Source organism: Kitasatospora sp. NPDC023176 (assembly GCF_055560495.1).
Genome location: NZ_JBVHIP010000029.1, coordinates 57,672 through 115,342, shown reverse-complemented (window position 1 = coordinate 115,342; position 57,671 = coordinate 57,672). Strand labels below are relative to the sequence as shown.

Below are 57,671 nucleotides of genomic sequence, written 5' to 3'. Positions count from 1 at the left end.
GGGCGCAGCACCCGGCCGGCCATCGCGTAGCCGGCCGCGAAGGCGATCACGGCGAGGCAGACCAGGACGGTGAGCGACTTGCGCAGCAGGGCGTTGACGGCGATGTTCGACGCGGCCTCGTGCCGGCTGGCGAGCAGCGCGTTGAACTGGTCGCTGGTCATCTGGACGCCGTTGACGACGAAGGACGAGTACGGGATGCCGTTGCGGTCGACGACGGAGAAGTTGAGCTGCGGCGGCGCGACGGAGTTCAGGGCCTGCTGGACGAAGTAGTACATCACCAGCAGCAGGACGACGCCCGCCATCAGGAACATCCCGCCGTACAGCAGGGTGAGCCGCATCCGGATGGTGGGGCGGAACGGCAGCCAGGCGAGCATGCCGTCACCGGGGACGTAGGTCTCGTGCTGGTTCGGGTGGGGCGGGCGCGGCGGGTGCACGGGCCTGGGCGGTACGGCACGCGGGCCGCCGGCGGGCGCGCCGGAGGGCCCGCCGGCCGGGGGCGGCGGGGTGGTCATGATGGTCCTCTCGGGCGTCCGCCGGGGCGGGCGCTAAGTACGGCGGGGAATCCTCGGGGGCGGGTTCCGTGGAGGCGGACTCCGGGGTCAGATCCGGTAGCCGGAACCGGGCACGGTGACGATCACCGGCGGGTCGCCGAGCTTGCGGCGCAGCGTCATCACGGTGACCCGCACGACGTTGGTGAACGGGTCGGTGTGCTCGTCCCAGGCCTTCTCCAGGAGCTGCTCGGCGGAGACGACGGCGCCGCCGGCCCGCATCAGCACCTCCAGGACGGCGAACTCCTTGGGGGCGAGCTGGACGGTGCGCCCGTCGCGGATCACCTCGCGCCGACCGGGGTCGAGCGAGATGCCCGACCGCTCCAGCACCGGGGGCAGCGGGATGGTCGCACGGCGGCCCAGCGCCCTTACCCGGGCCACGAGTTCGCTGAAGGCGAACGGCTTCGGAAGGTAGTCGTCGGCGCCGATCTCCAGGCCCTCGACCCGGTCGCTGATGTCGCCGGAGGCGGTCAGCATGATCACCCGGGTCGCCAGGCCCTGCTCGACCACCTTGCGGCAGACGTCGTCGCCGTGGACCAGCGGAAGGTCACGGTCCAGGACCACGACGTCGTAGTCGTTGACCGCGATGCGCTGGAGCGCGGCCTCCCCGTCGTACACCACGTCGACAGCCATCGCCTCGCGGCGCAGGCCGGTCGCGACGGCCTCGGCAAGCAGCTGCTCGTCCTCGACGACGAGAACCCGCACGGTCGTTGTCCCTTCTCCAGGCCGGCCCCGGAAACGGACGCACGGCTCCGACGGTGCCTCCATCCTGCCTGGTCCTGCGGTAAAGCAGCGATAAGCTGCCCCACGGGCAGGAAGCCCGGACCCCGCGACGGTGACCGTTCGTGTCGGTATCGCTCCGCTTGGACTGTGACACGGGCAACTTTCTTCCGCCGGGAGGTTTCCCGGCCCCCCGGGCGGGGAGGACAGCTGCACACCCGCGATCTGGCTGTTGGCCGATCGCACCCACCCGCCGTGCGTTCATCCGCGCCGGCCCTGGGGCTGGGACGTCACCGGGAGCGGCCGCAGGCCGTCTCCGCGCCCGACCGGAGTTCTCACCTGTCGGCCAGGGCGCATTCACCGGCTGAACCTTCCTCAGGGCGGAGAGCGCACGACCGTGCACGTCCGACACAGTAAGGGGGCCCGTATGGACGCCTTCAAGGCCGGAATCCTGCAGCGCATAGCCAACGCCGAGCAGGACCTGCACCGCGCGATCGAGGCCGGGGACGAGTTCCTCGCCGAGGTGGAGCAGTCCGAGCTGGACGACCTGCGTCGTCTCGCCGCCGAGCACGGTGTGGACACCGTGCTGGAACGCCACCGCACCGCCGCCTGACCCGACGCCGGTACTCCGGCACCAGCGGCCCTGCGGGGGCCGTGCGAAACCCCAAGCCCTGGCATCCCCCGTATGCCAGGGCTCTTCGCTGTCCCGAAGGGTTCCGCGCGGGGTTCGCCGTCCCGAGGAACCGTCGCGGGGCTTCGCCTTCCCGAAGGTTCCGCGCCGGGGGCTTCGCCTTCCCGAAGCGTTCTCAGTCCGCCCAGGCGCGCAGCGCGGCCAGCCGCTCCTGCAGCGGCTGGTACACGCCCGGGGCGGCGGCCACGGTCAGCTCGCCGTCCGGGCCGTGCCCGGGGCGGCCGCCGACCAGGGCGCCGGCCTCGGTGGCGATCAGGCAGCCGGCCGCGCGGTCCCAGGGGGCGAGGCCGCGCTCGTAGTAGCCGTCCAGCCGCCCGGCGGCCACGTCGCACAGGTCCACCGCGGCCGCCCCGGCCCGGCGGACGTCCCGCACCTCGGGCATCAGCGCCAGCAGCACCTCGGCCTGGCGCACCCGCACCGGCTGGACGTAGTTGAAGCCGGTGGCGATCAGCGCCTGGCCCCAGGGCGGGGCCGGGCGGGCGGAGAGCGGCCGGCCGTCGAGGCGGGCGCCGCGGCCCAGCACGGCGTGGAACAGCTCCCCGCGCGCCGGGACGTAGACCACCCCGACGACGGCCCGGCCGTCCACCTCGGCGGCCACGCTGACCGCCCAGGAGGGCAGCCCGTACAGGTAGTTGACCGTGCCGTCGAGCGGGTCGACGACCCAGCGCACCCCGCTGGTGCCGGGGCGCTCGGCGCCCTCCTCGCCGAGGTAGCCGTCCTGGGGGCGGCGGTCGGCGATCAGCTCCACGATGAGCTTCTCGGAGGCGAGGTCCATCTCGGTGACCACGTCGACCGGGCTGCTCTTGGTGCCGGCCACGCCGAGGTCGGCGGGGCGGCTGTCGCGCAGCAGGACGCCGGCCTGCCGGGCCGCGTCCAGGGCGACGTCCAGCAGGTCGTCGAGGAGCCGGTCGTCGGGCAGGGCGGGGGTGGGCACGGGAATCTCCTCCGGAAGGGGTCGGTGCTCGGCGGGGGTCAGCGCTCGGCGGCGGCCGGGCGGGGGGTGCGCGGGTTGGGGCAGCAGGCCACCGCGCACACGTCGTGGCTGGGACCCAGGGCGCCGAGGGCGCAGCGGGTCACGGCCTCGCCGCGCTCGGTGGCGGCCCGTTCCAGGACGAGCTCGCGCACCGCGGCGGTGAACCGCGGGTCGGCGCCGACGGTGGCCGCGCGGGAGACCGGCAGGCCCAGGTCGGCGGCCTTGGCGACGGCCTCGGTGTCGAGGTCGTACTTGACCTCCATGTGGTCGGAGACGAAGCCGATCGGGACCATCACCACGGCCGGCGCGCCGTCGGCGTGCTGGACCTCCAGGTGGTCGCAGATGTCCGGCTCCAGCCAGGGGGTGTGCGGAGCGCCGCTGCGGCTCTGGAAGACCAGCCGCCACGGCCGGTCGGCGACGCCGGTGCGCTCGGCGACGGCCGCGGCGATCAGCCGGGCCACCTCCAGGTGCTGGGCGACGTACGCGCCGCCGGGCGTGCCGCGGGCCGGGTCGTCCGGGGCGCCGGAGGTCTCGGCCATCGCGTCCGGGATGGAGTGGGTGGTGAAGGCCAGCCGGGCGCCGTCCCGTACGTCGGAGGGCAGGTCGGCCAGGGCGGCCAGGGTGGCGTCGATCATCGGCTCGACGAAGCCGGGGTGGTTGTAGAAGTGCCGCAGCTTGTCGACGGTCAGCGCCGGGACGCCCTCCTCGGCGAGGGTGGCCAGCGCGTCGGCCAGGTTCTCCCGGTACTGGCGGCAGCCCGAGTAGCCGGCGTAGGCGCTGGTGGCGAGCACGGCGATCCGGCGGTGGCCGTCCGCGGCCAGCTCCCGCAGGGTGTCCACCAGGTACGGGGCCCAGTTCCGGTTGCCCCAGTAGACCGGGAGGTCCAGCCCGTGCTCGGCGAAGTCCTTGCGCAGGGCGGCGAGCAGCTCCCGGTTCTGTTCGTTGATCGGACTGACGCCGCCGAACATGAAGTAGTGCTTGCCCACCTCCTTCAGCCGTTCCCTGGGGATGCCGCGGCCCCGGGTGACGTTCTCCAGGAACGGGACGACGTCCTCGGGGGCCTCGGGCCCGCCGAAGGACAGCAGCAGCAGGGCGTCGTACGGGGCGGCGCCGGAAGGGGAGGGTTTGCGCGCGTCGGACATGGCACCGATCCTGCCACTGAGGGGCCGGGCGTCGGCGCCGGGGCCGCGCGGGCATCCGGAAAATCCCGTTTGCCAACGTACGTAAGCTGTCCAGACCAGCCTTGTTCCTTACCCCCCTGCTCGGAGCGCCCGTGCTGTCCAGCTACCGCCGAATATTCGCCGCGCCCGGCACCGTGGCCTTCTCCTCCACCGGTTTCGTCTCCCGACTGCCGATCTCCATGACCGGCATCGGCATCGTGACCATGCTGTCCCAACTGCGGGGCTCGTACGGCGTGGCCGGTTTGGTCTCGGCGACCCTCGCGGTCTCCGCCGCCATCCTGGGCCCCCAGGTCTCCCGGCTGGTGGACCGGCACGGCCAGGCCAGGATCATCGTCCCAGCCATGGCCCTCACCATCGGCGCCGTCGTCGGCCTGCTGCTCTGCGCCCGGCTGGAGGCCCCGGACTGGACGCTGTTCGTCTTCGCCGCCGGCATGGGCGTGATGCCGAGCACCGGCGCGATGGTCCGCGCCCGCTGGGCGCACCTCTACCGCGAGGACGCCGACCGGCTGCACACCGCCTACTCCTTCGAGGCCGTGGTCGACGAGGTCTGCTTCATCGTCGGCCCGATCCTCTCCATCGGCCTGGCCACCTCCGTCTTCCCGGAGGCCGGCGTGCTGCTCGCCGGGATCTTCCTCACCGTCGGCGTGCTGCTGTTCGCCGGCCAGCGCTCCACCGAGCCCCCGGTCCACGAGGCCGCCAGACAGCAGGGCCGCTCGGTCATCCGCAACCGCGGCCTGCAAGTGCTGATCCTCACCTTCGTCGCCACCGGTGCGATCTTCGGCTCGGTCGAGGTGGTCACCGTCGCCTTCTCCGAGACCCAGGGGCACAAGTCGATCTCCAGCGTGATCCTCGCCCTGTGGGCGCTCGGCTCCTGCCTGGCCGGAGTCGTGTTCGGCGCCGTCAAGCCCGCCGGCTCGATGGCCAGGCGGTTCTTCCTCGGCGTGCTGTTCATGGCGCTCAGCATGGTGCCGCTGCTGCTGGTCGCCCACGCGGTGCACGGCATCGGCGGCCTGGTCGCGGTCGGCGCCGCGCTGCTGGTCGCCGGCGTCGCCATCTCCCCCACCCTGATCACCGCGATGGCCCTGGTCGAACGGCTCGTCCCGGCCGCCCAGCTCACCGAGGGCATGACCTGGACCACCACCGGACTCGCCCTCGGCGTCGCGACCGGCTCCTCGGCCGGCGGCTGGGTCGTCGACGCCTCCGGCGCCGCCGCGGGCTACTGGGTGCCACTGGCCGCCGGCGCGCTCGGGGTGCTCGCCGCCCTGGCCGGACTCGGACGACTGCGCGCCGGACTCGGCGCCGAGTCGCCCGCCGGGGCGGGCGACGGAACGGTCGGACGACCCGTAGACGCCGAACGGTGAACTGACTAATCTCGCCCTACCCGCGGCCCTACCCGCAGGTAGGGCCCGCCTCCCGCACAGCGCGGACGGGCCCTGGGGCGGCAGCGCCGCCGCAGACCGCGCCGACCCCGTTCGGCCCCGGAGCAGGAGGCAGCGCAGATGCCCCAGGCCAGCACGGCGACCCGCACCCGGTGGACCAACTGGGCCGGCAACCAGAGCGCCCACCCGGCCCGGAGCGCGACCCCCGGCACCGCCGAGGAACTGGCCAGGGAGATCCGGCGCGCCGCCGAACAGGGCCGCAGCGTCAAGGCCGTCGGCTCCGGCCACTCCTTCACCGCGGTCGCCTCGCCCGGCGACGGCCTGCTGGTCCGGCCCCACGCGCTCACCGCCGTCCGCGAGATCGACCGCGAGGCCGGCACCATCACCGTCGAGTCCGGCCTCCCGCTCAGCCGCCTCAACCGGATCCTCGCCGCCGAGGGCCTCTCCCTCACCAACATGGGCGACATCGAGGTCCAGACCGTCGCCGGCGCCACCAGCACCGGCACCCACGGCACCGGCCGCGACTCCGGCTCGCTCGCCGCGCAGATCCGCGCCCTGGAGATCGTGCTCGCCGACGGCACCGTCCGGCGCTGCTCCCCCACCGAGGACCCCCGGCTCTTCCAGGGCGCCCGGCTCGGCCTCGGCGCCCTCGGCGTGATCACCGCCCTCACCTTCGGCGTCGAACCGGCCTTCCTGCTCACCGCCCACGAGCAGCCGATGGGCTTCGACGAGGTGCTGGAACGCCTCGACGACCTCACCGCCGTCAACGAGCACTTCGAGTTCTACTGGTTCCCGCACACCGACCGCTGCTCCACCAAGCGCAACAACCGCAGCCAGGGGCCGGCCGCCCCGCTGCCCCGGTTCAAGGAGTGGCTGGAGGACGACTTCCTCTCCAACACCGTCTGGGAGGGCGCCTGCCGGGTCGGCCGCCGCTTCCCCGGCTCCATCCCCTCGATCGCCTCGCTCGCCAGCCGCGCCTGGTCCGACCGCAGCTACACCGACACCGCGTACAAGGTGTTCACCAGCCCGCGCAAGGTCCGCTTCGTGGAGATGGAGTACGCCGTGCCGCGCGCGGCCGCCGCCGAGGTGCTACGCGAGCTGAAGGCCCTGATCGAACGCTCCGACTGGAAGGTCGGCTTCCCGGTCGAGGTCCGCTTCGCCCCCGCCGACGACCTCTGGCTCTCCACCGCCTCCGGCCGGGACAGCGCCTACATCGCCGTCCACCTCTACCGGGGCACCCGCGAACAGGGCTACTTCACCGGCGTGGAACAGCTGATGACCGCCCATCAGGGCCGCCCGCACTGGGGCAAGCTGCACACCCGCGACGCCGAGTACCTGGCCGGCGTCTACCCCCGCTTCGCCGACTTCGCGGCGCTGCGGGACGAGGTCGACCCCCAGCGCCTGTTCGGCAACGACTACCTGCGGCGGGTGCTGGGGGCCTAGGGCGTGTCTGACAATTCGCGTCGGATCAGCGCGCGGCGTTGGGGTGTGTGCATCGCAAGGCGGAGGTGGGGGCACCTCCCGGCCGGAGGCTGGGGGCGGAGTCCATGCGGTGGGGGCACCTCCCGGCCGCCAGGCTGGGGGCCATCGGCGACCGACGACAACGCGGCGAGGTGCGCTTGTGCCCTGGGGGTACCTCCCAGCCGAAGGCTGGGGGAGCGTCGCGCGCCCGGCGGGAATTGTCAGACACGCCCTAGCTCCCGCTCAGGGTGCCGAGGTCCCGGCCGGCGGGGCCACCGTCGCGTTCGCCGGAGCGTCGGTCGGCACCGGCGGCTGGGGCGTGACCGCCCCGCCGGTGGGCTTCCCGCCGCTCGCGGACGGGGAGGCCCCGGCCGACGGGCTCGCGCTCGGACCCGCCGAGGGCGAGGCGTCGCCGCCGTGCCCGCCGGTGCCGGCGCTCGGGGTCGGGCTCGGCTCCCGGGTGGGCCGGGTGGTCGCCGGAGCCGAGGCACCGCCGGACGGCGTGGACTCCGGGCCGCGCCCGCCGCCGGTGGACGGCCGGTCCGCCGGGGCGTCCTTCGGTGCCTGGCCTCCGGGCGCCACCGTGCCGCCGAAGGACGTCCCGTTGCCGGACTCGCCCTTCACCGTCGCCGACACCGGCTGCCCGGTGGCCAGCTCGAACGCCACGATCGGCGTCATCGCCAGCACGAACACCAGCCCGGACGCCGCCGCGTAGCCCTTCCACCCCAACCGCCGGCGCGCCCGCACCACCTGCGGCTCGTTCCACTCCGAAGTGATCACCGGGGGCGGGCCGGCGGGCAGCTCCGCCGGCCGCTCGGGCCGCTCCGGGCCGACCGGCGCCTGGCGCAGGGTGTTCACGGCCTGGTTCGGCCCGCGGTCCACCGCGTCGCGCAGCTGCTCGCCGGTCCGCCGGAACACGTGCTGGAACACCGCGCCACCGGTGGTCGCCCCGATGCTGACCACGGCCGCGCCCATGATCGTGCCGTACACGCCGAGTTCGGAGGCGAGCAGCGCGCCCACCACCGCGGCCAACGCGCTCGCCACGACCTGAGCCACACTCAGATCGATCCGCTTGCGCTCCTCCTTGCCGCCCTCCTCGGCGGGGCTCAGCTCCGGCATCAACATCCCTCGGTCCGTACGACTACTACTCGAACAAGCCTCTCCATCTTGCCCAAAGAAGGACACAAGGGACGAAAATGCGGTTCTCCTCGCCCGGATTGTGTGAAGATGATCACCGTTCATCCGGCAGTGGTCCGCCATTGGGGGCGCGCGCTCTTGAGATTCCCGTGAATCGCGGGAGACTTGAGCGGCGAGCCGCCCCTTCGGATGCCACGAATGGAGTACTGTTCGTAAAGCCCGAGCCCTGGGTCGACATGTCGACTGTGCCTACACCGGCAGCTTGACGAAGAGCCACGGAACGGGCACGCACGGCGACGCCGGTCCCGGATCGTCGCGAACACTCCGCGTGCAAGAACGGCCGGGACACCCAGGCGCGACGTCGACGGATGACGTGGCAAAAAGGCAACCGTGCCACAGCGGTGTGGCCGGGCGTAAGCCCGACACGCCGGGGAACTCAGCAAGGTTGTGGCCAGTCGCGAGTGGGCAGGCCACACTCAGTACGGGAGCAGCGACGCAGGTGACGTCGGCAGGCACCACCCGGGAGGTAACCGTGCCCGAACTGCGGGTTGTGGCCGTCAGCAACGACGGCACACGGCTGGTGCTCAAGGCTGCCGACAGCACGGAGTACACCCTCCCCATCGACGAGCGGCTGCGCGCCGCCATCCGCGGCGACCGGCCGCGCCTCGGCCAGATCGAGATCGAGGTCGAGAGCCACCTCCGCCCCCGGGACATCCAGGCCCGGATACGAGCCGGTGCCTCCGCCGAGGAGGTCGCCCAGGCCGCCGGCATCTCCGTCGACCGCGTCCGCCGCTTCGAGGGACCGGTCCTCGCCGAGCGCGCCTTCATGGCCGAGCGCGCCCGTAAGACCGCCATCCGCCGCAATGGCGAGTCCCCCGGGCCGCAGCTCGGCGAGGCCGTCGCCGAACGGCTCGCCCTGCGCGGCGCCGAGAAGGAGACCGAGCGCTGGGACTCCTGGCGGCGCGACGACGGCACCTGGGAGGTCATCCTCTCCTACCGTGCCGACGGCGAGGGCCGCAGCGCGTCCTGGACGTACGACCCGCCCCGGCGCCTGGTCCAGCCCAACGACGACGAGGCCCGCGCGCTGATCGGCGAGAGCGTCGAGCGCGAGGAGGACTCGGTCTTCCCGTTCATCCCGCGGATCGCCCGGCTCCCCCAGGACCGGCCGCCCCGCCCGATGATCGACCGGCCCTCCGCCGACCGCATCATGTCGGCCCGCGAGGTCCGCGAGTCGCGCGAGGCCACCGCCGAGTCCCGGGACTCGCTGACCAGCCTGCTCGACGTCGTCCCCGCGTTCCGCGGCGACCTCGCCGTCGGCGGCCCCGCCCCGATCGAACCGGTGCCCGCCGAGGTCGCCGAGGAGAGTGAGGAGCCGGCCGCGGCCGCCGCCCCGGCGGTCGGCGCGGGCTCGGCCTACGCCGACATCCTGATGCCGCGCGCCGTCGCCCCGCACCGCGAGCGCCTGGTCGGCACCACCGACCGGCAGGCCGAGGCGGACGGCGTCCGGCCCGGGCGCCGGGCCACCGTGCCCAGCTGGGACGAGATCGTCTTCGGCAGCCGGCGCAAGAAGCAGGAGTAGTCCCCGGAGGTATGACGGAGGGGCGGGAGGCCTGGCCTCCCGCCCCTCCGTCATACCTCCGGGGACTCGGCCGGACTCAGCCCGGCTCAGCCCGGCTGGTCGGTCACCGCCACCGGGCGGCTCCCGTCGCTCGACCACTCGCTCCACGAGCCCGGGTACAGCGTGGCGTCCAGGCCCGCCGCCTCCATCGCCAGGATCTGGTGCGCCGCCGTCACGCCCGAGCCGCAGTACACCGCGACCCGGCGCTCCCCCGCGCCGAACGCCCGGAACCGGGCCAGCAGTTCGGCGACCGGTCGGAACCTCCCGTCCGGGCCCACGTTCTCGGACGTCGGCGCCGACACCGCGCCCGGAACGTGCCCGGCCCGCGGGTCCACCGGCTCGCTCTCGCCCCGGTAGCGCTCCCCCGACCGGGCGTCCAGCAGCAGACCGTCACGCGCCCAGGCCGCGGCGCCGTCCGCGTCCACCGTCGGCAACTGGCCCGGGACGGGCTTGAAGTCACCCTCCGCCGGCTCCGGCAGTTCGGCCGTCACCGGCAGCCCGGCCGACCGCCAGGCCGCGAATCCGCCGTCCAGCACCCGGACGTCCCGGTGCCCGGCCCAGCGCAGCAGCCACCAGGCCCGGGCCGCCGCCATCGACGCCGCGCCGTCGTACACCACGACCGGGCGCCCCGAACTCACCCCGAAGCCGCGCATCGCCGCACCGAACTCCTCCGGATCCGGCAGCGGGTGGCGCCCGCCGCGGCCGGGGGCGCCGGGCGGGGCGGCGAGGTCCCGGTCCAGCTCGACGAAGTGGGCGCCGGGCAGGTGCCCGGCCCGGTACTCCTCGGCCGCGGTCGGGCCGCCCGGCGCGGCGCCGACCAACTGGTAGCGCACGTCCAGCAGCACCGGCGGGTGCGCGGAGGCGAGCGCCTCCCGCAGCTCGGCCGCGGAGATCAGCGGGGAACCGTCGTTGAAGGTGGTCATGCCCGACATTGTCGCGCAGCGCGCCCTCGGCCACGGCTCTTTATGCGCTCTTTGCCGGACTTTCCGCGCGGGTCGAGGGTTGGGCTTCGCGCCAGGGTGGAAGCATCACCCTCGCGCGCGAGGATTCCCGCGCGCCAACCACCCGTGAGGAGGCCCGCATTGCCCGCGGTGGAACTCCGACTGGCCCAGGGCACGCCCTGCTGGGTCAGCCTGCTGACCGACGACCTGCCCGGCGCCCGCGCCTTCTACGGCGAACTGCTCGGCTGGACGTACTCCCCCGGGCCCGGCCAACTCGGCGCCTACGTCCGGGCCGAGCTCGACGGCACCCCCGTCGCCGGCCTCGGCGTCTCCACCACCACCGGCTTCCCGGTGCAGTGGACCACCTACTTCGCCGTGGACGACGCCGACCGCACCAGCCAACTCGTGCGCGAGTGCGGCGGCACCGTCGCGGTCGGGCCGGTACAGGCCGAACGCGCGGGGCGGATGGCCATCGCCGCCGACGTCTCCGGCGCCGTCTTCGGCCTCTGGCAGGCCGAGGAGCACCTCGGTCGGGAGGCCGGGGAGGACCCGGGCGGCCCCGCCTGGGCCGAACTGCTCACCCCCGACGCCGACGGCGCCGCCGCCTTCTACGGCACCGTGCTCGACCGGCCGGTCCGGTCCGCCGCCGACGAGACCGCGCTGCTGGTGCACGGGCGCCCGGTCGCGGGCATCCGCCACCACGCCGACCTGCGCGGCCACCCGCCGCGCTGGCGCACCCACTTCGCCGTCCGGGACAGCGCACTGACCGCCCGTCACACCGTCGAACTCGGCGGCCGCGTCCTGGTGGAGCCGCACGACACCGCCCGCGGCCGCGCCGCCCGGCTGGCCGACCCGCAGGGCGGGCACTTCTCGGTACTGGAGGCCACGGGCCGGGAGCAGCCTTAGCGGCCTGTCTGACGATTCCCGCCGGGCGCGCGAATTGTCAGAACACGCCCCTAAGCCTGCTGCTCCTCGAACGGCAGCACGTCCGGGGAGAGCACCGAGGCACGCGCGGTCGCGGCGGTCAGCCGGCGGCGGTGGTGGCGGCGGCACAGCACCTCGTAGCCGATCTCGTCGTCGCTCACCGAGATGTCCCCGATCACCACCTGGGCGCCCTCGACCACCATCACCCCGCCGACCGTACGGGCGTTGTGGGTCGCCCGCGCGCCGCACCAGCACAGCGCCTCGACCTGCAGCACCTCCACCCGGTCGGCCAGCTCGATCAGCCGCTGCGAGCCCGGGAACAGCCGGGTGCGGAAGTCCGTGGTGATACCGAAGGTGTAGACGTCGATGTCCAGTTCGTCCACCACCCGGGCCAGCTGGTCGACCTGCTCGGCGGCGAAGAACTGCGCCTCGTCGCAGATCAGGTAGTCCACCCGGCCGCCCGCCGAGAGCCGGTGCACCACATGGGCGTGGAAGTCGAAGTCGTCCGTCACCTCGACGGCGTCCGCGCGCAGGCCCAGCCGGCTGGAGATGGTGGCGGCGCCGGCCCGGTCGTTGCGGGTCAGGATGACGCCCTGCCGACCGCGCGCGGTGTGGTTGTGGTCCATCTGCAGCGCCAGCGTCGACTTGCCGCAGTCCATCGTGCCCGAGAAGAACACCAGTTCAGCCATGGGTGGAGCAAAGGCCTTTCACATCAAGGGGGTTCGGGCACAGAGAAGTCAAGGGACGGGCTCAGCCGCGGACTTCGAGCAGCGGGACGAACTGCTCGACCGGGGTCATCGAGCCGTGCAGGCCGATCATCGCGGACTCGCCGGGCTCGTTGCGGGAGGCGATGATCGCGATGTCGTCGCGCGCCGCGGCGACCACGTCGCCGATCCGGCGGTACACCCGCTCGTCGACGGTCGGGCCGAACCAGCCGGCCGCGATCGCCTCGTCCCGGGTGGCCACCCACATCCGGTCGCCCAGCACCTCGCTCCAGACCGTGTGCACATCGGCCGCGGCGCCCGGCACCGCGTACACGTGCCGGGCCCGGCCCTCGCCGCCGAGCAGGGCGACGCCGGCGCCGAGCTCCCAGTCCTCGTCGAAGTCGATCCGGTCCTCGGGCGCGATGTCGATCATGCCGTGGTCCGCGGTCACGTACATCACCGAGCGCGGCGGCAGCTGCTCGGCCAGCCGGCGGGCCAGCCGGTCCACCGCGTCCAGCGTCATCCGCCACTCGTCGGAGTCCACCCCGAAGCGGTGGCCCGCGCCGTCCAGCTCGCTGACGTAGGTGTACACCAGCGCCCGGTCGTGCTCGGCCAGCCAGGAGGCGGCCAGGTCCATCCGCTCCTCGCCGGTGGTACGGCCCAGGAAGGTGCCACCGGACAGCGCCACCCTGGTCAACGGGGTCTGGGCGAACAGCGGGGAGGACACCTGGGCGGTCGCCACCCCGGCCCGGTGGGTCTGCTCGAACACCGTCGGGTACGGCTGCCAGGCCTTCGGGTCGGTGGGCGGCTGCCAGCGCAGCTGGTTCATCAGGTAGTCGGCGCCCGGCACCGCCACCGTGTACCCGGCCAGACCGTGCAGGCCCGGCGGCGTCCCGGTGCCGACCGAGGCCAGCGAGGTCGCCGTGGTCGACGGGAAGCCCGCGGTCAGCGGACGGCCGGTGCCGCCCAGCGAGCTCGCGGCCAGCGAGGACAGGAACGGCGCGTACTCGGGGTGGCGCAGCAGCAGCTCCCAGCCGAGGCCGTCCACCAGGAACACCACCGCCCGGTCGGCCGGGGCGATCGGCAGGGTCGCGGTGAACCCCGGGACGCCCAGGCCCGCCGCCACCGAGGGCAGCAGGTCGCAGAGCGAGCCGCTGCCGTACGGGGGCGCGGGAGCGGCGGCCGGGTCGAGGATCTCGAAGGCGTCGTAGCCGTCGGAGGGTGCGAAGGACATGGAACCGGATTCGTAGCGGTCGGGAACGCGGTCGGAATCGCGAACGGGGGCGCGAACAGGAACGGGGGCGCGAACGGGAACGGCGGGGCTCGGCCGGGGGATCAGACCCGCGGGCTGTTGTCGATCGTCGCGTCGGACAGTGCCCGGGCGAACAGCAGCGCCTGGGCCACCGTCTCCGGGCCGTCCCCGGCCTCGCTCACCCGCAGCGAGAGGTCGTCGGCCGTCGCCGAGCCGGTGTAGCCGTGGTCGGCCTCACAGTTCGGGTCCGAGCAGCCGGCCGGCTCCAGGTCCAGACGCTGCACCGCACCCCAGCCGATCGTCAGCACCACCTCGCGCGGCAGCGTTCCCGGCGTGTACGTCTCCGGGTTGGCCACCATCCGGCTCAGCACGACCGAGCCGATCCGGTCCAGCCGGACGCTCTCCGTCGAGGTCGTCGCGAACGGCACGGCGGGGCTGCCCGCGTCGCCCGACTGCTCGTCGGTGTGACTCACCACGAACCGGGTCGGGGTCAGCACCAGCACCGTCACGTGCCGACGCACCTCGTTGGAGTCGAACGTCGTCTCCTGGTGCACCAGGTAGGAGCTGATCGGCTCCGGGCCCACCGCGGACTCCACCGCCTCCGACACCAGGGCCGGGTAGTAGCCACTGCGCTCGATCGCCGAGCGCAGGTCCTGAGTGGTGGTGGTACCGGTCTTCGCCATAGCTCCATCCTGGCATGGTCCGCCGACGAAGCGGGCGGCGCGGCGCCGAGCTTCGGACATCAGCGCCAACGGGCAGGCGCAACCAAGGAAGGTTACAGCGTGCTCATCGCGCGCGGGCCCAGATCGCTGCGGACCGGCAGCGGTGCGACCCGCACCCGCGCCCCCAGGATCGCCAGCCCGTGCGGGGCGACGACCACCGGTTCGAGGTCCACCGAGGCGACCTCCGGAACGTCGTCCACCAACTGCGACACCCGCAGCAGCAGCTCCTCCAGCGCGTCGGTGTCCACCGCCTCGGCGCCGCGCCAGCCGAACAGCAGCGGCGCCGCCCGGACCTCCCGGATCAGCCCGGCGACGTCCTGGTCGGTGGCCGGGACGAGGCGGTGCGCCACGTCACCCAGCAGATCGGCGGGGGCACCGGCCAGGCCGAAGGACAGGATCGCGCCGACGGCCGGGTCGACGGTGGCGCCGATCACGGTGTCCACGCCGCGCGGGGCCATCCGCTGCACCACCAGCTGGGCCCCGGCGGCGCCGCCGAACAGGGCGTCCAGCTCGCGGTAAGCGCGGCGCAGGCCCGGCTCCCCGGTCAGGTCCAGCCGGACGCTGCCCAGGTCGGGGCGGTGGCGCAGGTGCGGGGCGGTCGCCTTCAGGGCCGCCGGGTAGCCGAGCTGCTCGGCGGCCCGGACGGCGGCCTCCTCGTCCGGAGCGGGCAGCGTCGGCGAGACGTCGATGCCGTAGCGGGCCAGCAGCAGCCGGGACTCGGCGTCGGACAGGGTGATCCGGGCGCCGCCGGGCTGGGTGCGCGCGGCGACCGCGGCGCGGGTGCTGAGCGCCGCCGCCACCAGGGTGCGGGCGCCGGGCTCGTCGATCCGGTCCAGGTCGGGGACGCGCGCCGTCTCCTCCGCCGCGGCGGTACGGCGGCGCCACTGGGCGTAGTGCACGGCGTGCGCGAGGGCGCGTACGGCGCGCTCGGGCGCCGGGTAGGCCGGGATGCCGCCGGGGCGCAGCCGGGTCGGCAGGTCGGTCAGGGCCAGGTGGGCCAGCACCAGGGGCTTGCCCAACTCCCGTGCGCGCTCACCCGCTTCGAGCAGGGCGGTGGCGATCTCCGGATCGTCCGAGCCCATCTCGGGGTCGTCCGGGCCGGTCAGCCGGCCGCCCATGAAGGCGTGCGCGGAGGTGCCGATCGGCGGGATGGCGACGGCGATCACCGCGTCCACGGCGGGATCGCTGAGCGCGACGTCCAGGGCGATCCGGAAGTTCTCGCCGGTCGCGGCGGTGGTGAGGTCGACGGGCGTGCGCGGACGCAGCCCCGCGCTCAGGCAGGCGTCGTAGGTGAGCAGGCCGAGGGAGTCGGAGTTGCCGACCACCGCGACCCGGTCGCCGGGCGGCAGCGGCTGCTGGCCGAGCAGCTCACCGGTGTCGAACAGTTCGGTGATGGTCGCCACCCTGGTCACCCCGGCCTGCTCGAACAGCGCGTCCACGGTGGCGTCGCGCAGGCCGGTGGCGGTGGCCGGGACGGCGTGGCCGGGCGGCAGGCTGCCGGTGTGACGGGCGCCCTTGACCACCACCACCGGCTTGGCGGTGGCCAGTCGGCGCGCGATCCGGGTGAACTTGCGGGGGTTGCCGAAGGACTCCAGGTAGAGCAGCACCACCTCGGTGTCCTCGTCCTCGGCCCAGTACTGGAGGAAGTCGTTGCCGGAGACGTCCGCGCGGTTGCCGACCGAGGCGAAGGAGGAGATGCCCAGACCGCGGCGGTGGGCGGACTCCAGCAGGGCCACGCCGACCGCACCGGACTGGCAGAAGATCCCGTAGCCGCCGCGGTCGGGCAGGTGCGGGGCGAGGGAGGCGTTCAGCGGGTGGTCGGGGTCGGTGTTGATCAGGCCGAAGGCGTTCGGGCCGATCACCCGCATGCCCGCCGCGCGGGCCTGGCGGACCAGGGCGCGCTGGCGGTCGCGGCCCTCCGGGCCGGTCTCCGCGTAGCCGGCGGTGACCACCACCAGGCCCTGCACGCCGTGCGCGCCGCACTCGGCGACGGCCGCCGGGACGGCGCTCTCGGGGACGGCGATCACCGCGAGGTCGACCGGCCCGGGAATGTCCAGAATCGAACGGTGCACCGGGACGCCGTCCAGCTCGGTGCCGGGCGGGGCGCTGCGGTTCACCGCGTACACGGTGTGCGGGGCGCCCTTGGGCTGGTACCGGCTCTCGAACTCGGTGTCGAAGCTGCCGAGCAGGTCACGCAGGAGGGCCCGGCCGACGGTCTGCGGGTTGCGGGAGACCCCGAGCACGGCCACCGAGCGCGGGGTCAGCAGCCGCTGCACCGAACGGGCCTCGGCGCGGTGCTCGCGGGCGCGCATCACGGCGAGCGAGCGGTCGGTCTGTTCGAGGTCGAACTCCAGGTGCACCACGCCGTCGGCGAAGCTGCGGCGCTGGGTGTAGCCGGCGTCGGTGAAGACCTTCACCATCTTGCGGTTCTCCGGCAGCACCTCGGCCTGGAAGCGGCGGATGCCCCGCTCCTGGGCCACCGCCGCGATGTGCTCCAGCAGGGCGGAGGCCACGCCGCGGCCCTGGTGGGCGTCCTGGACCAGGAAGGCGACCTCGGCGTCCGTGCCGTGGTCGGAGGGGCGGCCCTCGGCGTCGATCCGGTCGTAGCGGACGGTGGCGATGAAGTGGTCCCGGACCACCACGGCGAGGCCGACCCGGTTCACGAAGTCGTGATGGGTGAAGCGGCGGACGTCCTTGTCGGAGAGCCGCGGGTACGGGGCGAAGAAGCGGAAGTACTTGGACTGGTCCGAGACCTGCTCGTAGAACTCCACCAGCCGCCCGGCGTCGCCCGGGGTGATCGGCCGGATCCGGGCCGTACCGCCGTCGCGCAGCAGGACGTCGGCTTCCCAGTGCTGCGGATAGTCGGGTTGCGCGGGATTCGCCACCGCCGGGTCTTCCACAATCGTCAGGTTATCCGGCGGCGAGCCGGATGGCGCCGGGCGCGTGCCCACGGCAGGGTGGGCACGGCCACTGGCCGGGCCTTATGCCCCGAAAAGAAACAATCACAAGTCCCGAACGCGGCATCTCGCAGGGGTTGTCTGCGTGCAACACTGGTCTAGACAACACGGTCGTTTCCCCCGCTCCCCGAGCACGGCCGTGACCAGCTTCACCGGAAAGGCACGTCTCATGGCTGAGCGCCGCGTCACCATCGGTTGGGCCGAGGGCCTGCACGCCCGTCCCGCCTCCGTCTTCGTCCGGGCCGTCACGGCCACCGGCGTGCCGATCACCATCGCCAAGCCGGGCGGCAACCCCGTCAACGCCGCCTCCATGCTCGGCCTCCTCGCCCTGGGCGCCCAGGGCGGCGACGAGGTCATCCTGGCCTCCGACGCCCCCGACGCCGACGAGGCCCTCGACCGCCTCGCCAAGCTCGTCCAGGAAGGCCTCGACGAGCTCCCGGCCGCAGCCTGAGCCTCGCAGCCGCCCGATCGGGGTGTCGCCACATCGTGGCGGCACCCCGATCGGCTTGTCAGCCGGCGCCGTGGTTCGCTCAGCCCTTCACGCAGATCACCTGCTTGAGGTGCGCGACCACCTCGACCAGGTCCTTCTGCTGCTCGATGACCTTCTCGATGTTCTTGTAGGCGCCTGGGATCTCGTCCACCACACCGCTGTCCTTGCGGCACTCCACGCCCGAGGTCTGCTCGGCCAGGTCGCGCGTGGTGAACCGCTTCTTCGCGGCGGTGCGGCTCATCTTGCGGCCGGCGCCGTGGGAGGCGGAGTTGAACGCGGCCTCGTTGCCCAGGCCACGGACGATGTAGGAACCCGTTCCCATCGAACCCGGGATGATCCCCAGGTCGCCGGAGCCGGCCCGGATCGCACCCTTGCGGGTCACCAGCAGGTCGACGCCGTCGTACCGCTCCTCCGCCACGTAGTTGTGGTGGCAGCTGATGACCTCGTCGAAGGTGACCTTCGCCTTGGCGAACTCCCGCCGCACGACGTCCTGGAAGAGCGCCATCATGACCGCACGGTTGCGCTTCGCGTACTCCTGCGCCCAGAAGAGGTCCTGCCGGTAGTCGGCCATCTCCGGGGTCTTCGCCAGGAAGACCGCCAGATCCCGGTCGACCAGGCCCTGGTTGTGTGCCAGCGAGCGGGCGACGCCCATGTGGTGCTCCGCCAGCTCCTTGCCGATGTTGCGGGAGCCGGAGTGCAGCATCAACCAGACATTTCCTTCTGTATCGATGCAGAGCTCGCAAAAGTGGTTGCCCGCCCCGAGCGTTCCCATCTGCTGCATCGCCCGCTCACGGCGCCACTTGACCTCCTCCGCCACCCCGTCGAAGCGCTGCCAGAAGTCGTCCCACCCCTCCGCCCGGAAGCCGTGCAGCTTCGTCGGGTCGACCGGGTCGGTGTGCAGGCCGCGGCCGACCGGGATGGCCTGCTCGATCTTGGAGCGCAGGCCGGAGAGGTCGTCCGGGAGGTCCTCGGCGGTGAGGGAGGTCTTCACCGCGCTCATGCCGCAGCCGATGTCGACGCCGACCGCGGCCGGGCAGACCGCGCCCTTCATGGCGATGACGGAGCCGACCGTCGCACCCTTGCCCAGGTGGACGTCGGGCATCACGGCGAGGCCGTGCAGCCAGGGCAGGGAGCTGATGTTGCGCAGCTGCTGCAGGGCCTGGCCTTCGACCGTCGCCGGATCGGTCCACATCCGGATCGGTACCTGGATACCGGGCACTTCGGTGTACGTCATGGTGAACGACCTCCAGCGGTCGGGGAGTTCAGGAAGGAGAAGTGCCGCGCGAAAGAGAATCCCGGTGCGGCTCGGGGAAGTTCGGAAGCGGATGCGCTCAGGCAGCCGGAGCGGAACTGGGGAGATACGGCCTTGGGGAGCGTCGTCGTATGGTTCGCTCGACCCGCATGGTGACCGCCTCCCTTCGTTCTTCGCAGTTCGCACGTGTTGTGCGTCGGGGAACATCTATCCACGGAACGCCTCGGGCCCGCAATGGATTTAAAAACGCGTCCGGCCCGGCGGAGCGGGCGCTCCACCGGGCCGGACGGGAATCCGACGGGCGGATCAGCTGACGACGGAGACCTCGCCGATGCCGAGCGCCCGCACGTCCGCCTCGATCGCGGCGGCGTCGCCGACCAGCACGGTGACCAGGCGGTCCGGCGGGAAGGCCGCGACCACGGCCTCGGTGGCCGCGGCGGTGGGCAGTTCGGTCAGCTGCCGGTAGACCTCGGCCTGGTAGTCGTCGGCGAGGTGCTGCTCGACCTGGTCGGCCAGGGTGCCGGCGACCGAGCCCGCGGTCTCGTACTTCAGCGGCGCGACGCCGACCAGGAACTGCACGGCCTCGTCGCGCTCGGCGTCGGTGAGGCCCTCCGCGGCGAGGGTGCGCAGGATGGTCCAGGTGTCGGCGAGCGCGGGGGCCGTGGAGGCGGTGTCCACCGAGCCGCTGATGGCGAGCAGCGAGCGCCCGCTGCCGTCGGCGGCGGAGCGCAGCGGCTGGGCGAAGGCGCGGACGCCGTAGGTGTAGCCCTTCTCCTCGCGCAGGACGCGGTCGAGGCGGGAGGTGAGGGTGCCGCCGAGGCAGTAGGTGCCGAGGATCTGGGCGGCCCAGACCGGGTCGTGGCGGTCGGGGCCGATCCGGCCGATCAGCAGCTGGGTCTGGACGGAGCCGGGACGGTCGACGATGAGGACGCGGCCGTGGTCGTCGCCGGTGACGGGGGCGTGGGCGGAGGGCTCGGCGGCGGTGCCGGTCCAGGTGCCGAGGGTGCTCTCCAGCAGGGCGGGCAGGTCGACGCCGGTGAGGTCGCCGACCACCACCACGGTGGTGGTGGCGGGGCGCACATGGGCGTCGTAGAAGGCCTTGACGGCGGCGCGGTCGATCGACTTGACGGTGTCGGCGGTGCCGCTGCGGGGCCGGGAGAGACGGTCCGCCGCGTCGAAGAGCTCGGCGTAGAGGGCCTTGGCGGCGCGCCGGGCGGGGTTGGCCTGCTCGTGGACGATCTCGTCGAGCCGGTTGGCGACGAGGCGCTCGATCTCATCGGCGGGCAGGGCGGGGGCGCGCAGGGCGTCGGCGAGCAGGGTGAGGCCGCGCTGCAGCCGGGAGGCGGGGACCTCCAGGGCGACCCGGATGCACGGGTGGTCGGCGTGGGCGTCGAGGGTGGCCCCGGCGCGCTCGAGCTCGCCGGCGAACTCCTCGGCGGTGAGGGTGTCGGTGCCCTCGTTGAGGGCGCGGGCGAGGATGGCGGCGATGCCGTCGAGGCCCTCGGGCTCGGCGGCGAGCGGGACGTCGAGGAGGACCTCGACCGCGACCAGCTGCTGGCCCGGCCGGTGGCAGTGCAGCACCGTGATGCCGTTGCCGAGGGCGGCCCGCTCGGGGGCGGGGAAGGCCCAGGGGCTGGGGGTGCCGGGCTGGGGCTGGGGGTGGAAGGTCATCGCGGGGACGTAGTCGGTGCTCATACGGCGGCACCCTCCTCTTCGGAAGCGGCGTCGGAAGCGGCAGCGGTCGGCTCGTAGACGAGGACGGCCCGGTTGTCGGGGTGGAGCCGGGCCTTGGCGACGGCCTGGACCTCTTCGGCGGTGACGTCGAGGACCTTGGGGAGGGCGTCGTTCAGCAGCTTGGGGTCGCCGAACAGGACGGCGTAGCGGCAGAGTTCGTCGGCGCGGCCGGCGACGGTGGTGAGCCGGTCGAGCCACTCGCGCTCGATCTGGGCCTGGGCGCGCTCGAGTTCCTCGGGGGTGGGGCCTTCGGCGGCGAAGCGGGCGAGCTCCTCGTCGACGGCGGCGTCGATCTGGGCGATGGTGGCGTCGCCGGAGGTCTTGACGTCGAGCCAGCCGAGGCTGGGGGCGCCGGCCAGGCGCAGCAGGCCGAAGCCGGCGGCGACGGCGGTGCGGTCGCGGCGGACGAGCCGGTTGTAGAGGCGGCTGGACTCGCCGCTGCCGAGGATGGTGAGCGCGAGGTCGGCGGCGTCGGCCTCCCGGGTGCCGTCGTGCGGCAGGCGGTAGGCGGCCATCAGGGCGCGGGAGGGGACGTCCTCGGTGAGGTTCTGGCGCAGCTCGCGGCCGATGGTGTCGGGGAGTTCGCCGGAGCGCGGCGGCTGCTTGCCGTCGTGGGCGGGGATGGAGCCGAAGTACTTCTCGACCCAGGCGATGGTCTGCTCGGGGTCGATGTCGCCGACGACGGACAGCACCGCGTTGTTGGGCGCGTAGTAGGTGCGGAAGAACGCGCGGGCGTCCTCGAGGGTCGCGGCGTCGAGGTCGGCCATGGAGCCGATCGGGGTGTGGTGGTACGGGTGGCCGTCGGGGTACGAGAGCGCGGTGAGCTTCTCGAAGGCGGTGCCGTACGGGACGTTGTCGTAGCGCTGGCGGCGTTCGTTCTTGACGACGGCGCGCTGGTTCTCCATGGACGTCTCGTCGAGGGCGGCGAGCAGGGAGCCCATCCGGTCGGCCTCCAGCCAGAGGGCGAGCTCCAGCTGGTGGGCGGGCATGGTCTCGTAGTAGTTGGTGCGTTCGAAGCTGGTGGTGCCGTTGAGCGAGCCGCCGGCGCCCTGGACCAGCTCGAAGTGGCCGTTGTTGGAGACGTTGGCGGAGCCCTGGAACATCAGGTGCTCGAAGAGGTGGGCCAGACCGGTGCGGCCCTTGACCTCGTGGCGGGAGCCCACGTCGTACCAGAGGCAGACTGCGGCGACCGGGGTGAGGTGGTCCTCGGAGAGGACGACGCGCAGGCCGTTGGCCAGGCGGTGCTCGGTGATGGCGATGCCTCGGCTGGAGGCGGGGGCCGGGTTGGCCATGCGCTCGGGTCCTTCCCGTCGTCGATGTCGGGGTTCGTGTGGCGTCCCCCATTGTGGTGCAACGCGTGGGGGACGTGTTTGTGTCCGCGCGGAAGCGGCGTTCGCCAGGGGCGGAAGAGGGCCGCTGACCGGGAGTGTCGGCGGGAGGGTCCACAATGGGGGCGCCGTGCCCTGTCGGTCGCGCCCGGTTGACGGGTCGCGGCGGCAGGACGGTGCATCAGGACGGCACCGCCCGTCCGACGACCGGCGGCCGGCCGACAACCGGCCGCCGCCACAGCCAGCGACACGTAAGGGAGCCCCGCCGCGATGGCCCGCCGCAGTTCGCAGACCCCGCCGCCCGGAGACTTCGAGGAGCGGATCCTCGACGTCGACGTCGTGGACGAGATGCAGGGCTCCTTCCTGGAGTACGCCTACTCGGTGATCTACTCGCGTGCGCTGCCCGACGCGCGGGACGGTCTGAAGCCGGTGCACCGCCGGATCCTGTACCAGGCCAACGAGATGGGCCTGCGTCCGGACCGGGCGCACGTGAAGTGCGCGCGCGTGGTGGGCGAGGTGATGGGCCGGCTGCACCCGCACGGTGACGCGTCGATCTACGACTCCGTGGTGCGCATGGCGCAGCCGTTCTCGATGCGGCTGCCGCTGATCGACGGGCACGGCAACTTCGGTTCGCTCGGCAACGACGACCCGCCGGCCGCGATGCGCTACACCGAGTCGCGGCTGACGGCGGCCTCGATGGCGATGGTGGAGTCGATCCACGAGGACACCGTCGACTTCGGGCCGAACTACGACGGCAGCGAGCAGGAGCCGCTGGCACTGCCGGCCGCGTTCCCGAACCTGCTGGTGAACGGCGCGACGGGCATCGCGGTCGGCATGGCGACGAACATGCCGCCGCACAACCTGTCCGAGGTGGTGGCCGCGGCCCGGCACCTGATCAAGCACCCGAGCGCGGACCTGGACACGCTGATGCGGTTCGTGCCCGGTCCGGACCTGCCGACGGGCGGGCGGATCGTGGGCCTGTCGGGGATCCGGGACGCGTACGAGTCGGGCCGCGGCACGTTCAAGATCCGGGCGACGACGACGATCGAGTCGGTGACGGCGCGCCGCAAGGGCATCGTGGTGACCGAGCTGCCGTACAACGTCGGCCCCGAGAAGGTCATCTCGAAGATCAAGGACCTGGTCAACGCGAAGAAGCTGCAGGGCATCGCGGACGTCAAGGACCTGACCGACCGCGAGCACGGGCTGCGGCTGGTGATCGAGGTGAAGAACGGCTTCGTGCCGGAGGCGCTGCTGGAGCAGCTCTACAAGCTGACGCCGATGGAGGAGACCTTCGGCATCAACAACGTGGCGCTGGTCGACGGGCAGCCGCTGACGCTGGGGCTGAAGGAGCTGCTGGAGGTCTACGTCGACCACCGGTTCACCGTGGTGCGCCGGCGCAGCGACTTCCGCCGCCGCAAGCGCGAGGAGCGGCTGCACCTGGTCGAGGGTCTGCTGGTGGCCCTGATCGACATCGACGAGGTCATCGCGATCATCCGGTCGAGTGACAACGCCCAGCAGGCGAAGGAGCGCCTGATGGAGCGCTTCTCGCTGTCGGAGACGCAGACCGGCTACATCCTGGACACCCCGCTGCGCCGGCTGACCAGGTTCGACCGGGTGGAGCTGGAGCAGGAGAAGGCGAAGCTGCTCGCGGAGATCGCGGAGCTGACCGAGATCCTGGACTCGGACACCCGGCTGCGCAGCGTGGTGTCGTCCGAACTGGGCGCGGTGTCCAAGCAGTTCGGGACGGAGCGGCGCACGGTGCTGCTGGAGGCCGGGTCGGCCCCGTCGGCGGCGCTGTCGGTGCCGCTGGAGGTGGCGGACGACCCGTGCCGGGTGCTGCTGTCCTCGACGGGGCTGCTGGCGCGGACGGCGGACGGCGAGCCGTTCGAGCTGTCGGAGAAGCGGGCGAAGCACGACGTGATCGTGTCGGCGGTGCCGGCGACGGCGCGGGCGGACGTGGGCGTGGTGACGTCGGCGGGCCGGGTGCTGCGACTGCCGGTGATCGACCTGCCGGCGCTGCCGCCGATGCCGTCGCCGACGCTGGCGGGCGGCGCCGCGGTGGAGGAGTTCCTGCGGCTGGAGGCCGGGGAGCGGGTGCTGGCGCTGACCACGCTGGACGAGTCCTCGCCGGGGCTGGCGCTGGGCACGGTGCAGGGCGTGGTCAAGCGGGTGGTGCCGGAGTGGCCGGCGAACAAGGACGAGTTCGAGGTGATCGCCCTCAAGGACGGCGACGAGCTGGTGGGCGCGGTCGAACTGCGCACCGGCGAGGAGGACTTGGTCTTCATCACCTCGGACGCCCAGCTGCTGCGCTACCCGGCGGGGCAGGTCCGTCCGCAGGGCCGCCCGGCGGGTGGCATGGCGGGCATCAAGCTGGCGGACGGCGCGCGGGTGCTGTCCTTCACGGCGGTGGACCCGGCCGGGGACGCGGTGGTGGTCTCGGTGGCGGGCACCTCGGGCACGCTGTCCGGTGACGAGCAGACGTCCTGGAAGGTCACCCCGTTCGAGCAGTACCCGCGCAAGGGCCGGGCGACCGGCGGCGTCCGCTGCCAGCGCTTCCTGCGCGGTGAGGACGCGCTGGCGTTCGCCTGGGCGGGCGCCGCTCCGGCCCTCGCCGCCGGTGCCAAGGGCGCGCCGGTCGACCTCCCGGAGCGGGACCCGCGCCGGGACGGCTCGGGGACCCCGGTGACGGCGCCGATCGCGGTGGTGGCCGGCCCGGCGTGATGACCGGTCCGGGGGCGGGGTGTCTGCGGGCGCCCCGCCCCCCGACGTGTCCGGGGCCTCTCCCTCCGGCGCGTCCGGAGCCCCGCCCTCCGACGCGTCCGGGACCTCTCCCCGCGGCTCCGCCCGGGCCCCTTTCCTGCTCCGGGCCGGGCCGAACCGCTGAGGGTAGCCTTGCCCTGGTGAGCACCTGTGCGACCGTGTCGCGTGAACTTTCGGAGCCGCTGACCGCGACGGCGGCGGTCGCGACCACCTGGCTGCTGCTGGAGCAGAACGGCCCGTGGGGTGCGAAGGCGCTGGGCGAGAGCCACCTCGACGTGGCGATCGGGCGCGCCCTGGAGGCGGCCGCGGCGGGCACCGGCGTACGGGTGGCCCTGATCCGGCGGCCGGGCCGGCACGCGGACTGCCTGCCGACCGCGCGGCGCGAGGTGGTGGTGGCCCACACGGTGCCGGGCCGCGGCTGGGTGCGCCGGGCGCAGGTGGCGGATCCGGCGGGGCTGCTGGAGCTGGACTTCTCGGCCCTGGGCGTCGGCGACCACACGGGGTTCGGGGTGGAGCACGTCGGCGGCCCGCTGGCCCTGGTGTGCACCAACGGCCGCCGGGACCGCTGCTGCGCGCTGCTGGGCCGTCCGCTCGCGGCGGAGCTGGCGGCGGCCGGGCACAGCGAGGTGTGGGAGGTGACCCACCTGGGCGGGCACCGCTTCTCCCCCACGATGCTGGTGCTGCCGTACGGCTACGCGTACGGGCGGCTGACGCCGGAGAGCGCCAAGGAGGTGCTGGCGGCGACGGCGGCCGGGCACATGGTGCCGGAGTGGTCGCGGGGCTGCTCGGGCTGGGAGCGTCCGGGCCAGGCGGCCGAGCACGCGGTGCGGCTGGCGACCGGCGAGACCGGGGTGGACGCGCTGACCCTGGCGCAGCGGCCGGACGGCGCGGGCCGCTGGCTGGTGCGGGTGGTGCACCGGGACGGCCGGATCTGGGAGGTGGACGTGATCGAGTCGGTGAGCGAGCCGCCGCGTCCGGAGAGCTGCGGCAAGGCGGCGGGGACGCCGTCGCGGATGGACGTGCTCTCGGTACGAGGCGTGTAGGGCGAGCGAGGCGGGCAGGCCGAACGAGGCGGGCAGGGCCCGTCTCCCGGGTCCTTGCCGGGCCCGCCTGCGTCCAGGAGACGGCCCCGACGGCCCCGCGCCCGTGGGGGTGAGCGCGGGACCGCGGGCAGCAGGGCTCAGCCGGCGGCCTTGCCGACGAACTCGGTGGTGTACGTCCGGGACAGGTCGATCGTCCCCTCCTTGCCCTTGACGTCCGGGTGGAAGGCGGCGAGCACCGCGAGCACGGTCTTGGGCCCGTCGGCCGGCATCACCCCGTCGGTGGTGAACATCGGCAGGGTGGACTTGATCGCCGCCGCGTACTGTTCGGCGCCGCCCTGGGCGTAGTCGGCGGGCATCTTCGCGGCGATCTCCTCCGGGCTGTGGGTGGACATCCACTTGAGGGTCTTCACGAAGGCGCCGGCGAGCTTCTGGGTGGTCTCCTTGTTCTTCTCCACCCAGTCGGTGTTCATGTACAGCGAGGACGAGGGGTAGAGCCCGCCGAGTGCCTGGCGCGAGCCCTCGGGGGTGCGCAGGTCGTAGAGGATCTTGCCGAGGCCCTTGTCGAGGACGGCGGCGACGGTCGGGTCGGTGGTCATCCCGGCGTCGATGCTGCCCTGCTGGAGGGCGGCGATGAAGGTCTGGCCGGCGCCGACCGCGATCGGGCTGAAGTCGCTGACGGAAGCGCCGTTCTTGACCGCGAGGTACTTGGTGAGGAAGTCGGTGGAGGAGCCGATGCTGGTGACGCCGAGTTTCCTGCCCTTGAAGTCGGCGCCGGACCTGATGGCGTCGGCCTGTTTGGCGGAGACGAGTTCGACCTCGCCGGGGGCCTGGGCGAACTGGACCACGGACTCGACGTGCTTGCCCTTGGCCTGGAGGTCGATGGTGTGGTCGTAGAAGCCGACGGCGCCCTGGACGTCGCCGGCCAGCAGCGCGGTGGTGGCGTTGACGCCGGCCGGCTCGGTGAGCAGCTCGACGTTGACGCCGGCGTCGGCGAAGTAGCCGAGCCGCTGGGTGAGCATCGCGGGCAGGTAGATGACCTTGTCCAGGCCGCCGACCATGATCTTGACCTTGGGTCCGTCGACCTGCTGCCCGGCCGGGGCGGCGCCGTGGGCGGAGGTGGCGGCATCGTTGGCGCAGGCGGAGAGCGGGAGGACCAGGGCGGCGGCGAGGACGACGGCGGCTGATCTGCTGATCGGGTTCGAGCGCATCGTGGAGGTGCCTCTCTTCGGGCGGGTGGGGGGGAGTTCAGCGGCCGTCGCCCGCGTCGGCGGGCTTCCAGCGGAACAGCTTCTTCTCGGCGAGGGTCAACAGCCCCTCGGTGACCAGCGCGACGACCGCGAGGATGGTCATCGCGGCGTACACCCCGGCCGCGTTGAAGGTGCCCTGGGCGGCGGCGACCAGCAGGCCGAGGCCCTTGGTGGCGCCGATGTACTCGCCGACGATCGCGCCGATCAGCGCGAAGCCGAAGCTGACGTGCAGGCTGGTGAAGATCCAGGTGGTGGCGGCGGGGATGACCACCTGGAGGGTGACCTTGCGGTTGTCGGCGCCCAGGATGCGGGCGTTGGCGACCAGGTTGCGGTCCACCTCGCGGGCGCCCTGGAAGGCGTTGAAGAACACCGGGAAGAAGACCAGCACCACCGCGGAGGCCACCTTGGAGGCCGGGCCGAGGCCGAACCAGATCAGGAAGATCGGGGCGAGCACGATGCGCGGGATGGCGTTGAGCACCTTGATGTACGGCCCGAACACATCGGCCAGGAAGCGGATCCGGCCGAGCGCGATGCCCAGCAGCACACCGCCGACCACGCCGATCACCCAGCCGGTGAGGGCCTCGTACAGGGTGTAGCCGATCTGCTCGCCGAGCGAGCCCTGGGCGGTGCCGTGGGTGATCCACTGCCAGATCTGGTCCCAGATCCTCGACGGCTGCGAGAAGTTGAACGGGTCGATGACCTCGGTGCGGGCGCACAGCTCCCACAGGCCGAGGAAGGCGACCAGCACCCCGAGCCGGGCCGCGTAGACGGTCAACCTGCGGTTGCGGGCGGCCCGTTCGCGGGCCTCGGTCCTGGTCGTGACGGCCGGGGTCTTCCCGGTGACGGCGGACGCGCTCTCAAGCGGCACGACCCGCTCCTCTCTCCCGGGTGATGCGCACCTCTTCGCCGAGCGAGGCCCAGATCTCGCGGTACAGCTCGACGAACCTCGGTTCCAGCCGGACGGCCTCCACGGTGCGCGGTCGTGGTAGGTCGACGGTGAAGACCTCCTTGACGGTGGCCGGCCCGGCCGTCATCACGACGACCCGGTCGGCGAGCGCGATGGCCTCGTCCAGGTCGTGGGTGACGAACACGACCGAGGAGCCGGTGCCGGCCCACAGCTCCAGCAGCTGGTCGGACATCAGGGCGCGGGTCTGCACATCCAGTGCCGAGAAGGGCTCGTCCATCAGCAGGATGGTCGGGTCGTTGACGAAGGTCTGGGCGAGCGCGACGCGCTTGCGCATGCCGCCGGACAGCTGGTGCGGGTAGCGGTCCTCGAACGCGGCCAGGCCGACCCGGCCGAGCCAGTCCCGGGCCCGTTCCCTGGCCTCGGCGGTGGGCGCGCCGCGGAAGCGCGGCCCGGCCATCACGTTGGACAGCACGGTGCGCCAGGGGAAGACGGCGTCCTGCTGGAAGACGAACCCGACCTTGGGGTCGATCCCGCGCACGGGCTCGCCGTACACCCGGACCTCGCCCTCGGTGGGCTCCTCCAGACCGCTGACCAGCGTCAGCGTGGTGGACTTGCCGCAGCCGGTGGGGCCGACGACGGCGACGAACTCGCCCTGGGCGACGGTCAGATCGAGATCGCGGACGGCGGTGTGCAGGGCCCCCGAGGGGGTGCGGAAGCGTTTCGTCGCGCCGGTCAGCTCGATCGCCGGGGTGCTCATGCCCCACCCCGCTTCGCTCGGTGGGTGCTTCGCACCGGGCGCGCCTCTCGACGGTTCACTCGCCGCGCTCGCTCACGCATTTCGTTCCTCCGGGGTCAGTGCTTGCCCCGGAACGGTAGGAGCGGCCCCGGCCCCGGCGGGAGCCTTCTCCGCGAAGTGCGACTTCTCCGCATTGAGGGGTGTTCTGCTCGTTTTGCTTGCGCTACAACTGCGGGGACGCGGGCTGACAGAAACACCCCGGAAACATAGGGTGTCCCGACCCCCCACCCCCGTAGCACCGCCGCCACCGAGAGGAGGCCCGGATGAAGCTCCCCCACTGGCCCCGCCGGGTCTTCGCCCAGCTCCTGCTGAGCCAGACCGTCGTCACCGTCGGCGTCACCGCCGTGACCGCCGGGCTGTTCCTGGCCCCGGTCAGCAGCGAACTGGACCACGACGCGATGCAGCGGGCGCTGTCCATCGCCCAGGCCACCGCCACCGACGAGACCATCGCCCGGGCCGCCGACGCCCGGGACACCGCCACCGCGCAGCGCAACGCCGAACAGATCCGGCTGGCCACCGGCGCCAGCTTCGTCGTGGTCACCGACCTGGACGGCATCCGCCTCTCGCACACCGACCCCGGCCGGATCGGCCAACGGGTCAGCACCGACCCGGAGCCCGCGCTCAGCGGCCGCAGCGTCACCGCGATCCAGCAGGGCACCCTGGGCCGCACCGCCCGCGGCAAGGTGCCGCTGCGGACGACGGACGGCCGGATCGTCGGCGAGGTGTCCGTCGGCATCAGCGACGACTCGATCCGACGCCGCCTGCTGAAGATGCTCACCGGAATCCTGCTGTGTGCCGGGGCCGGCCTGGCCGCCGGCACCGTCGCCACCCTCGTCCTGGCCCGCCGGCTCAAGCGCCGCACCCACAACATCGCGCTGGCCGACATCTCCGCGCTGCTGGTCGAGCGGGAGGCGATGCTGCACGGCATCCGCGAGGGCATGGTGGCGCTGGACGAGCGCGGCCGGATCCGGCTGGCCAACGACGAGGCCCTGCGGCTGCTCGGCCTGCCCGAGGACTGCACCGGCCGCCCGATCGCTGAGGTGCTGCCACCGGGCCGGCTGGCCGACGTGCTGACCGGGCGGATCACCGGCCCCGACCTGCCCGCCGTACGGGACGACCGAGTACTGGTGGTGAACCGGACGGCCACCAGCGAGGGGGCCGTGGTGACGCTGCGCGACCGCACCGAGCTGGAGTCGCTGGTCCGCGAGCTGGACACCACCCGCAGCCTCACCGACGCGCTGCGCGCCCAGGACCACGAGCACGCCAACCGGATGCACACCCTCCTCGGCCTGCTCGAACTCGGCCGCCACGAGCAGGCGGTGGCGTTCATCTCGGAGCAGTCCGGTTCGCACGCCGTGGTCGCCGCCCGGATCGCCGAGCAGGTGCAGGACCCGCACGTGGCGGCGCTGCTGGCGGGCAAGACGGCGGTGGCCGGCGAGCGCGGGGTGCGACTGGCGCTGGCCCCGGCCGCCCACCTGCCGGACGCGGTGGTGGACGCCCGGGCGCTGGTGACGGTGCTCGGCAACCTGATCGACAACGCGGTGGACGCCCTGGAGGGGGGCGGCAGCGTGGAGGTGACGCTGGCGGCGGCCGGCTCCACCCTGCTGCTGCAGGTCGCGGACAGCGGCCCGGGCGTACCGGAGGAACTGCGCCGCCAGGTCTTCGAGGAGGGGTGGACCAGCAAGGACGCGCCCGCGCACCGCCCGCGCGGGCTGGGCCTGGCGATGGTGCGGCGACTGGTCGAACGGACCGGCGGCCGGATCGTGCTCGACACCGGCCCGCTCGGCGGCGCCCGGTTCACCGTCGAGCTGCCCGAGGCCCTGCTCACCGCTCAGCTCGTGGAGGCGTGATGATCGACGTACTCGTGGTGGACGACGACTTCCGGGTCGCGGACGTGCACGCCGCGTACGTGGCCAAGGTGCCGGGCTTCCGGGTCACCGGCACCGCCCACTCGGCCGGGGAGGCCCTGGCCGCGCTGGAGCGCCGTCCGGTGGACCTCCTGCTGCTCGACCACCACCTGCCGGACGAGACCGGACTGGCGCTGGTCCGCCGGCTGCGGGAGCGCCAGGTGGCCTGCGACGTGATGATGGTGACCGCCGCCCGGGACGTCTCCACGGTGCACGCCGCGATGCAGCACGGCGCCCTGCAGTACCTGGTCAAGCCGTTCACCTTCGCCGGGCTCCGGGACAAGCTGGTCTCGTACGCGCAGCTGCGGCACGCGCTGGCCGCACCCGCCCGGGAGGCCGGCCAGGACGAGGTGGACCGGCTGTTCGCGACCCTGCGCAGCGCCTGCGCGCCCACCGGGGCCCTGCCGAAGGGCCACTCGGCGCCCACCACCGACCTGGTGCTCGGCGTGCTGCGACGGGCCGGCCGGCCGCTGTCCGCCCAGGAGGTCGCCGACGCCACCGGACTGAGCCGCTCGACCGCCCAGCGCTACCTCAAGCAGCTGGAGCGCGACAGCCAGCTGCGGCTGACCCTGCGCTACGGCGACACCGGCCGCCCGGAGCACCGCTACGGACTGGCGGCCAGAGGCGCCTAGACATCCGGGAACCCCGGCGGCCCCAGCCCGCCGGGGTTCCCGGGACGCGACGGCAGACTCCGAAAGGAAGGCCTAGGCCGCGCCCGCACCGGTGAGGGCACGCACCTCCAGCTCGGCGAAGCGGTCCGCGTCGGCGGGCTCGGGCGAGGTGAGCGTCCCGATCCAGCCGGCCAGGAAGCCGAGCGGGATGGACACGATCCCGGGGTTCTCCAGCGGGAACCAGTGGAAGTCCACTCCGGGGAAAAGCGCCGCCTTGGAGCCGGAGACCACCGGCGAGAAGAACACCAGCACGATCGCCGGGACCAGCCCGCCGTACACCGACCAGACCGCGCCCCGGGCGGTGAACCGCGACCAGAACAGGCTGTACAGCAGCACCGGCAGGTTCGAGGAGGCGGCCACCGCGAAGGCGAGGCCGACCAGGAAGGCGACGTTCAGCTGCTGGGCGTACAGGCTGATCACGATCGCCACCGCGCCGATCCCGACGGCGGCGAACCGGGCGACCACCACCTCCTGCTGCTCACTGGGCTTCTCGGCGGTCTCCTCCCCGCCACGACGGCGCGGGCGGCAGCGCCAGGCGCCGGCCCAGATGTCGTGGGCGAAGGCGGCCGAGGAGGCCAGGGTCAGCCCGGCGACCACGGCGAGGATGGTGGCGAAGGCGATCGCCGAGATCAGCGCGAACAGCACCACCCCGCCGGTGCTGCCGTTGCCGCCGCCGAGCACCAGGGCGAGCAGCGGAACGGCGGTGTTCCCGGCCGAGTTGGCGTGCCGCACCTCGGCCGAGCCGACCAGCGCGGTGGCGCCCAGGCCGAGCGCGATGGCCATCAGGTAGAAGCCGCCGACCAGACCGATCGCCCACATCGTCGAGCGGCGGGCGGCCCGGGCGGTGGGCACGGTGTAGAAGCGGGACAGGATGTGCGGCAGGCCGGCGGTGCCGAGCACCAGGGCCAGGCCCAGGCTGAAGAAGTCCAGCCGGCTGGTGAAGGTAGCGCCGTACTTGAGCCCGGGTTCGAGGTAGCGGTGCCCGGCGCCGCTGTGCCGGGCGGCCTGGCGCATCAGCTCGAGGAGGTCGCCGTGGAAGCGGACCACCAGCAGCACGGTGAGCAGCACCGAACCCGCGATCAGCAGGAAGGCCTTGACGATCTGGATCCAGGTGGTGGCCCGCATCCCGCCGATCGTGACGTAGACGATCATCAGGGCGCCGACCGCGATGATGGTCCAGGTCCGGGCCTGAGCGCTGTTGGTGCCGAGTAGCAGCGCGACCAGCGAACCGGCGCCGACCATCTGGGCGACCAGGTAGAGCAGGGTGACCACGACGCTGGCGCCGCCTGCCGCGGCCCGCACCTTGCGGCGGCGCAGCCGCAGCGCGAGCACGTCGGCGAGGGTGTACCGGCCGGCGTTGCGGACGAGTTCGGCGACCAGCATCAGCACGACCAGCCAGGCCACCAGGAAGCCGATGCTGTAGAGCACGCCGTCGTAGCCGTAGAGGGCGATCAGCCCGGCGACGCCGAGGAAGGAGGCGGCGGAGAGGTAGTCGCCGGAGAGGGCGAAGCCGTTCTGCAGCGGGGTGAAGTCGCGTCCGCCGGTGTAGAAGTCCTCGGCGGCGTTGCCTTGGCGGCCGACCCAGAGGGTGATCCCCAGGGTGACCAGGACGATGACGGCGAACAGCACGATCGCCAGGCCGTGGTGCTGGCCGGTGGGGGCGACGGGGGGCGGGGTGGCGGTGGTCAGCACGCCGGTGGTGGCCGTCATCGCAGCTGGTCCTGGGTGTCCCAGCGCAGGCCCAGGGCGGCGCGGTCGCGCTTGGTCCGGGCGTTGCGGGCGTAGAGCCAGGTGAGCAGGAAGGTCGAGGCGAACTGCAGCAGGCCGAGCAGCCAGGCCACGTTGAGCGGGCCGGCCACCGGGCTGCGCATCACGCCGGGGGCGGCGGCCTCGGCGGCGACGTACAGCAGGTACCAGCCGAGGAAGGCGCCGCTGACCGGGAAGACGAAGCCCCGGTAGCTGCGGCGGATGTCCTGGAAGGCCGCGCTGGCCTGGACGCTCCGGTAGACCACGGTGCTGTCGGTGGTGCTCACCGGCGCCGCCGGCTCCTGCGGGGCCACCGGGGCGACGGCCGGTGCCGGCGGCGGCACGACCGGCGGCGCGACGGGCGCGGCCGCCTGTTCCGGCGTGGCGGCCGACCGAGTGGGTACCGGCTGGGCCGGTACGGCCGTTCGGCGGGGGGCGGCAACCGGCTCGGACGCGGCGGCGGTGGCCGGAGCGGCCCACCAGTCGAATCGCTGCCCCTGTCCGGGACTGCTGGTCTGCTGCTGTGGCACTGCTGCTCCTGGGCCGAGCCGGGCGTTCTGACCCAAACCATCATGGAGGCCCCCGGACACCGTCCCTGACCATCGCAGATACGTTCACTCGATGAGGTGATCGATCATCCGACGGACGCTCATCCGACTACTGCTGCGTACCGGTGATTCCGTGCCGGAAGGCGTACGCGACCGCCTGCGCGCGGTCCCGCACCGCGGTCTTGGCGAACAGGTTGTTGATGTGCGTCTTCACGGTGGCCTGGCTGACGAACAGCCGCTGGGCGATCTCCGCGTTGGAGAGCCCCTCGGCGATCAGCGCGAGCACCTCGGCCTCCCGCACGGTCAGCCCGTCCGGCAGCTCCCCGCTCCGCGCGGCCGACCGCTCCGGGCTCGGCGAGTCCGTCCGCGCGGACTTCACGGGCGCCTCCGAAAGCCGTTCCAGCAGCCGGAGTTGGACCTGCGGGGAGAGCCCGGCCGCACCCGAGCGGACGTCCGCGATGGCCTTGGCGATCTCCTCGCCGCCGGCGTCCTTGGTGAGGTAGCCGCGCGCCCCGGCCTGCAGCGCCGGGAACAGCGACTCGTCGTCGGCGTAGGTGGTGAGCACCACGACCTCGGTCTCCGGGTGCGCGGCCCGGATCCGTCGGGTCGCCTCGACGCCGTCGACACGCGGCATCCGCAGATCCATCAGCACCACGTCCGGGTGATGACGCTCCACCAGGGCGACGGCCTCCGCTCCGTCCGCCGCCGCACCGACCACCTCGATGCCGGGCAGCAGCCCCAGCAGCATCACGATGCCCTCGCGCACCACCGTCTGGTCGTCCGCCACCAGCACCCTGGTGACCATGGCGCTCATGCGCCCACCTCGCCGCGCTCAGCAGTCGCTTCGCGCGATCCGCGCCCCTCGACGACGAGTTCGCTCCGCACACTCATGCCGGCACCCGCAGCAACACCCGCCACCCTCCGTCCTCCGGGCCCGCCAGCAGGGTGCCGCCGAGCAGTTCCGCGCGTTCGCGCATCCCCAGCAGACCGTACCCGCTGCCGCTGGCTGCCAGCTCGGCGGCAGCCGGCTCGCCGGCGGACTGGCCGCGCGGCGCCCGGGCGTTGCGCACCTCCAGCTCCACCGCGTCGGCCAGGTAGCGCAGTTCGACCGAGCAGCGGGCGCCCGGCGCGTGCTTGCGGACGTTGGTCACCGCCTCCTGCGCGGTGCGCCGCACCGCCAACCCGGCCTCGGCGGCCAGCGGGCGGGGCGTACCCGTGACGGTCAGCGGGGCCCGCTCCCGCTCGGTCAGTTCCACCAGGAACTCCCCGACCGGCGTGAACTCCCCGCGCAGCGCGGACAGCGCCTGCCGGGTCTCGGCCAGCCCGTCCTGCGCCATCCGCCGTGCGGCGACGACCCGTTCGCGGACCTGCGCGCGGTCCGTCCCGGCGTCCAGCATCAGCCGGGCCGCCTCCAGGTGGACCAGCTGCGCGGAGAGGCTGTGGGCGAGCACGTCGTGGATCTCCCGGGCGATCCTGGCCCGTTCGGCGAGCGCCGCACTCTCCGCCTCGGCGGCCCGGACAGCGCGCTCCTGGACCAGCAGCCGGCGGGCGGTGCCGCGTGCCTCGACGTCCAGCCGCAGCAGGAAGCCGACCAGGACGGAACCGCCGATGGTGGCGGAGACGCTGAGCCAGCTCGCCGGCGAAGCCGCCGTGTACGAGCCCAGCGCGGCCGCCGCGGCGATCAGCGCGGGCGCGGGCGGCATCCGGGTCAGCGCCGTCACGGCCAGCCCGATCCACAGGAAGTCGGCCAGTGTGTAGGCCAGTCCCCAGTTGGCGATCCAGGCACCGCCGACCAGGGCGGCGGCCAGCAGGTACGCGGCCGCCGGGCGCTGTTCCCGGGTGGCGCGCAGGTACAGCACGCAGAGCGTGGCGGCCGCGACCAGCCCGGCCGCCGCGGCCGTCACCGCCCAGCCGGCGTACTTGCCGTCGGAGAAGGTCCCCCAGCTGACGACACCCAGCAGGACGGTCCGGCCGAACACGGTGAGGACCCGCCGCGGCCGACTCTCGACCTCGCGCTCCAGCCCCTCCCGGGACGGCCAGCGGGTCCAGTACCACCCGGACAAGGGTGCCTCCTCGGTGCTCACGGCGGGGGATCAGTGCAGTACGGCGGTGGCCGGTGCGTGCTCCAGCGTCCGGGCCCTCCAGTTGACCACGAGCGAGCGGACCAGCAGCAGGACCGCCATGCCGAGCATCAGCGAGCTGCCCGCCTGGTGGACGCCCAGGGCCGAGCCGATCGCGTACAGGCCGATCCGGATGGCGATCATTCCACCCCAGGCGGCCAGGGTGGCCTTGGTGCCCTTGACCAGGACGTTGCCGTCGGCGCCCCGCCAGATCCGGACGGTCCAGCCCCAGGCCGTCCCCATCGCGAGCACGGTGACCAGCGAGGCGGCGAGCAGGGTGACCGACAGCGCGGTGTGCTGGTGGTCGATGATCTGCGGATCGCGCAGCGCGAACACGCCCAGGATCAGCGGCAGCAGCCAGAACCGGCGTTCGGTGTCCAGCCGCTGGACGCGCATCTGGCGCGTGACCACCAGGGCCACCACCGCCACGATCACGAGGAGGTTAGCGAGGGCAGTCATCGGATTCTCCGTCCCGCGAGAGGCTTGTTGCTGACCTCTCCGACGCTACGGATCCGGCGCTCCCCGCTGATCGGAGCCGGGGTGGATGGCGGGTGGAACCGGCGGAGCGGGGGCCTCCACCCGTGGGTGGAGGCCCCCGCTCCGCCGGGCGCGTCAGACGCCTCAGGCGTCGATGCGCGAGCGGTCCAGGGTGGCCGCCGAGTCCACGATGAACTCCTTGCGCGGCGCGACGTCGTTGCCCATCAGCAGGTCGAAGATCTTCTCGGCCTGCTCCAGGTCACCCAGGTTGATCCGGCGCAGGGTGCGGTGGCGCGGATCCATGGTGGTCTCGGCCAGCTGGTCGGCGTCCATCTCGCCCAGACCCTTGTACCGCTGCACCGGCTCCTTCCAGCGCTGGCCCTTGCGCTGGAACTCCAGCAGGGTGGAGCGCAGTTCGGCGTCGGAGTAGGTGTAGTGGTACTTCTCCTGGCCGCGCTTGGGGTTGGTGAGCTCGATCCGGTGCAGCGGCGGGACGGCGGCGAAGACCCGGCCCTGCTCGACCATCGGCCGCATGTAGCGGTGGAAGAGGGTCAGCAGCAGGGTGCGGATGTGCGAGCCGTCGACGTCGGCGTCGGCCATGAAGATGACCCGGCCGTAGCGGGCCTGGTCGATGTCGAAGGTGCGGCCCGAGCCGGCCCCTATCACCTGGATGATCGCGGCGCACTCGGCGTTCTTGAGCATGTCGCTCACCGAGGCCTTCTGCACGTTGAGGATCTTGCCGCGGATCGGCAGCAGCGCCTGGAACTCGGAGTTGCGGGCGAGCTTGGCGGTGCCGAGCGCGGAGTCCCCCTCGACGATGAACAGTTCGCTGCGGTCGACGTCGTCGCTGCGGCAGTCGGCCAGCTTGGCGGGCAGCGAGCTGGTCTCCAGCGCGGTCTTACGGCGCTGGGCCTCCTTGTGCTGCCGGGCGGCGACCCGGGTGCGGGCGGCGGCGACGACCTTCTCCAGCACGGCCCGGGCCTGCAGCTTCTGGTCCTTCTTGGCCGAGGTGAGGAAGGCCTTGAGCTCCTTGGCGACGACGGCCGCGACGATCCGGTTGGCCGCCGAGGTGCCGAGCACCTCCTTGGTCTGGCCCTCGAACTGCGGCTCGGCGAGCCGGACGGTGACCACCGCGGTGAGGCCCTCGGTGGCGTCGTCCTTGGTGATGTCGTCCTCGGCGACGCGCAGCAGCTTGCTGGCGCGCAGCACCTCGTTGACGGTCTTGGCCAGCGAGCGCTCGAAGCCGGTGACGTGGGTGCCGCCCTTGGGGGTGGCGATGATGTTGACGAAGGAGCGCAGGGTGGTGTCGTAGCCGGTGCCCCAACGCAGCGCGATGTCCACGCCCAGGTGCCGGGTGACCTCGGTCGGGGTCATGTGGCCGAGGTCGTCCAGGACGGGCACGGTCTCCTTGAAGGTGCCCTCGCCGTGCAGCCGCACCACGTCGCTGACCGGCTTGTCGGGGGCCAGGAACTCGCAGAACTCGGCGATGCCGCCGTCGTAGTGGAAGACCGACTCCTGGACCTGCTCGCTCTCGGTGAGCCGTTCGTCACGCACGACGATGGTCAGGCCGGGGACGAGGAAGGCGGTCTGCCGGGCCCGGTTGTGCAGGTGCTCCAGGGAGAGCTTGGCGTCCTTGAGGAAGATCTGCCGGTCGGCCCAGTACCGGATCCGGGTACCGGTGCGGCCCTTGGGCACCTTGCGGGTCCTGGTCGTGCCGTTGGCCGGTTCGAAGGGCGCGTCCGGGCTGGCCTCGGTGAAGATGCCGGGGGTGCCGCGGCGGAAGCTGATCGCGTGGGTGTGGCCGCTGCGGTCGACCTCGACGTCCAGCCGGGCGGACAGCGCGTTGACGACCGAGGCGCCGACGCCGTGCAGACCGCCGGAGGCCGCGTACGAGCCGCCGCCGAACTTGCCGCCCGCGTGCAGCTTGGTCATCACGACCTCGACGCCGGACAGCCCGGTCTTGGGCTCGACGTCGACCGGGATGCCGCGGCCGTTGTCACGGACCTCCACCGAGGAGTCCGGGTGCAGCAGGACCTCGATGCGGTCGCAGTGGCCGCCCAGCGCCTCGTCGACCGAGTTGTCGATGATCTCCCAGAGGCAGTGCATCAGACCACGGCTGTCGGTGGAACCGATGTACATGCCGGGGCGCTTGCGGACGGCCTCCAGACCCTCCAGGACGAGCAGGTGCCGCGCGGTGTAGTTGGAACCGTCGTCGCCGGCCAGCAGCGCGGACGGCACGGTCGTTTCGGCACTCACGCGGCACTCTCCTCGGTGAAGTTCTGTCTCATCGGTCACATCCGGACGCATCCGGACCAACCGCCAGTGCAGCATGCCGCACCGACAGTCGTCGCTCTGTGTGCTCGCACCCCTGCGACAGGTGCACAGCACGCCGGGCCGGCCCGGCGCAGCTTGTACGCGCTGCGCGAACAAGGACCGCGTCCGGGTGTGGGCCCCGGGGGCGCCATCTCCTCCCGGTACCACCGGTCCTGGCGGATCGTGGGGTCCGGCTCAGGCTCCGGAACTGCCGTTATGCAGGCTACCGGGGCCCGGGACGGGGCTTATGCTCCAACCCGGCAGAGGATTATGCTACGCGGACCTCGGACCCGGTCCCGATCGGACGTTCGAGCGACAGGCGGATCCCGGGATTCGGCACGCATGAACCACCGGCGCCCGGGGCACCTCCTCATCAACACAGCAGAATCCTCAGAGAAGAAAAGCCACGAGCGGGAACGTTTTCGGCCTGGTTGGATGTTGACCCTGGTACGACAGCTCGTCGAGCTAGAGAAGAGGCGACGTGACTACTGTTCTGACACCTGCGAGCCCGCTGACCGCGGCTGACCGCTGCGACCGCTGCGGCGCCCAGGCATACCTGCGCGTCGTACTCGCCAGCGGCGGAGAGCTGCTCTTCTGCGCCCACCACGGCCGGAAGTTCGAGCCGGAGCTCAAGAAGATCGCCGTGGAGATACAGGACGAGAGCGGCCGTCTCAGCACCAGCACCAACACGACGGTTGCCGACGAGGAGCGCTGACCCAGGCGCCACCACAAGCAGCCAGCGTCGAGCTGTGTCCGGCCGCGCACCGCGCGCGATCGGGAAGCCGGGTGGAGGACCCTTTCGGGGCCGTCCACCCGGCTTTGCTGTTCTCCCGACGGCTCCCTCCCCTTCGCCGCGACCGCGGGGCCGGGGGTGCGGCCAGGGCTCGGCCACAGCCGAAACAGCGTCAGAGCGTCACCGCGCCATCACTAGTGGTGATGCTCAGAGCACGGAGCGCACCGCGTCCGTGACCGAGGACACCCGGGTGTAGACGCCGGGATGGCCCGCCTCCGCGCAGCCCGTCCCCCAGGACACCAGTCCGGCCAGCCGGCCGGCCACGATCAGCGGGCCGCCGCTGTCGCCCTGGCAGGCGTCCTTGCCGCCCTTCTCCTCGCCCGCGCAGACCATGCCCCGGGCGTCGAACTTGCCGTCCTGTCCGCCCGGGTAGGCGTGCGCGCAGGTCTGGTCCGAGACGATCGGCACATCCACCTCACGTAGCACCGGCGAGTAGTCACCCCGTCCGCTGGTGTCACCCCAGCCGTAGACCTGCGCGCCGGTCCCCGCCGCGTACGGCCCGCTCTCCCCCTGGCCGACCAGCTCGACCACCGGCCGGGAGCCCTGGGAGTCGGCGAGGGTGAGCACCGCCACGTCGTTCATGTTCGCGGCGAAGTTGTAGTCGGGGTGGATCCAGACCCGTTGGACGGCCACCTCACGGCCGGCCGAGCCGCGCATGTCGTCCCGCCCGACCACCACCTTGAGTCCCGGCCGGTCCACCCGCCCCTTGGACTCGTCGTAGAAGCAGTGCGCGGCCGTCACCACCTTGGTCGGGGTCACCAGCGCACCCCCGCAGAACTGGCCGGAGCGCCCGCTGCCGAACTGCTGGCGACTGGCCAGTGCCACGATCCAGGGGTGGTCGGCGGTGCTCACGGTGGCGCCCCCCACCACCCGGCGCTGCGCCTCGGCCGGACCGGCCACCCCGAGGGCGGCCAACGGCACGGGGACGGCGGCGAGCAGGGCCAGCAGGGCGCCGCGCCGCCGGCGACGGCCCGTCCGGGCGGCGGCCAGGACGGCCCGGCGCGGGACGGAGGTCGGCAGGTCGGCTCGGTCCGGGTCGGTCAGCACCGTGACTCCACAAGGCTCGGCAGCAGGCAACCGCCACAGCGTAGGTGATCAACTACACTGCGCGACCGCTTCCCGGCAGGCCGCCACCCGGACGAGCGACAAGCGCCACCCGGACGCTGACGCACCGCCCCCGAACAACCCGAAGACCCGGAACCCCAAGGGTTCCGGGCCTTCGTCGTGTCCTGCTGACGGTCGGGCCTGGCCGACCGGTGGATCGATCAGTCCAGGTAGTCGCGCAGCACCTGGGAGCGCGACGGGTGGCGCAGCTTCGACATGGTCTTCGACTCGATCTGGCGGATGCGCTCACGGGTGACCCCGTACACCTTGCCGATCTCGTCGAGCGTCTTCGGCTGGCCGTCGGTCAGACCGAAGCGCATCGAGACCACGCCGGCCTCACGCTCGGAAAGGGTGTCCAGCACCGAGTGGAGCTGCTCCTGGAGCAGGGTGAAGGAGACCGCGTCGGCCGGGACGACCGCCTCGGAGTCCTCGATCAGGTCACCGAACTCGCTGTCGCCGTCCTCGCCCAGCGGGGTGTGCAGCGAGATCGGCTCGCGGCCGTACTTCTGGACCTCGATGACCTTCTCGGGGGTCATGTCGAGTTCCTTGGCCAGCTCCTCTGGGGTGGGCTCGCGGCCCAGGTCCTGGAGCATCTGGCGCTGGACGCGGGCCAGCTTGTTGATGACCTCGACCATGTGCACCGGGATGCGGATGGTGCGGGCCTGGTCGGCCATGGCGCGGGTGATCGCCTGGCGGATCCACCAGGTGGCGTAGGTCGAGAACTTGTAGCCCTTGGTGTAGTCGAACTTCTCGACCGCACGGATCAGACCGAGGTTGCCCTCCTGGATCAGGTCCAGGAACAGCATGCCGCGGCCGGTGTAGCGCTTGGCCAGCGAGACCACCAGACGGAGGTTGGCCTCCAGCAGGTGGTTCTTGGCCCGGCGGCCGTCCTCGGCGATGATCTCCAGCTCGCGCTTGAGCTTCGGGGCGAGCTTGTCGGCGGCCGAGAGCTTGTCCTCGGCGAACAGGCCGGCCTCGATGCGCTTGGCGAGCTCGACCTCCTGCTCGGCGTTGAGCAGCGGGACCTTGCCGATCTGCTTCAGGTAGTCCTTGACCGGGTCGGCGGTGGCACCGGCGACGGCGACCTGCTGGGCCGGCGCGTCGTCCTCGTCGTCGTCGGAGAGGACGAAGCCCTCCGACTCCTCCTCCGGAGCACCCTCGGCCTCGGCCTTGTCGCCGGGCAGCGCGGTCTCCTCGAGCAGCTCCTCCTCGCCGAGCAGCTCCTCGTCGCCCTTGCCGGCCTTGCCGGCGGCGGTCTTCTTGGCCGCGGTCTTCTTGGCCGGCGCGGCGGTCTTCTTGGCCGCGGTCTTCTTGGCCGCGACGGCCTTCTTCGCCGGAACGGCCTTCACCCCGGCGACGACGGTGGTCGTCTCCTCGACGGTGATCTCGGCGGACACGGTGGGGGCGGGCGCCGTGGCGGCGGCCGCGACGGCCGGAGCCGCGACGGGGGCGCCGGGGGCGATCCGCACGGGCGGCTTGGTCGGGGCCGACGAAGCGGCCGGGGTCCGGGTGGTGACAGCCTTGGTGGCGGTGCGCTTGGTGGGGCTCTTGGCAGCAACGCTCTTGCGCTTGGCGCCGGCCGGCTCGGCCGCGCTGACCATGAGGTCCACCCCCTCCTCAATCAGCACCTGGTTGAGGCTGCGCATGACGTTCTTCCACTTGGTGACCGGGATCTGGTCCGCCTCGAACGCCTGGCGCACGTCGTCACCGGCGATCTGCCCCTGGGCCTTGCCCCGCTCGATGAGCGCCAGCAGAGCCGCGGACTCGGCGATCTCGGGGGGAAGCGAACGGGATGTGCTGGCCGACACGAACAACCTCTCGGACGATGAGTGGACTCGAACCCGTACCGGCCGCCCGAGCGGGCGGGGAAGGAGATCGCGCGCCGGACGCGCGGTGTCGATTCCGACCGACTCGGGCTTGAGGACTGGGTTTGCAGGACGGCAGCAGCGCCGCGGACCAACACAGCATTCTGACATGTTGGAGTATTCCGGAGCTGCTCCCGCTCAGGAGACATCGCTGCTACTCGTCAAGTGTTACGCATGGCCTTGGTGTCGCGGGTCACACCACTCGGCGCCCACGGCCCCGGGGCCGTCATCCATCATCGCGCACTCGCGCCGAAGTCGATTGTCATGGGCGGGACACGCCGTCGGGGAATGGGCGCGGGGCCCTGTCCCCGCAAACCGCCCCCGGCGCCACGCCCGCATGCCTTCCTTCGCGCAGAGACCCTCCGGCAGCGCCACATGGTGCGGCCGGAGGGCCCTGGAGGAGCGGACCGCGCCCGGCGCGTCCGCTCGCCGAGAACAGTCCGCTCAGTGCTCCCGGGGGGCGGGGACGGACGGCTCCATCTCGGGGTGAGCGGTGAGCAGCGCCCGCATCGCGACCTCGCCCGCGGTGCCGTCGCCGGTACCCAGCGCGTCCACCAGCCGGGCGTGCAGGCCGACCGAGGACTCGGAGGGCCGCTCGCAGGAGATCGTCGGACCGCCCGAGACCTGCAGTGCGCAGGAGATGATGCCGGACAGGTGCTCCAGCATCCGGTTGCCGGCCATCTGCAGGACCAGCACGTGCAGCTCGGTGTCAGCCCGGGTGAAGGTGGAGAGGTCGGCCTGCGCGGTGGCGTGGCCCATGATCTCGACCAGCTCGACCAGCCGCTGCTGGACGTCCTCCCGGCCGTGGCCGGCCGCGAGCCGGGCGGCCAGCGGCTCGATCGCCCAGCGAAGCTCGAACAGCTCCCGGCGCTGCTCGTCCCGCTGGGGGCCGAAGGCGCGCCACTCGATGATGTCCGGGTCCAGCAGGTTCCAGTCGCCGACCGGGCGCACCCGGGTGCCGACGTTCGGGCGGGCGCTGACCAGGCCCTTGGCCTCCAGCACGCGCAGCGACTCGCGGACGACCGTCCGCGACACCTCGAAGCGCTGGCCGATCTCCTCGGGCACGAGCGGACGGTCGGCACCGAGGTCGCCGGAAACGATCATCTGGCCGAGCTGCTGGACCAGCTGGCCGTGCAGACCGCGGCCGCGGCTGCTGGTGGTCTTGCGGCCGACCCGGGCGATGTCGGACTCGGCGCCCTCCCAGCGGGGCGCCGGCGGGGTCGGCCGGTCGGCGTACGAGAAGCGGTCCAGATCGCCGGGGCCGTGGATGGGCCCATCGGCGGAACGGGCGGGGGTCATGGTGGGGTGCGCAAGGGTACTCACGCCATCCTTTGTCGGCGATCGGCAGGCGCAGCTTGAGGATTCTCGTGAAAAGCACACGAAAGGGTGATCGACCGTGACTGGATAATTGACTTCTTATCAGGAAGAACCGCTCATTACGGTCACTGCTGGTCGATCTTGGTACTTCGGGACGGCGTGCGGTCCGCATGGCGGGCCCCGGTGCCCGCGACGGCGGGTCTACAGCGAGCGGCGGCGGGCCTGGACGAGCAGCGCGGCCAGCAGCAGGGCTGCCGCCGGCGCCGCGACCGCCACCAGCAGCGCCGGATCCGACAACGCCGCGCTCCCGGCGACCGCCCCGCGGGCTCCGCCGTACACCCAGCCGTAGGCCCACTCGACGCCGGACTGGAAGGGCAGCAGCTCCGCCGCCCGGGTCGGCCACGGGCGGCCGGTCCGGCGCAGCACCAGGGCCACGCCGGACTCCAGCAGCGGCGGCAGCGCGCACAGCAGCAGCACCCCGGCGGCTGCGCTGCGGGTCAGCGAGGCGGTCAGCACACCGGTCCAGGCGGCCACCACGGTCAGCAGGACGAAGGCCAGCAGCGCGGCCGGCACCCCGTGCCCGGACACCAACGCCAGCGGGGCGAACGCGCCCGGCAGCTCGGCCGGCCCGCTCAGCCCGACGCCGCCCAGCGCCCCGGACACCCCGTCGGACAGCGCGCCGGGATCCGTCCAGGCCGCCACCGTCACCCCGTCCGGCAGGGCGAGGTGCACGGCCACCGTGTCGAGCAGCAGGGTGGCCAGCGCCAGCAGCGCCGCGACCGGGCCGACCACCACCAGCTTGGCCAGCAGCAGCCGCACCCGGCGCGAGTAGGCCACCTGCGAGGCCGCCAGCCCCGGGTGCCGGACCTCGTGCCCGTACGAGAGCGCTCCCAGCACGCCTGCGCCGAGCGCCGCGAAGGGCAGCGGGATCAGCGGGACGGCGGCGGTCAGCAACCGCACCCCGGCCGGGCCGGCCAGCGGACCGGCCGGGGTCTGGCTCGCCAGGACGGCGGCAACGACCGCGTCGCAGAGCAGGACGGCGGAGAGCAGCAGCCAAGTGGAACGCAGGCCGCGCAGGCGGCGCAGCTCGTAGGCCAGGACACGCACGGTTCACTCGCTCCGGTGGTCGTCGGGGGTGGCGGGGGCCTTGCCGGTGGTGACCCGGCCGAGCCGGACGGTGTCGTCGGTGAGCAGGTCGGCGGCGCTCCGACGGCGGCGCACGGGCTCGGTCCCGGTCTCGTTCTCCGGCCCGATCTCGGGCTTGGTCTCCGGCCTGGTCTCGGGCTTGGTCTTCAGCCTGGTCTCGGGCTTGGTCTTCAGCCTGGTCTCGGGCCTGGTCTCCGGCCTGGTCTCGGGCTTGGTCTCGGACCGGAGGGGCTCGATCCCGGTGCGGAGCGCCTCGGCGTGGTCGGGCCCAGCGGCGCCGGGCTGGTCGCGGAAGAGCCGGTCGAAAGCGACTGTGGGGGCGGGGTCCGGCTGCGGGGCGTTGACCGCGGCGAGGACTGGCAGGGCGGCTGTCACGGCTGCGACGGGCAGAGCACGGGTGCTCCGGGGCGCATCCTCGCGGACACGGCCCCCCGTGGCGGGCTCCGGGACCGTGGGTTCGGGGTGCGCAGGCTCAGGGTGTGCGGGTTCGGGGCGCGCGGGTTCGGCGGCGGTGGGCTCGTGGTGCGGGTCGGTGCCCGGCTGCGCGCCCTCGGGGGCCGCCCCGTCGGCCGACTCGGGATCCGGCTGGAGACGGAGGCGGCCGGAGCGGCCGGAGGCGACTGGCAGCGCGGCCCGGGGCACCGGCTGCTCGACCACCCGGTCGGCCAGCTCGTGCAGCAGGATCCCGTGCTGGTAGGCGAGTTCACCGATCTCGGTGCGGTCGATGCCCGCCACCGCGAGCCCCGCGCCGCCGTCCCGGCGCACCTCGGCGCCCTGGCTGACCAGCAGGTCGGCCAACCGCGCCATCTGGGGCCCCCGGACGGCCACTTCGGGGCTGAGCCTGGTCCGGCAGAACTCCGCGACCGGCTGGTCGGCCACCAGGCGGCCGCGGTCCAGGGTGACCACCCGGTCCGCGAGCTGCGCGGCCTCCTGCGGGATCCGGGTGGTCACCAGCACCGTTCCACCCGCGACCGCGAAGGAGCGCAGGAAGGAGTGGAACCACTCGACGTTGCGCGGGGACAGGCCCTCGGTCGGCGCGTCCAGCAGCAGGGTGCCGGGATCGCCGAGCAGCGCGGCTGCCAGTGAGAGCCGACGGTGCATGCCCGGCGAGAAGGTCCGCAGCCGCTGCCCCGCCACGGCGGCCAGCCGGGTCTGCTCCAGCAGCTCGTCGGCCCGCCGCGCGGGGACGCCGACGGCCGCGGCCAGCATCCGCAGGTGACCACGCGCCTTGCGCCCCGGGTTCCCGGACACCGCCGCGGCCCCTTCCCCCGGCCCGGGCAGCAGCACGCCGACCTCGCGCTCGGGGCGGCGGATCCGGCGGTAGGGACGGCCGTCGAAGAGGGCGATGCCCTGGCCTCGTTCGAGTTCGAGCATCAGCCGCAGCGCGGTGGACTTGCCGGCCCCCTCGTCGCCGAGCAGCACGGTCACCATCCCGGGCCGGGCGTCGAAGGTCAGATCAAGTACGGCGGGTGGGACGCCCTTGCGATGGACCTTGGTCAGTCCGGTGATCTGGATCATCGCTGGCTGCTCCCATGCCCTTGGCCGACCTGCTCGACGCCAGCACATTAGGGGTCAGCGCCACAGAATCCGGGCATTACCGAACCGCCACGGGCCCACCGCCCGCCCACCTCACCCGATCAGGGGACAATCCGATCCTGCGATTCACGGGCGTCGGCCTCTCCGGCGGACCGTCGCCACCACCCAGGTTTCGGGCCAGGAGCCGGTGCCTAGGTCGTCAGGAAGGCCTCGGCGCCCCGCGGGAGCGGCTCGCCGCCGCACTGCTGCTGGAAGTCCTCGGCGGCGACCTTGCCTTCCAGGGCGATCTGGGCCAACTGCTCCCGCTCGGCGTCCAACGTCTCCTGTACGGAGGCGATCGTCGCCGGGGCGGCGTGCGCGGCCTTCAGGGCGGCCAGCTGCTTCTCGGTCCTGTCGGTCGTCGTGGTGAGGCTGTCGAAGGCCGCCACCAGCTTCACGAGGCCGTCCCGTTGATTGGCGCACAGGTGGTCGGCGGTCATCACAGGGCTCCCAGGGGTCCGAAGGCCTTCGGCCCGGCGGCCGAAGCGTCCACCGACACTGTGCATCGGGGGCGCACTGTCGGCCTGCGGGCCGGGGCCGTTCGGCGCCCCGCTCGGACGGGTGTCCGGGGCGGCGGGGGCTCAGGCGTCGGGGCGGAGCATGGGCGGGTTGAGGACGGTCGCGCCGCCCGCAGTGAAGAGCTGGGCCGGGCGACCGCCCTGACGGGTGGTCGTGCCGCCGGAGGGCAGGAGGAAACCGGGGGTGCCGGTGACCTTGCGGTGGAAGTTGCGCGGGTCGAGGGCGACGCCCCAGACGGCCTCGTAGACGCGGCGCAGCTCGCCCACAGTGAACTCGGTCGGGCAGAAGGCGGTGGCCAGGGAGGAGTACTCGATCTTGGAACGGGCGCGTTCCACGCCGTCGGCCAGGATCAGGCCGTGGTCGAAGGCGAGCGGGACCCCGTCGGCCGGGTTCTCACCGAGGAGTTCGCTGACCGGGGCCCAGCGGGCGCTGCTGGCGTCGCCGCCGGCCCGGGGGGTGGGGAGGTCGGGAGCGAGCACCAGGTAGGCGACGCTGACCACACGCATCCGGGGGTCGCGCTGCGGGTGACCATAGGTGGCGAGCTGCTCCAGGTGAGCACCGGCCGCGCCGGGGCCCGCCGCCTCGTGGCCAGGGGCGGAGTGGGCGCGCAGCCCGGTCTCCTCGGCCAGCTCGCGGGAGGCCGCCTCGGCCAGGCCCTCGTCCGGGCGGACGAAGCCACCGGGCAGGGCCCAGTACCCCTGGTAGGGCGGCTCGCCCCGTCTGACCAGAAGGGCGCAGAGGGAGTGGTCGCGCACCGTCAGAACCACCAGGTCAACCGTGACTGCGAACGGGGGGAAGGCCGACGGATCGTAGCGCGACATGGCGACGATCATAGTCGTCTCTCTGACGATAAGCACAGGCCCGTACGGGGAGCGCGTAGCACCGGTGGCCGTGGCCGCCCGGCACGATTCGCGCACGGGCGACCAGTGCCGGGGCGGCCGGAGGGTGGGCGGGCAGGTGGCGACGGGCGCTGCCGGGCCCGGCGTCAGCGGGCGACCAGTTGCAGGTCCGCGGAGGCCTCCTCCACCATCGCCACCCCGATCCGGCTCACCCGGACCGAGAAGGGTTCACCCGCCACCCGCAGGCCGGTCAGTTCGAGTTCGCCGAGCGGAGCGGTGCTGGCCGGACGGACCAGCACGCGGCCGCCCGGGACGTCCGGCCGTACTCCGGCGAGCGCGAACACCGCGTGGACGGCCCCGGCCGCGGAGACCGCCGCCGGGCGGCAGGCCGCGGGGTGCGGCACCGGTGGGCAACCGGGGGTGCGCTGCTCCCCGGCGTACATCTCCGGCAGCCGTGCCTCGAAGTGGGCGGACGCGGCGAGCAGGCCCTCCAACAGGGTGCCGGCCTCGTTCTCGTGGCCGGCCTCGGCGAGCCCGGCGATCGCCAGCGCGGTCTCGTGGATCCGCACCGCGCCGCCGCGGTGGCCCAGCGGGTTGAAGCGGGGCGACTTGGCACTGAGGGTCCGCAGACCCCAGCCGCTGTCCAGCTCGGGCGCGACCAGGCGCTGGGCGAACAGCCGGGTCTGTTCGCGGTCCAGCAGGCTCTCGTGCCGGCCGCCGTCGGCGGCGAGCCCGGTGTCGAGCAGGTGCACCAGGGCGGAGGCGAGGGCCGGCAGCGGTTGGCCGCCCGGAGCTAGTCCGGCGGCGGGGCGGCCGCCGGAGAGGTCGTCGATCCAGAACCGCTCGCGGAAGCGCCCGCGCAGGTCGGCGGCCCAGCTCCGCCAGTCCCCGGCTCCCGGCCTGGCGAAGGCCTCCAGCAGTTCGGCGCCGTGCAGGGCGGCCCGGTGGGCCTGCGCCTGGACCTCGACGCGGGCGGCCACCGGCTGGGCGCCCCGTTCCTCCACCGGGCGGCTCAGATCGGTGACGAAGCCGTCGACCAGGCCCTCCCGCAGGGCGGCCAGGGCCCGCTCGGCGGCCGGGAGCAGTTCGGCGACCTCCGCCCGGGGCAGGCCCCAGCGCCAGGCCTCGGCCAGCACGGTGACGAACAGCAGGGTGGCCTCGGTGGCCGTGCAGGTGGGCGGCAGTTCGGGGCCGCCGTGCCGCAGGCCGCCGGGCAGCAGGCCCTCCGTACGGCCGGGGGCGGGGGCGACCTGCTGCCGGCGGGCCAGCGCGCGCAGCGTGCCGGCCGCGAGCCGGGTGCCCAGCGGGAGGGTCAGCCGGGCGGCCCAGAGCGCGTCGGCCGGGGCGAGGCCGAAGCGCCAGGGCGCTCCGGAGGCCGGGTAGAGGTCGGTGGGGCGGTCCGGGTCGGCGAACAGCAGCCCGCCGAGGGCGTCCAGGGAACGGTAGACCAGCGGGGCGGCGCGCGGGTCGTCGCTGCGCACCTCCGGGTCCGTCCAGGGCAGCGGGACACCGGTGCCGCGCCCGCCGGGCGGACGCGGGCCGCCCGGGGCGCTCTCCAGCTCGGCGCACAGCTCGACCGACCAGCGGGTGCCGGGCTGGACCTCCAAGTCCCAGCGGAGCACCCCGGCCCCGGCCAGGACGGCGTGCGGGGAGGGCTTGGCGCTGACCACGGCGCAGTGCACCGGGCCCGACCAGCGCAGCCCGGCGGACTGCACCTGGCCGGGCAGGTCGGGCGGGCGGTGACCGGCGGCGATCTCGGCGACCGGGCCGAGGTCGGTGCCCAGGGCGATCTCCAGCGGCAGCCGGGCGGGCCGGGCGCCGGTGTTGCGCACCGTGACCGTCTCCACGCCGTCCGCGTGGCGCAGTCGCTCGACGGTGAGCGCCGGGTCCGGGTCGAGGTCGCCGGGGAGGCGCACGGATCCGAGGAATCGGGCCTGGGCGGTGCTGGTCAGGTTGCCCTGGAGCGGCAGCGGCTCCATCCCGCCCAGCCGCAGCTCCATCCGGGCCAGCACCCGGACGCCGTTGCGGTAGAAGCCGTGCAGGCCGTGGCCGCGCAGTTGGCCGTCCGAGCCGGAGGCGGCCATCGCGGGGGCGTTGACGCAGAGCAGCGCGTGGTGGACGGCGGGGGGCTGGGGGCGCGGCGGGGCCGCGGGCCGTCCGAGGCCGGCGAGTGCGCCTGCGGGCCCGGCCGTCGGGACCTGGTCGAAACGGCCGACCGGTCTGGGCGCGCCGACCACGCTCTCGGCCGGCATGGCCTGTAGTGGCCTCATGGCGGTCACCGGACTCTCCTCCCTTCGGCGGTCCGGTGGCCGGTCAGGCCGGTGGGCCGCGAGCATGCTCGATCGCGTGCTGGTGGTGCCTGGCCGGCGAGGTCTGACCCCGTCGGCGGGTGTGCCGTGTCTGGCCGTACCCGGCGGCGGGCCGTGCCATGCGGTGCGCGATACCGGGCCGGTACCGGCGCACCGCGCCTTTCGCGTCGGGCACCTCATCGTGCCCGGCACGTCACGTCGTCAGGTCCGGCGCCCCGGCCTACCGGTGACGCCCCGCCCGTGACGCCCTGCCCCCGCGGCCCTCGTCCGATGGGCCGCCGGTCGTGCCCGGTCGGTCTGCGCCGCCGGACGGCCGCCCGGAACTCGGGCTGCGGTCGGACACCGTCCGGGTACAGGGCCCCCGGGGTGAACGCCGCGGACCGCCGCCAGGTCACGCCCGCCGTCGCTACGGCTGGTCGCGCTCGGGCCGCCGGGCGGTCGTGCCGCCTCCGCCGACAGCATCACGGAGGGCTTCGCCAGGGCTCTGGTGCCGTCCGGGGTCCGAGCCCGGCTCCGGTGCCGCTGGGGCCGGGGCCCGGTCGCGCTCGGCCGCTCGGCCCGGTGGACGGGGACGGGGACGGGGACGGAGATGGTCGAACCGGTGCTCGACCGGCGCCAGGATACGGTGCGGGGGTCGCGGCGTCTGTACCCGGTGGCCCCGTGAACCGCGACGCAACCGCTGTGACCAGCAGAGACCGAGGAGTTGCATGTCCACCATCAGCCGGCTGCCCGGGATTGTCACGACCGACCACGTCTTCCAGATCCCGCTCGACCATGCCGCGTCGGAGGGCGAGCAGATCGAGGTGTACGCCCGCGAGGTGGTGGCCTCGGGCCGCGAGCGGGACGACCTGCCCTGGCTGCTCTTCCTCCAGGGCGGGCCCGGCGGCAAGGCCGCCCGTCCGCTCGGCCGGGACGCCTGGCTGGAGCGCGCCCTGGACGACTACCGGGTGCTGCTGCTCGACCAGCGCGGCACCGGACGGTCCACGCCCGCGACCAGGCAGACCCTCGCCCGGCGCGGCGGCCCGCAGGAGCAGGCGGACTACCTGGCCCACTTCCGCGCGGACTCGATCGTCCGGGACGCCGAGCTGATCCGCCACCGGCTGCTCGGCGCCGACCGGCGGTGGAGCGTGCTCGGCCAGAGCTTCGGCGGCTTCTGCACCCTCACCTACCTCTCCTTCGCCCCCGAGGGGCTGACCGAGGCCTTCATCACCGGCGGTCTCTCCGGCCTCGGCAGCTCGGCCGACGACGTCTACCGCGCCGCCTACCCGCGCGTCGTCCGCAAGAACGAGGACCACTACGCCCGCTTTCCCCAGGACGTGGAGGCGGTGCGACGGATCGCCGCCCACCTCGCCGACTCCCCCGCCACGCTGCCCGACGGCGGGCAGCTCACCGTCGAGGCCTTCCAGGTGCTCGGGATGATGCTCGGCGGCGGCAGCGGCTCCGGGACCCTGCACTACCTGCTGGAGGAGGCCTGGGTGGAGGGCCCGACCGGGGCCGAGCTCTCCGACACCTTCCTGGCCGGTGTCCAGGCCAAGCTGTCCTTCGCCGAGGGCCCGCTGTACGCCGTGCTGCACGAGTCGATCTACGGCCAGCGTTCGGTGGACCAGGGCGGCACCGCCTGGTCGGCCGAGCGGGTCCGCAAGGAGTTCCCACAGTTCGACGCTCGGGCCGCGCTGGCGTCCGGCGCGCCGGTGCTGTTCACCGGGGAGATGATCTACCCCTGGATGTTCGACACCGACCCGGCGCTGCGCCCGCTGAAGGAGACCGCGGACCTGCTCGCCGCCCGCACCGACTGGCCCGACCTCTACGACCCGGCGCGACTGGCCGCCAACACCGTGCCCGTCGTGGCGGCGGTCTACCACGACGACATGTACGTGGACACCGCCGACTCACTGGAGACCGCCCGCGCGGTGCGCGGCCTGCGGGCCTGGGTCACCAACGAGTGGGAGCACGACGGCCTGCGGGCCAGCGGCGGCAAGGTGCTGGACCGGCTGATCAAGATGGCGCACGGCGAGGCGTAGCGGCCTTCCGGCTGGCGGGGCGGCGAGCGAATCAGTGCGCACGGTGGGACCCCCTCGCCGCCTGCCGGGTGCCCCGGCACCGGTGGAGCCCGGTGCCGGACCGGACGGCGACCGGGATGCAGGCCCCCGCCCGGCCGAGCCGCACGCCCCGGGCGGGCCGTGCACCGGCGACCGGACCATGCCCGGAGGCCGGGAGCAGGGCGACCGGTGCGGAACCGCTGTCGTCCGGCTTCGGCCCGCCGGAACCACCGGGACCGCGACCGGTCGGGGCCGCTCCCGTGGCCCCGACCTTCCGGCGGCCGCCCCGCCGCCGTCGGCGTGCACCACCGGCCGGGCGGGACCGCTCCCCGGGTGAGCCGCCCGGGCCCTGATCGGGCGCCGGCACCGGGGCCGGCTCGCCGTCGGGCCCGGGCTTGGGCGCGGACCCGGGCTGCGAGGCGGCCGTTCGCCCCTCGCGTCGCCGCCGCTGGGCGTCGACCGCGGACAGCAGCGGCCCGGGCGTCATGCCGTCGTTCATCGACTCGTACAGCAACTCGGCCAGCAGATAACCCGGGGAGAGCCGAAGGACGTGACCGAGCACCACCCGGGCGGTGGCCATGTCCCCCGCGACCCAGGAGGCCCAGGCCAGCAGGGTGAGCGGGGCCACCGCACAGCCCTCGTACGGTGGCACGGCCCGCCGGGCGAGGAAGCGCCAGAGCCGCTCGGCGGGGGCGAGCTCGTCGGGGCGGACGTACTCGACGCCGCGATCCCTGGTGAGGCGGTCCCGCAGGGCGAACAGCAATCGGGCCGTCCGCTCCTCGTCGAGCTCCCGGGCACCGGCCGCGAACTCGGCGAAGGCCTGTTCCAGCAGATCGAGGCCCTGCTCCCGGGAGACCGCCCCCGCGAGGGGCTCGGCGCGGGCCAGCGCCTCGCGCTGCGGGGCGTCCTCCGGCGGGCCGACCGGGGCCAGGCCGCCGACGATCGCCCTCCGGCTGCCGCGCGGCACCAGGCCTGCCACCGTCGCGGCGGCGGCCGCCGGCCCCGGGTCGGGCCCGCGTCGCACCGGATTGCCCGCCGGATCGCAGCAGCCCTCCCGGCGGCAGAGGAAGGACCACCAGCGGCCGTCCGAGACGCACAGCGACTCCTTGACCGCCACTCCCCTGCGCCCGAAGGCCGCGCGCAGGTGGTCGGCCAGCGGCCGCAGACCCTCCGCCGGCGGCGGGGCGTGCGCCGTGACCGAGTCCTGGCAGAGGTAGAGGAGCACTTCGAGCGGCCGGCTGCCGTGCCGCTCGGAGAGGGCGACCAGCAGGGCGGCCGTCTCCTCTGCCGCGGCCGGCCAGTCCGCGGACGAGACCGGGAGGTCCGCCCGGATGACCCCGCCTTGGTGCAGGTCGGGACCCTGGAGACCGACCGCGACGATGCTGTCGTCGGGGTAGAACCCCAGGAGGTAGGGCAACAGTTCGGCCATGTCGGCCGGACCGCGCATGACGACGGGCCGCTGCTCTGAAGCCGGGCCCAGGGACAGGATGACGTGGTCGTTGTTCATCGCGTTCATGGCCGTAAGCGTGGGCGCTATCCGACAACGACTCCGGAACTTTCTTCTTTCCTGTGGATAACTCGGCCCCCGAATTTCCGTTCACTCATTCGGCGCATGCGACACTCACCGCAGAGAGTGGATTTTGGCGACCGTTCAGCGGATCAGCGGATGAAATACACTCGGTCTTCCGCTTCGCCGTCCAGGCCGCATTCGCCCCTTGTCGGCGCCATGGGGTTACATCGACGCCATGAAGCAGCCCGACATCCACACCACCGCCACCGTCGACCGCGCCGAGGTCCGGGCCCGGGCCGAGGCCGTCCTGCGTGAGCTGGCCGGCCCCGCCGCCAGCCTGCGCGAGGACCAGTGGACGGCCATCGAGGCCCTCGTGGTCGACCACCGCCGCGCCCTGGTCGTCCAGCGCACCGGCTGGGGGAAGTCCGCGGTCTACTTCATCGCCACCGCACTGCTCCGCGCCCGCGGCGCCGGGCCGACGGTGATCGTCTCCCCCCTGCTCGCCCTGATGCGCAACCAGGTCGAGTCCGCGGCCCGGGCCGGCATCCACGCCCGGACCATCAACTCGGCCAACACCGAGGAGTGGGACGAGATCCAGGCCGAGGTCGCCGCCGGGAAGGTCGACGTCCTGCTGGTCAGCCCCGAGCGGCTGAACAACCCGGACTTCCGCGACCAGGTGCTGCCCAAGCTGGCCGCCTCCACCGGCCTGCTGGTGGTCGACGAGGCCCACTGCATCTCCGACTGGGGCCACGACTTCCGCCCCGACTACCGCCGGCTGCGCACCATGCTCGCCGACCTGCCACCGCGCGTCCCGGTGCTGGCCACCACCGCCACCGCCAACGCCCGGGTCACCGCGGACGTCGCCGAGCAGCTCGGCACCGGCACCACCGACGAGCACGCCCTGGTGCTGCGCGGTCCGCTCGACCGGGAGAGCCTCACCCTGGGCGTGCTCGCCCTGCCCGATCCGGCGCACCGGCTCGCCTGGCTGGCCGACCACCTCGACCGGCTCCCCGGCTCGGGCATCGTCTACACCCTGACGGTGGCCGCCGCCGAGGAGGTGACGGCCTTCCTGCGCGAGCGCGGCTTCCCGGTCGCCTCCTACTCCGGCCGCACCGAGGACGCCGAGCGCCGCACCGCCGAGGCCGACCTGCTGGCCAACCGGGTCAAGGCGCTGGTCGCCACCTCCGCGCTCGGCATGGGCTTCGACAAGCCCGACCTCGGCTTCGTCGTCCACCTGGGCTCGCCCAGTTCGCCGATCGCCTACTACCAGCAGGTCGGCCGGGCCGGCCGCGGCGTGGACCGGGCCGAGGTGCTCCTGCTGCCCGGGCGCGAGGACGAGGCGATCTGGCGCTACTTCGCCTCGCTCGCCTTCCCGCCCGAGGAGCAGGTGCGGCGCACCATCGACGCGCTCGCCGAGGCCGGCCGCCCGCTCTCCACCGCCGCCCTGGAGCCCCGGGTGGACCTTCGCCGGGCCCGGCTGGAGACCATGCTGAAGGTGCTGGACGTGGACGGCGCCGTCCGCCGGGTCAAGGGCGGCTGGACGGCCACCGGGCAGAGCTGGGCGTACGACACCGCCCGCTACGCCAAGGTCGCCGCCTCCCGGGAGGCGGAGCAGCGGGCGATGCGCGACTATGCGGCGGCCACCGGCTGCCGGATGGAGTTCCTGCGCCGCCAGCTGGACGACGAGCAGGCCGCGCCGTGCGGGCGTTGTGACAACTGCGCGGGCCCGCTGCACACCCCGGAGGTCTCCGCCGAGGCGCTGGCCGCGGCCCGGGCCGCGCTCGGCCGCCCCGGTGTGACCTTCGAGCCGCGCCGGCTCTGGCCGACCGGGATGGACGCGCTCGGGGTGCCGCTGAAGGGCCGGATCCCGGCCGGCGAGCAGGCGGAGACCGGCCGGGCGCTCGGCCGGCTGTCCGACATCGGCTGGGGCAACCGGCTGCGCACCCTGCTCGCCGAGCAGGCGCCTGACGTGCCGGTGCCCGGTGAGGCGGTGGACGCGCTGGTGGCGGTGCTGGCCGACTGGGCGCGCGGCCCGGGCGGCTGGGCCGGGCCCGCGACGACGGAGGGCACCCGGCTGGAGCGGCCGGTCGGCGTGGTGACCATGGCGTCCTCGTCCCGCCCCCAGCTGGTCGGCAGCCTCGGCGCGCGGATCGCCGAGATCGGCCGGCTGCCGCTGCTCGGCCGGATCGAGTACGCGGGCGGGCTGCCGCCGCGCGGGGCCCGCAGCAACAGCGCGCAGCGACTGCACTCGCTGGCCGGGGCGCTGGTCCTACCGCCGGAGCTGGAGCAGGCGGTGGCGGCGGCCGGCGGGCCGGTGCTGCTGGTGGACGACCTCGTGGACTCGGGGTGGACGGTCACCGTGGCCGCCCGGCTGCTGCGCCGAGCGGGAGCCGGCGCGGTGCTCCCGCTGGTCCTGGCGGTGCAGGGGTGAGCCGGCGACGGGTGGCCGCCGCGCTCAGGACCACCTTCACTCGAATGGCCTAACGGAAAGGAGCTGACAGGGCGATTTCGATCACACCGGAGATCCGACCCGAGAAAGGAGTGCCCACCATGTCGACGACGGTCCACCATGCCCTTCACCCGGTGTGGATCAAGGTCGAACGGCGCCTGAACCCCACTCGGGCCGCCGTGGAACATATCCGGCAGAACATGGGCTATCGGGTGACGTTCATCATTTCATCATTGCCGCTCCGGCCCCGTTGCCCCGAGAATTGGGAAGTACCCGAAATCCGGTCCGCTGGGCCCGCCCTTCGGCGTACCCAGGCACCCGCCTGCCCACGGGCCAGGAAGGAGGATCGTGATCAACGGTATCGACCGAGGTCAGCATCTCCTCTCCGGGAGTCCGGCACCCAGACGGCTTCTGGACCTGGAGACCTGGACCGCCTCGGGGATCCCGTTGCTGCGCGATCCGCGCGAGTTCGTCCTGGAACTGCACCAGCGCCACCTGCCCCAACCGGGCACAGTCGTGGTGGCCGTCCTGGACGCGCTCCACCACGTCACCGCCTCGGCCTCGTTCACGCCCTGGCCGCACGACACCGACGGCTGGCAGCACCGGAACGGCCTGCTGGCGCACCTGCGCCGGATCACCCCGCACGACCTGCGACTGCCCGAACCGCACCGGACGGCCGTGCTGCTGCGCTGCCGTGAGGGCGCACCCGGCTGGACGGAGCAGGACGGCGCCTGGATGTGGGCACTGCGGGACGCGACCGGGCTGCACGGGCTGCGCTGCGGCTCGTACATCGGGCTCACGCCGACGGGCTGGCAGATCCTCGGAGACGGACGGGGCGGGCGCAATCCACACGCGGGTTCGTGGGCGGACGGGCCTGTGCACACCGTGACGGAGCTGCCGCCGCGGTCGGTGCTCGACGACGCCCCGCGCAGCCAGCGCGCCCGGCAGCAGGCGGCCGAACAGGCCAAGCGGGTCGACGCTCCGCAGCGCACCCCGCAGGCCGAGCCGCCACGGATCCCCGCGCGGATCGCGGCCGTCGAACCGGGCCGCCGCACCGGCACGCGCTGAGCGGCCCCGAACGGCCGTCACGGGCAGCGGTGTTCCGGTGCCGGCAGGCGCCGAACGCTTCGACGGGCAAGCCCGGGCAACGGTCAACCGGCCAGCGCACCGCGGACGGACTCCGGGCCCGGCACCGTACGGCACCGGGCCCGGAGTGAGGACGGTTGTCGGGCTTCCGGTCAGGCCTTGACCGGGCGCCCCGGTGCGGCTCCGGCCGCCCCCGAGGCAGCCGGGCCGGCGTCTCCGCACACCACCAGCAGGGCGTTCGCGCGGCCGAGCGCCTCGGTGTACGCCTCGGCAGCCCGGGCGGGCGAACCGCCGTTGACCACCAGGACGACCACCTCGCGGCGGACCGGCCGGGTCAGCACGGCGTCGGCGTAGAACACGTCCCCGCCGTCGGCGAGTTGCGCCCAGTAGCGCTCCTCGCCGAAGGAGAGCTCGTGCTGCTGCCAGGGGTGCGGCCCGCCGACGGTGAGCACCAGGACGTCGCCCGGGTCGCGGCCCGAGTCCAGGAGCAGGTCGACCGCCTCGTCGGCGCGGTCCAGTGCCTCGGCCGGGGTGGCGGCGATGCGCTGGACCTCGATCCGCGGCGTGGCGGGG

At 73.5% G+C, this 57,671-nt stretch carries 46 protein-coding genes (2 of these 46 cut by a window edge); 14 read left to right on the top strand and 32 right to left on the bottom strand.

Annotated elements, in window-relative coordinates; all coding sequences use genetic code 11:
• Together ACZ3YL_RS31510 and ACZ3YL_RS31505 are read right to left on the bottom strand one after the other, a co-directional pair.
• Positions 1-512, bottom strand: partial view of a sensor histidine kinase gene (locus ACZ3YL_RS31510; RefSeq protein WP_188306098.1) — the 5' end (the start) only. Its footprint begins 811 nt before the window's first position; 512 of the gene's 1,323 nt are visible here — the first part of the coding sequence; it begins with the start codon at positions 510-512; its stop codon lies off the left edge, out of view.
• Between the two features lie 87 nt (positions 513-599).
• On the bottom strand, positions 600-1,253 hold the full coding sequence (locus tag ACZ3YL_RS31505; protein ID WP_188306097.1) for a response regulator transcription factor: 654 nt from the start codon (positions 1,251-1,253) through the stop codon (positions 600-602).
• A 442-nt stretch (positions 1,254-1,695) separates the two neighbouring features.
• Between ACZ3YL_RS31505 and ACZ3YL_RS31500 the strand changes: the two genes are divergently transcribed.
• Entirely contained in the window at positions 1,696-1,881 is a 186-nt protein-coding gene (locus tag ACZ3YL_RS31500) for a hypothetical protein (protein WP_030057688.1), read from the top strand.
• A 193-nt stretch (positions 1,882-2,074) separates the two neighbouring features.
• On the opposite strand, the gene ACZ3YL_RS31495 is transcribed toward ACZ3YL_RS31500, so the two are convergent.
• Both ACZ3YL_RS31495 and ACZ3YL_RS31490 read right to left on the bottom strand, forming a co-directional pair.
• Complete coding sequence (locus ACZ3YL_RS31495; RefSeq protein WP_317621169.1) at positions 2,075-2,893, bottom strand: inositol monophosphatase family protein; 819 nt, start codon at positions 2,891-2,893, stop codon at positions 2,075-2,077.
• Between the two features lie 38 nt (positions 2,894-2,931).
• Positions 2,932-4,074, bottom strand: coding sequence for a ferrochelatase (locus ACZ3YL_RS31490; protein ID WP_465660612.1), 1,143 nt, complete (start codon positions 4,072-4,074; stop codon positions 2,932-2,934).
• A 131-nt stretch (positions 4,075-4,205) separates the two neighbouring features.
• On the opposite strand from ACZ3YL_RS31490, the gene ACZ3YL_RS31485 reads away from it, so the two are divergent.
• Both ACZ3YL_RS31485 and ACZ3YL_RS31480 read left to right on the top strand, forming a co-directional pair.
• A complete protein-coding gene (locus ACZ3YL_RS31485) occupies positions 4,206-5,474 on the top strand; it encodes an MFS transporter (protein ID WP_465660621.1) in 1,269 nt (422 codons plus the stop codon).
• 138 nt (positions 5,475-5,612) lie between these two features.
• Complete coding sequence (locus ACZ3YL_RS31480; RefSeq protein ID WP_465660610.1) at positions 5,613-6,935, top strand: D-arabinono-1,4-lactone oxidase; 1,323 nt, start codon at positions 5,613-5,615, stop codon at positions 6,933-6,935.
• Positions 6,936-7,196: 261 nt separating this feature from the next.
• On the opposite strand, the gene ACZ3YL_RS31475 is transcribed toward ACZ3YL_RS31480, so the two are convergent.
• Positions 7,197-8,072, bottom strand: a complete 876-nt coding sequence (locus tag ACZ3YL_RS31475; RefSeq protein ID WP_465660608.1) for a hypothetical protein — start codon at positions 8,070-8,072, stop codon at positions 7,197-7,199.
• A gap of 517 nt (positions 8,073-8,589) precedes the next feature.
• On the opposite strand from ACZ3YL_RS31475, the gene sepH reads away from it, so the two are divergent.
• Positions 8,590-9,669 carry a septation protein SepH gene (gene sepH, locus ACZ3YL_RS31470; protein ID WP_188306092.1) on the top strand — a complete coding sequence of 360 codons (1,080 nt, stop codon included), beginning with the start codon at positions 8,590-8,592 and terminating at the stop codon, positions 9,667-9,669.
• An 86-nt stretch (positions 9,670-9,755) separates the two neighbouring features.
• Here the strand turns inward: sepH and ACZ3YL_RS31465 are convergent, their stop codons facing one another.
• Complete coding sequence (locus ACZ3YL_RS31465; protein WP_188306091.1) at positions 9,756-10,631, bottom strand: sulfurtransferase; 876 nt, start codon at positions 10,629-10,631, stop codon at positions 9,756-9,758.
• 168 nt (positions 10,632-10,799) lie between these two features.
• On the opposite strand from ACZ3YL_RS31465, the gene ACZ3YL_RS31460 reads away from it, so the two are divergent.
• The gene (locus tag ACZ3YL_RS31460) at positions 10,800-11,555 is read left to right on the top strand and encodes a VOC family protein (RefSeq protein ID WP_465660619.1); all 756 of its coding nucleotides are present in this window, start codon (positions 10,800-10,802) and stop codon (positions 11,553-11,555) included.
• Positions 11,556-11,605: 50 nt separating this feature from the next.
• On the opposite strand, the gene ACZ3YL_RS31455 is transcribed toward ACZ3YL_RS31460, so the two are convergent.
• From ACZ3YL_RS31455 to ACZ3YL_RS31440, 4 genes are all read right to left on the bottom strand, one after another.
• The gene (locus tag ACZ3YL_RS31455) at positions 11,606-12,262 is read right to left on the bottom strand and encodes a thymidine kinase (RefSeq protein ID WP_188306089.1); all 657 of its coding nucleotides are present in this window, start codon (positions 12,260-12,262) and stop codon (positions 11,606-11,608) included.
• A gap of 61 nt (positions 12,263-12,323) precedes the next feature.
• Positions 12,324-13,511 (bottom strand): alkaline phosphatase family protein, encoded by a 1,188-nt coding sequence (locus ACZ3YL_RS31450; protein WP_188306088.1) that lies wholly within the window; start codon positions 13,509-13,511, stop codon positions 12,324-12,326.
• 101 nt (positions 13,512-13,612) lie between these two features.
• On the bottom strand, positions 13,613-14,212 hold the full coding sequence (locus ACZ3YL_RS31445; RefSeq protein ID WP_188306087.1) for a DUF5998 family protein: 600 nt from the start codon (positions 14,210-14,212) through the stop codon (positions 13,613-13,615).
• A 92-nt stretch (positions 14,213-14,304) separates the two neighbouring features.
• Positions 14,305-17,151, bottom strand: coding sequence for a bifunctional acetate--CoA ligase family protein/GNAT family N-acetyltransferase (locus ACZ3YL_RS31440; RefSeq protein ID WP_465660605.1), 2,847 nt, complete (start codon positions 17,149-17,151; stop codon positions 14,305-14,307).
• Positions 17,152-17,377: 226 nt separating this feature from the next.
• Here ACZ3YL_RS31440 and ACZ3YL_RS31435 point away from each other — a divergent pair, with 226 nt between their 5' ends.
• On the top strand, positions 17,378-17,659 hold the full coding sequence (locus ACZ3YL_RS31435) for an HPr family phosphocarrier protein (RefSeq protein ID WP_188306085.1): 282 nt from the start codon (positions 17,378-17,380) through the stop codon (positions 17,657-17,659).
• Positions 17,660-17,738: 79 nt separating this feature from the next.
• Here the strand turns inward: ACZ3YL_RS31435 and ACZ3YL_RS31430 are convergent, their stop codons facing one another.
• The 3 genes from ACZ3YL_RS31430 to ACZ3YL_RS31420 all read right to left on the bottom strand — a co-directional run bounded on the left by ACZ3YL_RS31430 (position 17,739) and on the right by ACZ3YL_RS31420 (position 21,976).
• Positions 17,739-18,932 carry an RtcB family protein gene (locus ACZ3YL_RS31430; RefSeq protein WP_188306084.1) on the bottom strand — a complete coding sequence of 398 codons (1,194 nt, stop codon included), beginning with the start codon at positions 18,930-18,932 and terminating at the stop codon, positions 17,739-17,741.
• A gap of 324 nt (positions 18,933-19,256) precedes the next feature.
• Complete coding sequence (locus ACZ3YL_RS31425) at positions 19,257-20,621, bottom strand: M16 family metallopeptidase (protein ID WP_188306107.1); 1,365 nt, start codon at positions 20,619-20,621, stop codon at positions 19,257-19,259.
• Between the two features lie 20 nt (positions 20,622-20,641).
• The gene (locus tag ACZ3YL_RS31420; RefSeq protein ID WP_188306083.1) at positions 20,642-21,976 is read right to left on the bottom strand and encodes a M16 family metallopeptidase; all 1,335 of its coding nucleotides are present in this window, start codon (positions 21,974-21,976) and stop codon (positions 20,642-20,644) included.
• Between the two features lie 306 nt (positions 21,977-22,282).
• On the opposite strand from ACZ3YL_RS31420, the gene ACZ3YL_RS31415 reads away from it, so the two are divergent.
• Together ACZ3YL_RS31415 and ACZ3YL_RS31410 are read left to right on the top strand one after the other, a co-directional pair.
• The gene (locus tag ACZ3YL_RS31415; protein WP_465660603.1) at positions 22,283-24,733 is read left to right on the top strand and encodes a DNA gyrase/topoisomerase IV subunit A; all 2,451 of its coding nucleotides are present in this window, start codon (positions 22,283-22,285) and stop codon (positions 24,731-24,733) included.
• Positions 24,734-24,912: 179 nt separating this feature from the next.
• Complete coding sequence (locus ACZ3YL_RS31410) at positions 24,913-25,815, top strand: sucrase ferredoxin (protein ID WP_465660601.1); 903 nt, start codon at positions 24,913-24,915, stop codon at positions 25,813-25,815.
• Positions 25,816-25,952: 137 nt separating this feature from the next.
• Here the strand turns inward: ACZ3YL_RS31410 and ACZ3YL_RS31405 are convergent, their stop codons facing one another.
• From ACZ3YL_RS31405 to ACZ3YL_RS31395, 3 genes are read right to left on the bottom strand one after another with little or no spacing between them, the layout of a single operon-like run.
• A complete protein-coding gene (locus ACZ3YL_RS31405; RefSeq protein WP_465660599.1) occupies positions 25,953-27,023 on the bottom strand; it encodes an ABC transporter substrate-binding protein in 1,071 nt (356 codons plus the stop codon).
• A gap of 37 nt (positions 27,024-27,060) precedes the next feature.
• Positions 27,061-27,930 (bottom strand): ABC transporter permease, encoded by an 870-nt coding sequence (locus tag ACZ3YL_RS31400; protein WP_188306079.1) that lies wholly within the window; start codon positions 27,928-27,930, stop codon positions 27,061-27,063.
• On the bottom strand, positions 27,920-28,726 hold the full coding sequence (locus tag ACZ3YL_RS31395) for an ABC transporter ATP-binding protein (protein ID WP_188306078.1): 807 nt from the start codon (positions 28,724-28,726) through the stop codon (positions 27,920-27,922). The genes ACZ3YL_RS31400 and ACZ3YL_RS31395 overlap by 11 nt, the downstream gene beginning before the upstream one ends.
• A 302-nt stretch (positions 28,727-29,028) precedes the next feature.
• On the opposite strand from ACZ3YL_RS31395, the gene ACZ3YL_RS31390 reads away from it, so the two are divergent.
• A complete protein-coding gene (locus tag ACZ3YL_RS31390) occupies positions 29,029-30,615 on the top strand; it encodes a sensor histidine kinase (RefSeq protein WP_465660596.1) in 1,587 nt (528 codons plus the stop codon).
• Positions 30,615-31,304, top strand: coding sequence for a response regulator (locus ACZ3YL_RS31385; RefSeq protein WP_465660594.1), 690 nt, complete (start codon positions 30,615-30,617; stop codon positions 31,302-31,304). The genes ACZ3YL_RS31390 and ACZ3YL_RS31385 overlap by 1 nt, the downstream gene beginning before the upstream one ends.
• Positions 31,305-31,376: 72 nt before the next feature.
• Here the strand turns inward: ACZ3YL_RS31385 and ACZ3YL_RS31380 are convergent, their stop codons facing one another.
• The 6 genes from ACZ3YL_RS31380 to ACZ3YL_RS31355 all read right to left on the bottom strand — a co-directional run bounded on the left by ACZ3YL_RS31380 (position 31,377) and on the right by ACZ3YL_RS31355 (position 38,490).
• A complete protein-coding gene (locus ACZ3YL_RS31380; protein ID WP_188306075.1) occupies positions 31,377-33,053 on the bottom strand; it encodes a solute symporter family protein in 1,677 nt (558 codons plus the stop codon).
• Positions 33,050-33,376 (bottom strand): DUF485 domain-containing protein, encoded by a 327-nt coding sequence (locus ACZ3YL_RS31375; protein ID WP_411292989.1) that lies wholly within the window; start codon positions 33,374-33,376, stop codon positions 33,050-33,052. The genes ACZ3YL_RS31380 and ACZ3YL_RS31375 overlap by 4 nt, the downstream gene beginning before the upstream one ends.
• A 370-nt stretch (positions 33,377-33,746) precedes the next feature.
• A complete protein-coding gene (locus ACZ3YL_RS31370) occupies positions 33,747-34,451 on the bottom strand; it encodes a response regulator (protein WP_465660592.1) in 705 nt (234 codons plus the stop codon).
• Positions 34,452-34,524: 73 nt separating this feature from the next.
• Positions 34,525-35,700, bottom strand: coding sequence for a sensor histidine kinase (locus tag ACZ3YL_RS31365; protein ID WP_465660590.1), 1,176 nt, complete (start codon positions 35,698-35,700; stop codon positions 34,525-34,527).
• Positions 35,701-35,730: 30 nt separating this feature from the next.
• Positions 35,731-36,216, bottom strand: coding sequence for a DUF1453 domain-containing protein (locus tag ACZ3YL_RS31360; RefSeq protein ID WP_465660588.1), 486 nt, complete (start codon positions 36,214-36,216; stop codon positions 35,731-35,733).
• Between the two features lie 162 nt (positions 36,217-36,378).
• A complete protein-coding gene (locus tag ACZ3YL_RS31355; protein ID WP_188306072.1) occupies positions 36,379-38,490 on the bottom strand; it encodes a DNA gyrase/topoisomerase IV subunit B in 2,112 nt (703 codons plus the stop codon).
• A gap of 538 nt (positions 38,491-39,028) precedes the next feature.
• Here ACZ3YL_RS31355 and ACZ3YL_RS31350 point away from each other — a divergent pair.
• Positions 39,029-39,262, top strand: coding sequence for a DUF7455 domain-containing protein (locus ACZ3YL_RS31350; protein WP_188306071.1), 234 nt, complete (start codon positions 39,029-39,031; stop codon positions 39,260-39,262).
• Between the two features lie 225 nt (positions 39,263-39,487).
• On the opposite strand, the gene ACZ3YL_RS31345 is transcribed toward ACZ3YL_RS31350, so the two are convergent.
• From ACZ3YL_RS31345 to ACZ3YL_RS31310, 8 genes are all read right to left on the bottom strand, one after another.
• Positions 39,488-40,387 carry a S1 family peptidase gene (locus ACZ3YL_RS31345; protein ID WP_317621168.1) on the bottom strand — a complete coding sequence of 300 codons (900 nt, stop codon included), beginning with the start codon at positions 40,385-40,387 and terminating at the stop codon, positions 39,488-39,490.
• 218 nt (positions 40,388-40,605) lie between these two features.
• Positions 40,606-42,252: an RNA polymerase sigma factor gene (locus ACZ3YL_RS31340; RefSeq protein WP_188306070.1), complete on the bottom strand. Its 1,647-nt coding sequence runs from the start codon at positions 42,250-42,252 to the stop codon at positions 40,606-40,608.
• Between the two features lie 501 nt (positions 42,253-42,753).
• Positions 42,754-43,632: a FadR/GntR family transcriptional regulator gene (locus ACZ3YL_RS31335; RefSeq protein ID WP_188306069.1), complete on the bottom strand. Its 879-nt coding sequence runs from the start codon at positions 43,630-43,632 to the stop codon at positions 42,754-42,756.
• A 195-nt stretch (positions 43,633-43,827) separates the two neighbouring features.
• Positions 43,828-44,733 carry a hypothetical protein gene (locus ACZ3YL_RS31330; protein ID WP_465660585.1) on the bottom strand — a complete coding sequence of 302 codons (906 nt, stop codon included), beginning with the start codon at positions 44,731-44,733 and terminating at the stop codon, positions 43,828-43,830.
• Between the two features lie 3 nt (positions 44,734-44,736).
• Complete coding sequence (locus ACZ3YL_RS31325) at positions 44,737-46,290, bottom strand: ABC transporter ATP-binding protein (protein WP_465660583.1); 1,554 nt, start codon at positions 46,288-46,290, stop codon at positions 44,737-44,739.
• A 209-nt stretch (positions 46,291-46,499) separates the two neighbouring features.
• Entirely contained in the window at positions 46,500-46,787 is a 288-nt protein-coding gene (locus tag ACZ3YL_RS31320; protein ID WP_188306067.1) for a hypothetical protein, read from the bottom strand.
• 141 nt (positions 46,788-46,928) lie between these two features.
• Positions 46,929-47,687: an NUDIX hydrolase gene (locus ACZ3YL_RS31315; protein ID WP_188306066.1), complete on the bottom strand. Its 759-nt coding sequence runs from the start codon at positions 47,685-47,687 to the stop codon at positions 46,929-46,931.
• Between the two features lie 164 nt (positions 47,688-47,851).
• Positions 47,852-49,975: a glycogen debranching N-terminal domain-containing protein gene (locus tag ACZ3YL_RS31310; RefSeq protein WP_465660617.1), complete on the bottom strand. Its 2,124-nt coding sequence runs from the start codon at positions 49,973-49,975 to the stop codon at positions 47,852-47,854.
• A gap of 746 nt (positions 49,976-50,721) precedes the next feature.
• Between ACZ3YL_RS31310 and ACZ3YL_RS31305 the strand changes: the two genes are divergently transcribed.
• Complete coding sequence (locus ACZ3YL_RS31305; RefSeq protein ID WP_465660581.1) at positions 50,722-52,035, top strand: alpha/beta fold hydrolase; 1,314 nt, start codon at positions 50,722-50,724, stop codon at positions 52,033-52,035.
• Between the two features lie 31 nt (positions 52,036-52,066).
• Here ACZ3YL_RS31305 and ACZ3YL_RS31300 read toward each other — a convergent pair whose 3' ends face one another.
• Complete coding sequence (locus ACZ3YL_RS31300; protein WP_465660579.1) at positions 52,067-53,569, bottom strand: DUF4192 domain-containing protein; 1,503 nt, start codon at positions 53,567-53,569, stop codon at positions 52,067-52,069.
• Between the two features lie 229 nt (positions 53,570-53,798).
• On the opposite strand from ACZ3YL_RS31300, the gene ACZ3YL_RS31295 reads away from it, so the two are divergent.
• Positions 53,799-55,994: a RecQ family ATP-dependent DNA helicase gene (locus ACZ3YL_RS31295; protein ID WP_465660577.1), complete on the top strand. Its 2,196-nt coding sequence runs from the start codon at positions 53,799-53,801 to the stop codon at positions 55,992-55,994.
• A 366-nt stretch (positions 55,995-56,360) separates the two neighbouring features.
• A complete protein-coding gene (locus tag ACZ3YL_RS31290) occupies positions 56,361-57,080 on the top strand; it encodes a hypothetical protein (RefSeq protein WP_188307357.1) in 720 nt (239 codons plus the stop codon).
• 170 nt (positions 57,081-57,250) lie between these two features.
• Here ACZ3YL_RS31290 and ACZ3YL_RS31285 read toward each other — a convergent pair whose 3' ends face one another.
• A protein-coding gene (locus ACZ3YL_RS31285) for a hypothetical protein (RefSeq protein ID WP_465660575.1) crosses the window boundary here: on the bottom strand, positions 57,251-57,671 show its 3' portion. Its footprint extends 263 nt past the window's final position; only the last 421 of its 684 coding nucleotides appear in the window; its start codon lies beyond the right edge, outside the window; it ends in the stop codon at positions 57,251-57,253.

Excerpts from the sequence above, each read along its gene's own strand:
- ACZ3YL_RS31300 (WP_465660579.1), bottom strand. The coding sequence starts at position 53,569 with ATGAACGCGATGAACAACGACCACGTCATCCTGTCCCTGGGCCCGGCT.
- ACZ3YL_RS31465 (WP_188306091.1), bottom strand. The coding sequence starts at position 10,631 with ATGACCACCTTCAACGACGGTTCCCCGCTGATCTCCGCGGCCGAGCTG.
- ACZ3YL_RS31370 (WP_465660592.1), bottom strand. The coding sequence starts at position 34,451 with ATGAGCGCCATGGTCACCAGGGTGCTGGTGGCGGACGACCAGACGGTG.
- ACZ3YL_RS31315 (WP_188306066.1), bottom strand. The coding sequence starts at position 47,687 with ATGTCGCGCTACGATCCGTCGGCCTTCCCCCCGTTCGCAGTCACGGTT.
- ACZ3YL_RS31445 (WP_188306087.1), bottom strand. The coding sequence starts at position 14,212 with ATGGCGAAGACCGGTACCACCACCACTCAGGACCTGCGCTCGGCGATC.
- ACZ3YL_RS31380 (WP_188306075.1), bottom strand. The coding sequence starts at position 33,053 with ATGACGGCCACCACCGGCGTGCTGACCACCGCCACCCCGCCCCCCGTC.
- ACZ3YL_RS31450 (WP_188306088.1), bottom strand. The coding sequence starts at position 13,511 with ATGTCCTTCGCACCCTCCGACGGCTACGACGCCTTCGAGATCCTCGAC.
- ACZ3YL_RS31420 (WP_188306083.1), bottom strand. The coding sequence starts at position 21,976 with ATGGCCAACCCGGCCCCCGCCTCCAGCCGAGGCATCGCCATCACCGAG.
- ACZ3YL_RS31395 (WP_188306078.1), bottom strand. The coding sequence starts at position 28,726 with ATGAGCACCCCGGCGATCGAGCTGACCGGCGCGACGAAACGCTTCCGC.
- ACZ3YL_RS31435 (WP_188306085.1), top strand. The coding sequence starts at position 17,378 with ATGGCTGAGCGCCGCGTCACCATCGGTTGGGCCGAGGGCCTGCACGCC.
- ACZ3YL_RS31405 (WP_465660599.1), bottom strand. The coding sequence starts at position 27,023 with ATGCGCTCGAACCCGATCAGCAGATCAGCCGCCGTCGTCCTCGCCGCC.
- ACZ3YL_RS31425 (WP_188306107.1), bottom strand. The coding sequence starts at position 20,621 with ATGACCTTCCACCCCCAGCCCCAGCCCGGCACCCCCAGCCCCTGGGCC.
- ACZ3YL_RS31320 (WP_188306067.1), bottom strand. The coding sequence starts at position 46,787 with ATGACCGCCGACCACCTGTGCGCCAATCAACGGGACGGCCTCGTGAAG.
- ACZ3YL_RS31490 (WP_465660612.1), bottom strand. The coding sequence starts at position 4,074 with ATGTCCGACGCGCGCAAACCCTCCCCTTCCGGCGCCGCCCCGTACGAC.
- ACZ3YL_RS31390 (WP_465660596.1), top strand. The coding sequence starts at position 29,029 with ATGAAGCTCCCCCACTGGCCCCGCCGGGTCTTCGCCCAGCTCCTGCTG.
- ACZ3YL_RS31310 (WP_465660617.1), bottom strand. The coding sequence starts at position 49,975 with ATGAGGCCACTACAGGCCATGCCGGCCGAGAGCGTGGTCGGCGCGCCC.
- ACZ3YL_RS31295 (WP_465660577.1), top strand. The coding sequence starts at position 53,799 with ATGAAGCAGCCCGACATCCACACCACCGCCACCGTCGACCGCGCCGAG.
- ACZ3YL_RS31360 (WP_465660588.1), bottom strand. The coding sequence starts at position 36,216 with ATGACTGCCCTCGCTAACCTCCTCGTGATCGTGGCGGTGGTGGCCCTG.
- ACZ3YL_RS31455 (WP_188306089.1), bottom strand. The coding sequence starts at position 12,262 with ATGGCTGAACTGGTGTTCTTCTCGGGCACGATGGACTGCGGCAAGTCG.
- ACZ3YL_RS31480 (WP_465660610.1), top strand. The coding sequence starts at position 5,613 with ATGCCCCAGGCCAGCACGGCGACCCGCACCCGGTGGACCAACTGGGCC.
- ACZ3YL_RS31305 (WP_465660581.1), top strand. The coding sequence starts at position 50,722 with ATGTCCACCATCAGCCGGCTGCCCGGGATTGTCACGACCGACCACGTC.
- ACZ3YL_RS31475 (WP_465660608.1), bottom strand. The coding sequence starts at position 8,072 with ATGCCGGAGCTGAGCCCCGCCGAGGAGGGCGGCAAGGAGGAGCGCAAG.
- ACZ3YL_RS31325 (WP_465660583.1), bottom strand. The coding sequence starts at position 46,290 with ATGATCCAGATCACCGGACTGACCAAGGTCCATCGCAAGGGCGTCCCA.
- ACZ3YL_RS31500 (WP_030057688.1), top strand. The coding sequence starts at position 1,696 with ATGGACGCCTTCAAGGCCGGAATCCTGCAGCGCATAGCCAACGCCGAG.
- ACZ3YL_RS31415 (WP_465660603.1), top strand. The coding sequence starts at position 22,283 with ATGGCCCGCCGCAGTTCGCAGACCCCGCCGCCCGGAGACTTCGAGGAG.
- ACZ3YL_RS31385 (WP_465660594.1), top strand. The coding sequence starts at position 30,615 with ATGATCGACGTACTCGTGGTGGACGACGACTTCCGGGTCGCGGACGTG.
- ACZ3YL_RS31430 (WP_188306084.1), bottom strand. The coding sequence starts at position 18,932 with ATGACGTACACCGAAGTGCCCGGTATCCAGGTACCGATCCGGATGTGG.